Source organism: Bradyrhizobium sp. Kon69, from assembly GCF_055807515.1.
Genome location: NZ_JBVVOS010000034.1, coordinates 1 through 55,904, shown reverse-complemented (window position 1 = coordinate 55,904; position 55,904 = coordinate 1). Strand labels below are relative to the sequence as shown.

The 55,904-nt window shown below is 64.0% G+C and carries 54 protein-coding genes and 1 tRNA gene (1 of these 55 running past the window's edge); 24 read left to right on the top strand and 31 right to left on the bottom strand.

The genetic code is table 11. The features are described 5' to 3' along the window. The 7 genes from AC0L3U_RS33475 to AC0L3U_RS33445 all read right to left on the bottom strand — a co-directional run. Positions 1-1,315, bottom strand: partial view of an amidase gene (locus AC0L3U_RS33475; protein ID WP_473364589.1) — the 5' portion only. The gene continues 107 nt to the left of window position 1, outside the view; only the first 1,315 of its 1,422 coding nucleotides appear in the window; its start codon is at positions 1,313-1,315; its stop codon lies off the left edge, out of view. Beyond that, the gene (locus AC0L3U_RS33470; RefSeq protein WP_473364588.1) at positions 1,308-2,480 is read right to left on the bottom strand and encodes a M20 aminoacylase family protein; all 1,173 of its coding nucleotides are present in this window, start codon (positions 2,478-2,480) and stop codon (positions 1,308-1,310) included. Before AC0L3U_RS33470 ends, AC0L3U_RS33475 begins: the two co-directional genes overlap by 8 nt. Positions 2,481-2,493: 13 nt before the next feature. Beyond that, complete coding sequence (locus AC0L3U_RS33465) at positions 2,494-3,999, bottom strand: M81 family metallopeptidase (RefSeq protein WP_473364587.1); 1,506 nt, start codon at positions 3,997-3,999, stop codon at positions 2,494-2,496. Between the two features lie 212 nt (positions 4,000-4,211). Beyond that, positions 4,212-5,861: an ABC transporter ATP-binding protein gene (locus tag AC0L3U_RS33460; RefSeq protein WP_473364605.1), complete on the bottom strand. Its 1,650-nt coding sequence runs from the start codon at positions 5,859-5,861 to the stop codon at positions 4,212-4,214. A 14-nt stretch (positions 5,862-5,875) separates the two neighbouring features. Continuing rightward, on the bottom strand, positions 5,876-6,763 hold the full coding sequence (locus AC0L3U_RS33455; protein WP_007611875.1) for an ABC transporter permease: 888 nt from the start codon (positions 6,761-6,763) through the stop codon (positions 5,876-5,878). A gap of 20 nt (positions 6,764-6,783) precedes the next feature. Beyond that, positions 6,784-7,725, bottom strand: a complete 942-nt coding sequence (locus AC0L3U_RS33450) for an ABC transporter permease (protein ID WP_007602533.1) — start codon at positions 7,723-7,725, stop codon at positions 6,784-6,786. 168 nt (positions 7,726-7,893) lie between these two features. Then, entirely contained in the window at positions 7,894-9,024 is a 1,131-nt protein-coding gene (locus AC0L3U_RS33445) for a M20/M25/M40 family metallo-hydrolase (protein WP_473364586.1), read from the bottom strand. Positions 9,025-9,325: 301 nt separating this feature from the next. Between AC0L3U_RS33445 and AC0L3U_RS33440 the strand changes: the two genes are divergently transcribed. Both AC0L3U_RS33440 and AC0L3U_RS33435 read left to right on the top strand, forming a co-directional pair. Next, positions 9,326-10,933 carry an ABC transporter substrate-binding protein gene (locus AC0L3U_RS33440; protein ID WP_473364585.1) on the top strand — a complete coding sequence of 536 codons (1,608 nt, stop codon included), beginning with the start codon at positions 9,326-9,328 and terminating at the stop codon, positions 10,931-10,933. Positions 10,934-11,175: 242 nt separating this feature from the next. Beyond that, entirely contained in the window at positions 11,176-12,771 is a 1,596-nt protein-coding gene (locus AC0L3U_RS33435) for a glycosyltransferase family 39 protein (RefSeq protein ID WP_473364584.1), read from the top strand. Positions 12,772-12,975: 204 nt separating this feature from the next. Here the strand turns inward: AC0L3U_RS33435 and AC0L3U_RS33430 are convergent, their stop codons facing one another. Both AC0L3U_RS33430 and AC0L3U_RS33425 read right to left on the bottom strand, forming a co-directional pair. Beyond that, on the bottom strand, positions 12,976-14,226 hold the full coding sequence (locus tag AC0L3U_RS33430; RefSeq protein ID WP_473364583.1) for a multidrug effflux MFS transporter: 1,251 nt from the start codon (positions 14,224-14,226) through the stop codon (positions 12,976-12,978). A gap of 160 nt (positions 14,227-14,386) precedes the next feature. After that, positions 14,387-14,475, bottom strand: a tRNA-Leu gene (locus tag AC0L3U_RS33425). 189 nt (positions 14,476-14,664) lie between these two features. On the opposite strand from AC0L3U_RS33425, the gene AC0L3U_RS33420 reads away from it, so the two are divergent. Continuing rightward, a complete protein-coding gene (locus AC0L3U_RS33420) occupies positions 14,665-15,099 on the top strand; it encodes a twin-arginine translocation pathway signal (protein ID WP_456769314.1) in 435 nt (144 codons plus the stop codon). A 15-nt stretch (positions 15,100-15,114) separates the two neighbouring features. Here the strand turns inward: AC0L3U_RS33420 and AC0L3U_RS33415 are convergent, their stop codons facing one another. Together AC0L3U_RS33415 and AC0L3U_RS33410 are read right to left on the bottom strand one after the other, a co-directional pair. Then, positions 15,115-16,317, bottom strand: a complete 1,203-nt coding sequence (locus tag AC0L3U_RS33415) for an FAD-dependent monooxygenase (RefSeq protein WP_473364582.1) — start codon at positions 16,315-16,317, stop codon at positions 15,115-15,117. Between the two features lie 19 nt (positions 16,318-16,336). Beyond that, positions 16,337-16,582: a zinc-finger domain-containing protein gene (locus AC0L3U_RS33410; protein ID WP_007602543.1), complete on the bottom strand. Its 246-nt coding sequence runs from the start codon at positions 16,580-16,582 to the stop codon at positions 16,337-16,339. A gap of 304 nt (positions 16,583-16,886) precedes the next feature. On the opposite strand from AC0L3U_RS33410, the gene AC0L3U_RS33405 reads away from it, so the two are divergent. Next, entirely contained in the window at positions 16,887-18,023 is a 1,137-nt protein-coding gene (locus AC0L3U_RS33405) for a hypothetical protein (RefSeq protein ID WP_473364581.1), read from the top strand. Positions 18,024-18,057: 34 nt separating this feature from the next. Further along, positions 18,058-18,813: an alpha/beta fold hydrolase gene (locus AC0L3U_RS33400; protein WP_473364580.1), complete on the top strand. Its 756-nt coding sequence runs from the start codon at positions 18,058-18,060 to the stop codon at positions 18,811-18,813. Positions 18,814-19,505: 692 nt separating this feature from the next. Here AC0L3U_RS33400 and AC0L3U_RS33395 read toward each other — a convergent pair. The 3 genes from AC0L3U_RS33395 to AC0L3U_RS33385 form a co-directional block, all read right to left on the bottom strand. Further along, the gene (locus AC0L3U_RS33395; RefSeq protein ID WP_473364579.1) at positions 19,506-20,240 is read right to left on the bottom strand and encodes a hypothetical protein; all 735 of its coding nucleotides are present in this window, start codon (positions 20,238-20,240) and stop codon (positions 19,506-19,508) included. Between the two features lie 148 nt (positions 20,241-20,388). Beyond that, a complete protein-coding gene (locus AC0L3U_RS33390; protein WP_473350187.1) occupies positions 20,389-20,667 on the bottom strand; it encodes a hypothetical protein in 279 nt (92 codons plus the stop codon). 259 nt (positions 20,668-20,926) lie between these two features. Further along, positions 20,927-22,285, bottom strand: a complete 1,359-nt coding sequence (locus tag AC0L3U_RS33385; RefSeq protein WP_473364578.1) for a hypothetical protein — start codon at positions 22,283-22,285, stop codon at positions 20,927-20,929. Between the two features lie 275 nt (positions 22,286-22,560). On the opposite strand from AC0L3U_RS33385, the gene cysE reads away from it, so the two are divergent. From cysE to AC0L3U_RS33370, 3 genes are all read left to right on the top strand, one after another. Then, positions 22,561-23,385 carry a serine O-acetyltransferase gene (cysE, locus tag AC0L3U_RS33380; RefSeq protein WP_007602549.1) on the top strand — a complete coding sequence of 275 codons (825 nt, stop codon included), beginning with the start codon at positions 22,561-22,563 and terminating at the stop codon, positions 23,383-23,385. 139 nt (positions 23,386-23,524) lie between these two features. Further along, the gene (locus tag AC0L3U_RS33375; RefSeq protein ID WP_007602550.1) at positions 23,525-23,743 is read left to right on the top strand and encodes a DUF3126 family protein; all 219 of its coding nucleotides are present in this window, start codon (positions 23,525-23,527) and stop codon (positions 23,741-23,743) included. Positions 23,744-23,837: 94 nt separating this feature from the next. Beyond that, a complete protein-coding gene (locus tag AC0L3U_RS33370; protein ID WP_473364577.1) occupies positions 23,838-25,031 on the top strand; it encodes an FAD-binding domain in 1,194 nt (397 codons plus the stop codon). Positions 25,032-25,186: 155 nt separating this feature from the next. Here the strand turns inward: AC0L3U_RS33370 and AC0L3U_RS33365 are convergent, their stop codons facing one another. Further along, positions 25,187-25,894, bottom strand: coding sequence for a hypothetical protein (locus tag AC0L3U_RS33365; protein WP_473364576.1), 708 nt, complete (start codon positions 25,892-25,894; stop codon positions 25,187-25,189). A gap of 222 nt (positions 25,895-26,116) precedes the next feature. Between AC0L3U_RS33365 and AC0L3U_RS33360 the strand changes: the two genes are divergently transcribed. Continuing rightward, positions 26,117-26,446 (top strand): DUF6949 family protein, encoded by a 330-nt coding sequence (locus tag AC0L3U_RS33360; RefSeq protein WP_473350183.1) that lies wholly within the window; start codon positions 26,117-26,119, stop codon positions 26,444-26,446. A gap of 90 nt (positions 26,447-26,536) precedes the next feature. After that, the gene (locus AC0L3U_RS33355; RefSeq protein ID WP_027567784.1) at positions 26,537-27,067 is read left to right on the top strand and encodes a gamma carbonic anhydrase family protein; all 531 of its coding nucleotides are present in this window, start codon (positions 26,537-26,539) and stop codon (positions 27,065-27,067) included. Between the two features lie 2 nt (positions 27,068-27,069). Here the strand turns inward: AC0L3U_RS33355 and AC0L3U_RS33350 are convergent, their stop codons facing one another. Then, entirely contained in the window at positions 27,070-27,234 is a 165-nt protein-coding gene (locus tag AC0L3U_RS33350; protein WP_473287676.1) for a hypothetical protein, read from the bottom strand. Between the two features lie 141 nt (positions 27,235-27,375). Here AC0L3U_RS33350 and AC0L3U_RS33345 point away from each other — a divergent pair, with 141 nt between their 5' ends. Next, positions 27,376-27,678, top strand: coding sequence for a hypothetical protein (locus tag AC0L3U_RS33345; protein WP_456769321.1), 303 nt, complete (start codon positions 27,376-27,378; stop codon positions 27,676-27,678). A 103-nt stretch (positions 27,679-27,781) separates the two neighbouring features. Next, positions 27,782-28,144: a hypothetical protein gene (locus AC0L3U_RS33340; protein ID WP_473364604.1), complete on the top strand. Its 363-nt coding sequence runs from the start codon at positions 27,782-27,784 to the stop codon at positions 28,142-28,144. A gap of 174 nt (positions 28,145-28,318) precedes the next feature. Here the strand turns inward: AC0L3U_RS33340 and AC0L3U_RS33335 are convergent, their stop codons facing one another. The 6 genes from AC0L3U_RS33335 to AC0L3U_RS33310 form a co-directional block, all read right to left on the bottom strand. After that, on the bottom strand, positions 28,319-28,813 hold the full coding sequence (locus AC0L3U_RS33335; RefSeq protein WP_247362229.1) for a hypothetical protein: 495 nt from the start codon (positions 28,811-28,813) through the stop codon (positions 28,319-28,321). A 176-nt stretch (positions 28,814-28,989) separates the two neighbouring features. After that, entirely contained in the window at positions 28,990-29,721 is a 732-nt protein-coding gene (locus AC0L3U_RS33330; protein WP_473364603.1) for an aspartate/glutamate racemase family protein, read from the bottom strand. Between the two features lie 4 nt (positions 29,722-29,725). Next, positions 29,726-30,604 carry an ABC transporter permease gene (locus tag AC0L3U_RS33325; RefSeq protein WP_027567789.1) on the bottom strand — a complete coding sequence of 293 codons (879 nt, stop codon included), beginning with the start codon at positions 30,602-30,604 and terminating at the stop codon, positions 29,726-29,728. A gap of 3 nt (positions 30,605-30,607) precedes the next feature. Next, entirely contained in the window at positions 30,608-31,567 is a 960-nt protein-coding gene (locus tag AC0L3U_RS33320; RefSeq protein ID WP_473364575.1) for an ABC transporter permease, read from the bottom strand. Between the two features lie 4 nt (positions 31,568-31,571). Next, a complete protein-coding gene (locus tag AC0L3U_RS33315) occupies positions 31,572-32,861 on the bottom strand; it encodes an ABC transporter substrate-binding protein (protein WP_027567791.1) in 1,290 nt (429 codons plus the stop codon). Positions 32,862-32,903: 42 nt separating this feature from the next. Continuing rightward, positions 32,904-33,890: an ABC transporter ATP-binding protein gene (locus AC0L3U_RS33310; RefSeq protein ID WP_275174674.1), complete on the bottom strand. Its 987-nt coding sequence runs from the start codon at positions 33,888-33,890 to the stop codon at positions 32,904-32,906. A gap of 265 nt (positions 33,891-34,155) precedes the next feature. Between AC0L3U_RS33310 and AC0L3U_RS33305 the strand changes: the two genes are divergently transcribed. Continuing rightward, a complete protein-coding gene (locus tag AC0L3U_RS33305) occupies positions 34,156-34,863 on the top strand; it encodes a GntR family transcriptional regulator (protein WP_473364574.1) in 708 nt (235 codons plus the stop codon). A 40-nt stretch (positions 34,864-34,903) separates the two neighbouring features. Here AC0L3U_RS33305 and AC0L3U_RS33300 read toward each other — a convergent pair whose 3' ends face one another. Further along, entirely contained in the window at positions 34,904-35,881 is a 978-nt protein-coding gene (locus AC0L3U_RS33300) for a Bug family tripartite tricarboxylate transporter substrate binding protein (protein WP_473287668.1), read from the bottom strand. Positions 35,882-35,997: 116 nt separating this feature from the next. Continuing rightward, on the bottom strand, positions 35,998-36,810 hold the full coding sequence (locus AC0L3U_RS33295) for a helix-turn-helix domain-containing protein (RefSeq protein ID WP_473350175.1): 813 nt from the start codon (positions 36,808-36,810) through the stop codon (positions 35,998-36,000). 321 nt (positions 36,811-37,131) lie between these two features. Here AC0L3U_RS33295 and AC0L3U_RS33290 point away from each other — a divergent pair, with 321 nt between their 5' ends. Beyond that, positions 37,132-38,901 (top strand): CYTH and CHAD domain-containing protein, encoded by a 1,770-nt coding sequence (locus AC0L3U_RS33290; protein WP_473364573.1) that lies wholly within the window; start codon positions 37,132-37,134, stop codon positions 38,899-38,901. 125 nt (positions 38,902-39,026) lie between these two features. Here the strand turns inward: AC0L3U_RS33290 and AC0L3U_RS33285 are convergent, their stop codons facing one another. From AC0L3U_RS33285 to AC0L3U_RS33270, 4 genes are all read right to left on the bottom strand, one after another. Next, positions 39,027-39,650 (bottom strand): transglutaminase-like cysteine peptidase, encoded by a 624-nt coding sequence (locus tag AC0L3U_RS33285; RefSeq protein ID WP_473364572.1) that lies wholly within the window; start codon positions 39,648-39,650, stop codon positions 39,027-39,029. A gap of 331 nt (positions 39,651-39,981) precedes the next feature. Further along, positions 39,982-40,593: a PilZ domain-containing protein gene (locus AC0L3U_RS33280; protein ID WP_007602573.1), complete on the bottom strand. Its 612-nt coding sequence runs from the start codon at positions 40,591-40,593 to the stop codon at positions 39,982-39,984. A 68-nt stretch (positions 40,594-40,661) separates the two neighbouring features. Further along, positions 40,662-41,828 carry an MFS transporter gene (locus tag AC0L3U_RS33275; protein ID WP_473364571.1) on the bottom strand — a complete coding sequence of 389 codons (1,167 nt, stop codon included), beginning with the start codon at positions 41,826-41,828 and terminating at the stop codon, positions 40,662-40,664. A gap of 70 nt (positions 41,829-41,898) precedes the next feature. Beyond that, positions 41,899-43,140 (bottom strand): MFS transporter, encoded by a 1,242-nt coding sequence (locus AC0L3U_RS33270; RefSeq protein ID WP_473364570.1) that lies wholly within the window; start codon positions 43,138-43,140, stop codon positions 41,899-41,901. A gap of 247 nt (positions 43,141-43,387) precedes the next feature. Between AC0L3U_RS33270 and AC0L3U_RS33265 the strand changes: the two genes are divergently transcribed. The 5 genes from AC0L3U_RS33265 to AC0L3U_RS33245 all read left to right on the top strand — a co-directional run bounded on the left by AC0L3U_RS33265 (position 43,388) and on the right by AC0L3U_RS33245 (position 48,479). Further along, positions 43,388-44,539, top strand: a complete 1,152-nt coding sequence (locus AC0L3U_RS33265) for a zinc-binding dehydrogenase (RefSeq protein ID WP_473364569.1) — start codon at positions 43,388-43,390, stop codon at positions 44,537-44,539. A gap of 3 nt (positions 44,540-44,542) precedes the next feature. Further along, the gene (locus AC0L3U_RS33260; protein WP_473364568.1) at positions 44,543-45,025 is read left to right on the top strand and encodes a DUF5680 domain-containing protein; all 483 of its coding nucleotides are present in this window, start codon (positions 44,543-44,545) and stop codon (positions 45,023-45,025) included. Positions 45,026-45,126: 101 nt separating this feature from the next. After that, complete coding sequence (locus AC0L3U_RS33255) at positions 45,127-45,555, top strand: VOC family protein (RefSeq protein WP_473364567.1); 429 nt, start codon at positions 45,127-45,129, stop codon at positions 45,553-45,555. 113 nt (positions 45,556-45,668) lie between these two features. After that, the gene (locus AC0L3U_RS33250) at positions 45,669-46,181 is read left to right on the top strand and encodes a hypothetical protein (RefSeq protein ID WP_473364566.1); all 513 of its coding nucleotides are present in this window, start codon (positions 45,669-45,671) and stop codon (positions 46,179-46,181) included. A 312-nt stretch (positions 46,182-46,493) separates the two neighbouring features. After that, complete coding sequence (locus AC0L3U_RS33245) at positions 46,494-48,479, top strand: DEAD/DEAH box helicase (protein ID WP_473364602.1); 1,986 nt, start codon at positions 46,494-46,496, stop codon at positions 48,477-48,479. A 32-nt stretch (positions 48,480-48,511) separates the two neighbouring features. On the opposite strand, the gene AC0L3U_RS33240 is transcribed toward AC0L3U_RS33245, so the two are convergent. Further along, a complete protein-coding gene (locus AC0L3U_RS33240; RefSeq protein WP_473364565.1) occupies positions 48,512-49,018 on the bottom strand; it encodes a GNAT family N-acetyltransferase in 507 nt (168 codons plus the stop codon). 147 nt (positions 49,019-49,165) lie between these two features. Here AC0L3U_RS33240 and AC0L3U_RS33235 point away from each other — a divergent pair, with 147 nt between their 5' ends. Further along, positions 49,166-49,546 (top strand): COG4315 family predicted lipoprotein, encoded by a 381-nt coding sequence (locus AC0L3U_RS33235; protein WP_473364564.1) that lies wholly within the window; start codon positions 49,166-49,168, stop codon positions 49,544-49,546. A gap of 13 nt (positions 49,547-49,559) precedes the next feature. On the opposite strand, the gene AC0L3U_RS33230 is transcribed toward AC0L3U_RS33235, so the two are convergent. Further along, positions 49,560-50,114 (bottom strand): PAS domain-containing protein, encoded by a 555-nt coding sequence (locus tag AC0L3U_RS33230; RefSeq protein ID WP_473364563.1) that lies wholly within the window; start codon positions 50,112-50,114, stop codon positions 49,560-49,562. Positions 50,115-50,580: 466 nt separating this feature from the next. On the opposite strand from AC0L3U_RS33230, the gene AC0L3U_RS33225 reads away from it, so the two are divergent. Together AC0L3U_RS33225 and AC0L3U_RS33220 are read left to right on the top strand one after the other, a co-directional pair. Next, positions 50,581-51,417 carry a rhomboid family intramembrane serine protease gene (locus AC0L3U_RS33225; protein ID WP_473364562.1) on the top strand — a complete coding sequence of 279 codons (837 nt, stop codon included), beginning with the start codon at positions 50,581-50,583 and terminating at the stop codon, positions 51,415-51,417. Positions 51,418-51,606: 189 nt separating this feature from the next. After that, positions 51,607-52,035, top strand: a complete 429-nt coding sequence (locus AC0L3U_RS33220; RefSeq protein ID WP_007611784.1) for a CBS domain-containing protein — start codon at positions 51,607-51,609, stop codon at positions 52,033-52,035. 17 nt (positions 52,036-52,052) lie between these two features. Here AC0L3U_RS33220 and AC0L3U_RS33215 read toward each other — a convergent pair whose 3' ends face one another. Further along, complete coding sequence (locus AC0L3U_RS33215; protein ID WP_473364561.1) at positions 52,053-53,096, bottom strand: patatin-like phospholipase family protein; 1,044 nt, start codon at positions 53,094-53,096, stop codon at positions 52,053-52,055. Positions 53,097-53,336: 240 nt separating this feature from the next. On the opposite strand from AC0L3U_RS33215, the gene AC0L3U_RS33210 reads away from it, so the two are divergent. Continuing rightward, on the top strand, positions 53,337-54,410 hold the full coding sequence (locus AC0L3U_RS33210) for a hypothetical protein (RefSeq protein WP_473364560.1): 1,074 nt from the start codon (positions 53,337-53,339) through the stop codon (positions 54,408-54,410). A 355-nt stretch (positions 54,411-54,765) separates the two neighbouring features. After that, the gene (locus AC0L3U_RS33205) at positions 54,766-55,005 is read left to right on the top strand and encodes a hypothetical protein (RefSeq protein WP_473364559.1); all 240 of its coding nucleotides are present in this window, start codon (positions 54,766-54,768) and stop codon (positions 55,003-55,005) included. The last annotated feature ends 899 nt before the right edge of the window (positions 55,006-55,904 follow it).

Sequence of the window (55,904 nt, the reverse complement as noted above, 5' to 3'; positions counted from 1 at the left end):
GCACGCCGATGGGAAAACCCTTGGCGTCGAAGCCGCCGTTGATGGAGATCGCCGGATTCTCCGACATATTCCACGGCACGGTATAGGCGATATGCTCGAACGGCTTCATGGGATCGTTGGTCGGCGAGGCCCACTCCGCCGGATAGTTCACGTTCGGCGCGGTCGGCGAGATCACATAGTCGAGCTCGCAAAACAGCTTTGATGCCGCGGCGCGGATTGCCATGGTCTGGTTGAAGCCCCTGATGACGTCGACACCCGACAGCTTCGCGCCGGACTCGCCCCACTTGAAAATGTAGGGCAGCACCTTGGCCTGTTCGGCGGGCGTCAGCTTCGACAGGTCGTCCCACATCCGTGCGCGCCAAAAGTTGTCGAGGCCGTCGAGCATCTCGCGCGTGAGGATGCCGTCGACTTCGGTGACGACGGCCCCTGCGGATTCGAACGCCTTCGCCGCCTTCACCGCGACCTCGCGCACCGGTTTCTCCAGCGCCAGGCCAACGCCGGGATCGAGCATCAATCCGATGCGGAGTTTGCGCGGGGATTTCTCCAGCCCCTTCCAGTTGAGGGGCTCCGCGGGCAGGCTCGTGCCGTCGCGGCGATCGGGTTTTGCGATCGCGCTCATCATCAGCGCGCAATCGTCGACGGTGCGGGTCATGGGACCGGCGACGCGGCCGACATAGGCGGGATCGATCGGCACGCGGCCAAAGCTTGGCTTGAATCCGACGAGGCCGCACCAGCCCGCGGGCAGGCGGACCGAGCCGCCGATATCGGTCCCGAGATGCAGCGGACCATAGCCGGCCGCCGCAGCGGCGCCCGCGCCGGCACTGGAGCCGCCCGGATTTTTGGAGAGGTCCCAGGGATTGCGCGCGAGCGCATGGAAAGAGGACAGCCCCGAAGACAGCATGCCGTAATCGGGCATGGTGGTCTTGGCGAAGATGATCGCACCGGCCTCGCGCAGCCGCGCGGCCGGTGGCGCGTCCTTCTCGGCCGGCACCAGCTTGACGCTGGCCGCGCCCAGCGGCACCGGCACGCCTTTGGTCGCGATGTTGTCCTTCACGGTCACCGGCACGCCGTCGAGCGCGCCGGAGGGCTCGCCCCCGGACCAGCGCGCGGTCGAGGCCTTCGCGGCCTCGCGCGCGCCGTCTGGATCGAATGCATAGAGCGCCTTGAGGTGCGGCTCCCACGCGGCGACGTGCGCGAGCACGTCTTCCAGCACCTCGCTCGGCGAGAACTGCTTGGCGCGATAGCCCGCGATCAGATCGACCGCGGAGAGATCGTGCAGCGAGGTGACTTCCTCTTCGACGCTCTTTTTATGCATGGGCACCCACCGGCATCCGGGTCTCGATGATCCGGGCGAACATGCTGGCACCGATCGGCAGGATCTTGTCGTCGAGCACGAAGCCGGGATTGTGCACGGGTACCGAGCCGTCGTGGCCGACCCAGAAATAGGCGCCGGGAATGGTTTGCAGCATGTCGGCGAAATCCTCGCTGCCCATCTTCGGCTGGGCGCGGGTGATCACGTTGGCGGGGTTGACGATGGTGCGCGCGACCTCCTCGACCACCTTGGACTGCTCGACCTGGTTGACCAGCACATCGAACGTGTCGCGGATGTCGACGTCGATCACGCACTGATAGGCGCTCGCGATGCCGGCGCAGATCGTGCGAATGCGTTCACTGATCAGGGTGCGGACTTCTTTCGAGAAAGTGCGGATGGTGCCGCAAAGATGCGCCTCGCCGGGGATGACGTTGTACGCCGAACCAGCGTGAATCTGCGTGATCGAGACGACTGCGGCCTGCAGCGGCTCGACGTTGCGGCTGACGATGGTTTGGATCGCCTGCGCCAGCGTGGTCGCGATGATCACAGCGTCCTTGGAGCGCTCCGGCATCGCACCGTGCGCGCCGTAGCCGGTGATGCGGAGGTCGAAGAAGTCGGCGCTGGCCATCGCAGGGCCGGGCAGGATCGCGATCTCGCCGTGGTTGAGGTCGGGCGCGTTGTGCAGGCCGTAGAGTTCGTCGCAGGGAAATTTCTCGAACAGCCCGTCCTTGATCATCGCGCGGGCGCCGCCGAGACCTTCCTCGGCCGGCTGAAAGATCAGGTGTACGGTGCCGTCGAAGTTCTTGGTTTCGGCGAGGTAGCGCGCGGTGCCGAGCAGCATGGTGGTGTGGCCGTCATGGCCACAGCCGTGGAAGCGGCCCGGGATCTTCGAGCTCCATTTCAGATTGGTGTTCTCCTCCATCGGCAGCGCGTCCATGTCGGCGCGAAGCCCGATACGCTTGCTGCCCGAGCCCTTGCCTTTGATGACGCCGATCACGCCGGTGCCGCCGAGACCGCGATGCACCTCGATGCCCCAGCTCTTCAGCTTGTCCGCGACGATGCCGGAGGTGCGCACTTCCTCGAAGCCGATTTCCGGATGGGCGTGGAGGTCGCGCCTGATGGCTGTGAGTTCGTCGGCATAGCCGTCGATGCGGTCGATTGTGGGCATGTGTTCTGTCCAGTTAGCGTGAGGAGGGAGTGAAAACCGGGCCGTTCGGCTTGATGCGGATGCCCGGCCGCAGGCGCGTCCACGGCAGCGTGGCTGTGTCAGCGGGCATCGCGCCGGGGGCAGCGCAGATCATCAGCTTTTCCGCGATCGGCTCGAAATCGGCGCGGAAGTGCACCGAGCTCTTGTTGACCAAAATCTTCTCTTCGGTCGGCTCGATGCCGACATAGCGGTACATGGCCTGATCGGCGAGCTGCGCCTTGTGCGAGGAGACGACGATTCGGACGTCGCCGATGCGAAGGCAGGCGGACGGGCCCATCTCCATCTCGCGGCCGCCATAGTAGGGACCGGGCGCAATGAAGCGGCCGTCGGAGAGTTTTTCGACGACGAAGGTCTCACGATAGGGCTCGTCGCCGGGAATGCCGGACTTGCCGCCGAGCGACAGCGTCACGGTGGCGCCGACGCCGGCTTCATGCGCGGCTTTGGCCGATTCCGGATCGTAGATCGCGCCGGTCGCGGCACTCGCCTTGTTGCGTACCAGCGCGCGTAGCATGCCGGTGGTGTCGGAATCGCCGCCGGCGCCGGGATTGTCCTGGGTGTCGGCGATGATGATCGGCTTACTCGCGCCCTTCGAGAGTTCCATTGCGTGGCGCACGCCGTCATCGGGTGACCAGATCTTGCCGTCGAAATCGTCCTCGTGGCTTTCGATCAGTTTCACGATCGCATCCGCCGCACCGTCGGCGTCGGCTTGCGTCTTGCCATAGGCGAACACGCTCGGCCCGCAATCGCGGAAATCGGCGGCGGGGAAGCCGGGCGCGAAGGACAGCGTCGGAACCGCGTCGCTCTCGAGCGCGGCAAGCTTTTCGTAGACGCCCTTGGTCGGCTGGTCGTTGGTGCACTGCCAGCTGATCGGGATCAGGAACGGCAATTGCCGGAAGGATTTTGCGAAACGCTGCTTTGTCTTCAAGAGCAATGCGAGGTGTCGCGCGCAGGCACGGCCTGTCTCGGCCATGTCGACATGGGGATAGGTGCGGTAGGCGATCAGCGCGTCCGCATGCTCCATCATCTCGGGGGTGACGTTGGCGTGCAGGTCGAGGCTGGTGACCAGCGGAATGTCCTTGCCGATGACGCGGCGCACGCGGGCCAGAATCTCGCCTTCGCCGTCGTCGAGATGTTCCGTGACCATCGCGCCGTGCAGATCGAGATAGACGGCGTCGATGGGGCCGGCGGCCGCGATGGCCTCGACCATCGTCTTGACGATACGCTCGAAGGCGTCCCTGGTGACATGCGCCGAGGGGCTGGCGCCGCAAGCGATGGTCGGGATGAGTTCCCAGCCGAGGGCCTCGGCGCTGTCGACGAAACCGGCGAGGCCGACATTGATGCGGCGCATCACCTTCAGCACGTCGGGTCCTTGCGTCATCGCCGGCCAGCCGCCGCCGTGCTGGAAGTCCGCGAACGTCGCCTTCGTCGGAGCGAAGGTGTTGGTCTCGTGCAGGAAGCCGCCGACGGCGATACGTGTCATCAACTCAAGTCCAGCAATTGAAAGTGCGCGACGTTAGCCCTGTGCTTGCGGCGAGAGCAAGCCGGGAAGCAATCGCGCCATGCATGGCGTCAAGCCGTTTTGGGAATGCTTGTCGCAACCGCCGTCATTGCGAACGCGGCGAAGCAATCCAGGTTGTCCCCGCGGAGGGATTCTGGATTGCTTCGCTGCGCTCGCAATGACGAGGAGAGAAACTAGGCGCTGGCCGCGACGCCCTCGGCCACCGGCCGGAAGTTCGCAAAATCCCAGCCGCGGCCCGGCGCTGCCTCGAGCAGGGCTCTGGTGTAGGCTTCCTTCGGATGCGTCAGCACTTCGGCGGCCGGGCCCTGCTCGACGACGCGGCCGTGCTGCATCACCACGACCTCGTCGCAGATCTGAGCGGCGACGCGCAGATCGTGAGTGATGAACAGGATGGCGATGCCGAGCCGCTTCTGGATCTCGTCGAACAGGTCCAGCACCTGCGCCTGCACGGAGACGTCGAGGGCGGAGACCGCCTCGTCCGCGACCAGCACGTCGGGGTCGAGCGCGAGCGCGCGGGCGATCGCAATGCGCTGACGCTGGCCGCCGGAGAACTGGTGCGGATAGCGCGCGACCGCATCGGCGGGCAGGCCGACCAGCTCGAGCAATTCGCGCGCACGCTTCGTTGCGTCGGCATGCGACACGCCATAATTGATCGGGCCTTCCGCAATGCTTTCGCCGACGGTGACGCGCGGGTTGAGCGAGCGGTAGGGGTCCTGGAATACGATCTGGATCTTCTTGCGATGCGGCTGCAACAGCCGCCGCGAAATGTCCGAGATCTCGCGGCCGGAGAGGCGGATGCCGCCGGAGGTCGGGTCGATCAGGCGGACGATGCAGCGCGCCACGGTCGATTTGCCTGAGCCGCTCTCGCCGACGATGCCGAGCGTGCGACCCTTGCGTAGCGTCAGCGTGACCTTGTCGGCGGCGACGACTTCGCGGCCTTTACCGAAGAACGCGCGCTCGCGATAGACCTTCCCAAGCTCGTTGGCCTCCAGCACCACCGGTTCCTTGGTCTCAGGCCGCGCCGCGCGCGGCACCAGGCTCGGCACTGCGGAGAGCAGGTTGCGGGTGTACTCCATGGTCGGATTGCGCAGGATGGAATCCAGCGTTCCGGTCTCGACCAATCGGCCTTGCCGCATCACCGCGACGCGATCGGCGATTTCGGCGACCACGCCCATGTCGTGGGTAATAAACAGCACGGCGGTGCCGTGATCGCGCTGGAGGTCGCGGATCAGGGTCAAAATCTGCTTCTGCGTGGTGACGTCGAGCGCGGTGGTCGGCTCGTCGGCGATGAGAAGCTTCGGTTCGAGCACGAGTGCCATCGCGATCATGATGCGCTGGCGTTGACCGCCGGAGAGGCGGTGAGGGTAGGAGGCAAAGATACGCTCGACCTGGGGCAGCCGCACCTGCTCCATCATGTCGAGGATGCGCTTCTTGCGCGCCTTCGCGTCGAGTTTGGTGTGCGCGCGGAGAACCTCGTCGATCTGGCGGCCAACCGGCATCACCGGATTGAGTGCCGTCATCGGCTCCTGGAAGATCATCGCCATCCGGGTCGCGCGGAGCTGGCGCAGGCGGCGGTCGGTCGCGGTGAGAATCTCCTCGCCGACCAGCTTGACGCTTCCGCCGGTCGGAATCAGCGTGCCCTTCGGCAGCAGACCCATCGTGGTCAGCGAGGTCACCGACTTGCCCGAGCCGCTTTCGCCGACGAGGCACAGCGTCTCGCGCTCGTGCACCTGGATCGAGATGCCATCGATGATGTTTGCAGCATTCGGCTTCTTGCCGACGGAGACGACGAGGTTGTTGATGTCGAGGATCGGGCTGGTCATCACTTGATCGGTCATCATTTGCCTTCCCGCTGCTTCATGCGCGGATCGAGTGCGTCGCGGGCGGCGTCGCCGATCAAATTGATGCTGAGGATGGCGATCGAGAGCAGCAGGCCCGGCCAGAAGATCAGCGTCGGCTTGAGCTGGAAGTACTGACGGCCCTCGGCCATGATGTTGCCCCAGGTCGGCGTTTCCGGCGAGATGCCTGCGCCGAGGAAGGAGAGGATGGCCTCGGTGAGGATCGCGGAGGCGCAGACGTAACTGCCCTGCACGATCAGCGGTGCGATCGTGTTCGGCATCAAATGCCGCCACATGATCTTTGGCAGGGATGTGCCGACCGAGATCGCCGCTTCAACATAGGGCTCTTCGCGCGCCGACAGCACGACCGAGCGCACCAGGCGTGCCACGCGCGGAACTTCGGGGATCGTGATCGCGATCAGCACGGTCCAGAGGCTGGCGCCGGACAGCGACACCACGGCGATTGCCAGCAGGATGCTCGGCATTGCCATCAGGCCGTCCATGATCCGCATCATGACGGAATCGACCAGCTTGAAGAAGCCGGAGACGAGGCCGATCGCCAACCCAATGACGATCGACATGATCGCCGAGCCGATGCCGATCAGAAGCGAAATGCGTCCGCCATACATGACGCGCGACAGCAGGTCGCGGCCATAGGCGTCGGTGCCGAGCAGGAATTGCGCCGAAGAGGGCTTCAGCCGCTGCGAGGGCGCAAGCTGGATCGGATCATACGGCGCGATCAACGGCGCCAGGATCGAGATCAGCACAACCAACGCCAAACAGATGGTCGCTGCCGCGATGATCGGTGTCGAGGTCAGGAATCCGAAGCGCGGCCGCAGCGGCGACGTGATCGGGATGGACGACTGGGGAAGGGTATCGACCGACATTCTTGTTGTTATCCTTAGCCCTAGTACCGGATCCGGGGATCAAGCAGCGTGTAGGCGACGTCGATCAGGAGATTGACGACGACATAGATCAACGACGTCAGCAAAATCATCGCCTGGATCACCGGATAGTCGCGCGCCAGCACCGCATCCACTGTGAGACGGCCGATGCCGGGGATGTTGAACACGCTCTCGGTGACGACGACCCCGGAGATCAAAAGCGCAAAGCCGGTACCGATCACGGTGATCACGGGCACGGCGGCGTTGCGCAGCGCATGGCGCATCATCACGGCGACTTCGTTGATGCCTTTTGCGCGCGCGGTGCGGACGTAGTCCTCGCCGAGCACGTCGAGCATCGCCGCGCGCGTCATGCGCGCGATCAACGCGATGTAGATAAAGGACAGTGCGCAGGTGGGCAGGATGATGCGCTCGAAGAACGGCCCAAAACCGTTCGAGATGCTGCGGAAGCCCTGCACCGGCACCCAGCGCAGGTCGATCGCGAAGACCTCGATCAGGATGTAGCCGACCACGAACACCGGCACCGAGAAGCCGAGCACGGACAGGCCCATCACGAAGCGGTCGATCCAGGTGCCGTGCTTCCAGGCCGCGATCACGCCCAGGGGAACAGCGACGATGACGGCGAGGATGATGGTCGACAGCGCGATCGAGATCGACGGCTCGACCCGCTGGCCGATCATCTTCATGACCGGAAGGTTGGAGATGAGTGAAGTTCCGAGATCGCCGTGCAGCAGCTTGTTCAGCCAGGTGATGAACTGCACGATCAGCGGCTCGTTGAGGCCGAGCGAGGTCCGGATGCGCTCGAGCCGCTCCGGCGTGGCGTTGTCGCCGGCCAGAATCGCGGCGGGATCGCCCGGGGTGAGGCGGAGCAGGAGGAAGACGAACAGCGCCACCACGCCCATCACGGGCACGGCGGCGAGAATTCGGCGAAGGAGATATCCGAGCAAGTTGGATCCCGTCAGATTAGAGTCAAATCAGAGACAGCGGCTGGAGCCTGGGGTTCTGCCACCAGCCTAACATTTCAGCAATTCCCATGCCATCCGGGCCACCGTTTTTGCAGTGCGGTCAAATTGTTTCGGTGATCTGGCCCGGTTTTGGCGATGTGGCTCGCACCGTTACTCCAGAGTCGCGAGCAGCCCCGCCATCAGCCGGCCGCGTTCGACCAGACTTTCAACCTCGATATACTCTTCGAGCGTGTGGCCGTTGCCGCCACGCACGCCCAGGCCGTCGAGAGTCGGGATGCCCAATGCGCCGGTGAAATTGCCGTCGGAGCCGCCGCCGGCGCTCGCATGCGGCAGTTCTGCGCCGAGCGACTTGGCGATCCCGCGCGCCTTTTCATACAGCGCCATGGTGCCGGCATCGGGCTCCCAGACCGGACGTGTCACGCCGCGCGTCACCTTGAAGGTGACATCATTGGTTGTACCGGAGAGCGCCAGCATCCTCTCAACGCCGCGATCGAGGTCGGCCTGGCGCTTGGCCATCGAAAGCGCTTCGCCGGTGGCGGTCGTGGCAACGCAATTGACCCATTGACCCCCGTGCACGACGCCAACCGAAAACGTGCAGTCCTCGCCCGTCATCGCGTCGATGGCGAGGATTTGCCGCGCCATCTCGCGGATAGCCGAGCGGCCCGCCGACAAGGTCGCGCCGGCGTGGCTGGGCCGGCCGGTCGCCTCGAGATTGAAACGCGCGATGGCATAACGTCCGGTGGTGACGCCGTTGTCAGCGCGGCCGGGCTCCGGCACCAGCACGTATTTGTTGCGCGCGGCCTCCGCCTCGATGATATCGCGCGTGGAAGGTGTGCCGACTTCCTCGTCGGGCGTGAACAGCACGGTGATCGGCAGCGGCGTCGTGAACGAGGCGCGGGCCAGTTGGCGGATCGCTTCCAGCGAAAGGTAATTGCCGCCCTTCATGTCATAGATGCCGGGTCCGTAGCACTTGCTGCCGTCGCGGCGCCATTTCAGCTTCTCAATGGTGCCCGTGGGGTGGACGGTATCCATGTGTCCGGCAATCAGGATGCCGGGCTCGCCTTGCTTCGGATGCGGAAAGCGTGCGCGGATCACGCCGCCAAAGCCCTGGCGACCGGCGATGCGCTCGATCGTCGCACCCATGATCGCCATCTCCCGCGCTGCGATATCGAGCATGCGGTTGACGGCGCTCGCGTCCCAGGTCGGGCTTTCGCATTCCACCCAGCCGCGCAGGCCCTGGAGCATCGCTTCGGAATCGAAGGGAAGATTGGCTGGATTCATCTCAATGTCTCTCGAATGTCTCTCGAATGTCTCTCGAATGTCTCTTGGGCTTGGAACATGGAACGCGCATTGCATTGGCGCGGGGCAGGACAGGCAGAGAGCGTTGTAGAGCCAAACCGATCCTTGTGGAGCCCGTGCGCGCGCCGCTTGGGCTTGCAGCGAAACCGGATTGACGCGCTCGGCACTGTCTGCAAGTCTCGAAAAGATAAAGGCATTGCATGAGGTTAGTTCGCCTAAAGAACGAACCGGATGCTCAATCAATAACCTGCCTTTGAACAGTTTCACGTCAGGAGAACTTTTTATGTTTAAGTTGATGCGCCGGGGGCCTCGCGCGTTCGCCTCCAAACTTGCGCTGTCGGTCGTCGCGCTTTCGACCGCACTGGCCTCGCCGGTGCTTGCGGCCGGCAAGACCATCACGGCGGTGATGCACTCGGATCTGCGCATCATCGATCCGATTTTCACCACGGCCTACATCACGCGCGATCATGGCTACATGATCTACGACACGCTCGTGGCGCCCGATTCGAACTTCAAGATCCAGCCGCAGATGGCGGACTGGAAGATCTCCGACGACAAGCTTACCTATACGTTCACGCTGCGCGACGGCCTGAAGTGGCATGACGGTGCGCCGGTGACGGCGGAGGACTGCGTTGCCTCGCTCAAGCGCTGGGGCGCAGTCGACGGCATGGGCCAGAAACTGTTCGACTTCACCGCGAGCATCGAGGCGACCGATGCCAAGACCATCACGCTGAGGCTGAAGGAGCCCTACGGCCTCGTGCTCGACTCGATCGGCAAGCCGTCCTCCCGCGTTGCTTTCATGATGCCGAAGCGCCTCGCCGAGACGCCGCCGGACAAGCAGATCCCCGAGCAGATCGGCTCGGGTCCTTTTAAGTTCGTGCAGTCGGAATTCCAGCCGGGCGTGAAGGCGGTCTACGTCAAGAACACCGATTACGTGCCGCGCAAGGAGCCGTCGAGCTGGACCTCCGGCGGCAAAGTGGTGAAGGTCGACCGCGTCGAGTGGATCACCATGCCGGACTCGCAGACCGCGGTGAACGCCTTGCAGTCGGGCGACATCGACTTCGTGGAAAACCTGCCTTACGACATGCTCCCGTTGCTGGAAGCGAACAAGGAGATCACGATCGAGGTCTCGAACAAGTTCGGTTTCCAGACGCTCGGCCGGATGAACTTCCTTTATCCGCCGTTCGATAATGTCAAAGTGCGCCGTGCTGCCTTCCTGGCCATAAACCAGAAGGACGTTCTCGACGCGCTCGTCGGCAACGCCAAGTATCAGAAGGTCTGCGGCGCTTTCTTCGTGTGCGATACGCCGTTCGCGACCGAGGCCGGTGCCGAGACCCTGGTGAAGGGCAACGGCATGGCCGAAGCGAAGAAGGCGCTCGCCGAATCCGGCTATGACGGCACCCCGATCGTGATCATGGCCCCCGGCGATGTCACGACGCTGAAGGCGCAGCCGATCGTTGCGGCTCAGTTGCTGCGCGAGGCCGGCTTCAAGGTCGACCTGCAAGCGACCGATTGGCAGACGGTGGTGAGCCGCCGCGCCAGCCAGAAGCCTCCGAAGGAGGGCGGCTGGAACATGTTCTTCACCAACTGGGTCGCGGCCGACGTTTCCAACCCGATCGCCAATCTCTCGATCGGCGGCCAGGGCAAGAAGGGCTGGTTCGGCTGGGCCGAGAACGCCAAGATCGAAAAGCTCAAGGACGACTTCGTTCGCGCCGCCTCGCTCGACGATCAGAAGAAGATCGCCGCTGACATCCAGAAGGAAGCCTATGAGCAGGTGATTTACATCCCGCTGGGGCAGTATCTCCTGCCGAGCGGCTGGCGCAAATCGCTGACCGGCGTGCTCGACGGTCCCGCGACCCCGTTGTTCTGGAACGTCGACAAATCGGAGTAGGGCGAAGGCTCTTCCTTTCGTTCGGATCATCATGCGGCGCCGCTGTCATCAGCGGCGCCGTTGTCGTTTGTCGATCTTGGTCGTTTGTCGACCTTGCGCCGGCTGAGAAGGCGGTGAATTCAAACTTTTCCAGTTTCCAATCATTGCTATTTGTTTCCGTACTGAACTAGATGTGCCGTCCTTGCGCATCACCTTCCTTCCTCCATTTGATTCCAGTGCCGATCGATTTTGCATTCCAGGCGATGGCCCAACGGTCCGATCGCGCGCCGGCGCGATGGCGCCTGCCATTCCTGCGTTGGCTCGATGGCGTCGAGACGGGCTGGGCCGTGCCGCTTCTCATCGCCGGCTTCGTCGCGATCTGGACACTGTATCTGGCGGTCGCCTATGCCGGCGGCGGTCTGCATCCCGATACACTGGAGGCCTGGACGCTGGGGCGGCATTTCGCGTGGGGCTACCCCAAGCATCCGCCATTGACCGGCTGGGTTGCCGCGAGCTGGAGCGCCATCTTTCCGCTCACTGACTGGTCGCTGCAATTGATGGCGATGACCAATGCCGGGCTTGCGCTGGTCTTCGTCGACCGGATCGCGCGGCAATTCGTGACGGGGCACAAGCGCGTCCTGGTGCTGTTGCTCCTGATGCTGACGCCGGCCTATCAATTCCATGCCCAGCGCTTCAATGCCAATGCGGTGCTGCTGGCCGTCTGGCCGCTGGCGACCTGGTGCTTCCTGCGCGCATTCGAGACCCGCGCGGCGTCGTGGGCGATCGCGGTGGGAGTCACGACGGCGCTGGCCATGGCCGGCAAATATTATTCGATCTTCCTTATTGCGAGCTTCACGTTTGCCGCGCTGGCGCATCCGGCGCGACGCGCCTATTTCACGTCCGCCTCGCCCTGGATCTCGGTCGTCGTCGGGCTTGCGGCGCTGTCACCGCATGTTCATTGGCTCGCCACGACGGGGGCACCGACCTTCACCTACGCGCTGAACCATGCCAACGGCACTGCGGTGAGCTCGCTCGGTGAGGCCAGGAACTTCCTTCTGGGGCTGTTGGCGGCCATCAGTGTGTCAGCCGTCAGCTGGATGTTCATCGCTGGCACGCGGCTAAAGCAGTTTCCGGACGATTTCGCGGCGATGAATCCGGGCCTGCGGCTCCTCTTTTACGTTGCCGTCGGCACGATCGCGCTGCCGGTTCTGGTCTCGCTCGCGATAGGCACCGATCTGCCGTCGCTCTGGGCTTTGCAGGGATTGTTTCTGTTCGCCATTCTCGTGGTCTGCGGCACGAATTATCCGATCGAGCGCTTTTACACCGTCAACCTCACCTTGATCGTGGCCGGCGTTGCGCTCACGGCGGTCCTCGTCGCCGCGCCGATCCATGCCGTCTACCGCAACGATCACGGCTACGAGGAGGGGCGTAATTTCTACGCGGAGGCGGCCAGAGAATTGACACGCGAGTGGCGCGAACTGACGGGCGAGCCGCTCGCCGCCGTCAGCGGCGACGATGCGCTGGCCTTCGCGTTGGCCTTCTACAGCCCGGACCACCCGCACTACGTGCAGCCGTTCGAGGATCAATATCCCGGGGGCTTGCCGCGCAAGACGACGCTGGACCGCGGCTGGGCCGCGCTCTGTTTCCGCGATCAGGATGATTGCAGCCTGTGGATGGACGGGCTGGCCGGGAGTGCCGGGCACTTCGTCAAGCGGGAATTTATCGTGCAGGCGCAGCTATGGGGCTGGCTCGGTCTCACGCGGGAATTGGTTGTGCTGATGGTGCCGCCCCGTGGAAGCGGCGCGGCACCCGAGGGCGTTGCGGACGATTTCAGCGCCAGCAGGCGCGCAACGGAATAGACGTCTTGCTCAGCAATGGCTGTCGCGGACCCGCTCGAGCCCTTCACTCGCGAATGGCACGGTGAAGGCGGTCGTTTCGGTGCTCGACGGCGTGCGTTCCGTCTTCGCCCGCTCCGCGGCGTCGTGGTCTTTGCGGTGTTTCGGTTCCATTGAAGCGCCTTTTCAAATTGTTGCAGTACAACATCGAGAGCGCCGCGAAGTTCCTCAGCCGATGGCGCGATGATGCGGCTTGAACAGCCGTCCCCTCTCCACCACCAGCACGATCGCGAGCGCGGCGAGTGACGACACGAAGAAGCCGACCGAGAACGGCATCAGCGTGCCGTCGAAGCTTTGTCCGATCGCCATGCCGACGGCGATGCCGATCAGCGTCGTGATCGAGCCGTAGAGCGAGGACGCCGTGCCGGCGATGTGGCCCTGCGGCTCCATGGCGAGTGCGGTGAAGTTGGCGACCATCATGCCGAACGAGAACATCATGAGCGCCGAGAGCACCATGAACAGGGGAAGCGGCAACGCGCCCAGGCTTTCGGTCAGCAGCATCACACCCGCCACGGCGGTGTAGAGCGTCAGCGCGCCGTGCGAGATCACGCGCATGCCGAGGGTCCCGACGAATCTTGCATTGAGAAAGCCGGCAATGGCGGTGCCGGCCGCGATCGCGGCGAAGGCGAGTGGAAAATAATGGCCGAGGTGATAGATGCCGACAAAAACCTGCTGGGCCGAAAATACGTAGGCGAACAGCGCACCCATGACGCTGCCAGCTGCGAGCGCGTAGCCGAGGGTTTGGCGATGGGTCACGGTCTGCCAGTAGGCCGTGAGCACGTCGGCCGGCGCGAGCGACCTGCGTTCGCTCTCAGGCAGGGTCTCCGGAAGCCGCAGCACGGACCATGCGAGAGCGAGCAGACCGTAGAGCATCAGCACGACGAAGATGCCGCGCCATTGCGTCACCAGCAGCACCGCCTGTCCGAACGAGGGGGCGATTACGGGGACGGCGATGAAGATCATCATCGCAAGCGACATCACGCTCGCCATGCGGCGGCCGACGTAACAGTCGCGCACGATCGAGGTCGCGATCACGCGCGTCGCCGAGGTGCCGAAGCCCTGCAGTGCGCGCGCCAGCAGCAGCGTCTCGAACGACGGCGCAGCAATCGCCAGCACGCTCGCCACCGCATAGACCGCCATCCCGCCGAGCAGCACCGGGCGGCGGCCGAAGCGATCCGACAACGGTCCCATGACGAATTGGCCCGCGCCAAAGCCGATCAGGAAGGTCGACAGCACCAGCTGAAGATGGTTGGCGACGGGGATATTGAAGGCCGACCCGATGTTGGGCAGCGCCGGGAGCATCATGTCCATCGCAAGCGGATTCAGCGCCATGATCGACGCAATCACGATGACGAATTCGGGAAAACTCATGGGGCGGTGTCCCGAGGACACCCAATCGTCGGCATTGACGTCGGACAAGTAGCTCACCTCTGATTTGAGGCCCTTGTCTAACTCCGATGCTGCGTTGCACAAGCGATGTTTCGGGATGGCTGGCAGGCGGTGCAGGAGCAGACAGGGATTGATGAGGTATCAGCGCTCGCGGCCGCTGCGCGCGGCGGCATCGTCCGCGCAGCTTTCGTGGTGCGGGCAGCCGGGGTCGAACCGGCACAGCGCTTGCGCGCCGAGGGATTTTAAGTCCCTTGCGTCTACCAATTCCGCCATGCCCGCTTGATCCAACGAGATCAATCACTTAAGTCCCTTGCCGGCGGTCTGGAATTGGCGTTTGCAGGCCGGAAAGGCGGTTCTTCCTTAGGCGAGCCGGCGGCACAAGGCAAAGCCTCAATCCGGACATGTGTTGTTGCTTTAGGCATTCTCAATCGACGGGGACTATTCATCCGACATGCCAGCTTTGATTCGATGTCTGCTTTGATCCAACATCGCCTGCGCACGTGCTGCGTGGCCGCCGCGCTGCTCGCGGCCGGCTTCGCGCAGTCCGGCTGCGCCGGCATGAGCGAGACGGTCGCTCCGGCGTTTGCCGATCCCGGCAGGTACGAATTGTACGATTGCAAGCAGCTCGAAGGCGAGCGCAAGTCGCTCGCTAGCCGCACCATGGAGTTGCAGAGGCTGATGGACAAGGCAGAGACCGGCGCGGGCGGCGCCGTCGTGTCGGAGCTTGCCTATCGCAACGACTACGTCGGGGTCCGCGGGCGGGCGCAGATGGCCGACGACGCTTGGCGCCGCAACAAGTGCCGGGAAACGCCGCCCGAAGCGAAGCCGGCCGCTGCGCCGGCGCCCGCAGCCGATCCTGGCCCGATCAGGCCTGGCGCGAAATCGACAAGAGCAGTGCGCTGAAACCAGCGCCTCGCATCAGGGTCGCCAGCCGTAAATCCAGTCCTGCCGTGCCAGCATACGTTCCGGGCCGAGGGCGCGGACCGCAAGATCGCGCGCGTATGCGAGCGGCCCAGTGAAATGATAGATGCGGCCTTGCTGCCGCGCGGTCCGCTGCACCCGCCGCACGCGCGCCTGGCGCGTCCGGCCGTATTGTTTCAGCGCAGCCGTGATGCCCGCGGCGCTCTCGGCGACCTCAAGGCTCAAATGCTGCGCGAGCACCGCGGCGTCCTCGATCGCCATGCCGGCGCCCTGCGCCGCAAACGGCAGCATCGCATGCACGGCGTCGCCGAGCAGCGCGACCGGGCCTTTGCTCCAGGGGCAGTCGTCAGGCACGCCGAACAGCGCCCATTTCCGCCAACTATCGACCGTGGCGAGCATCATGCGCGCCGCGGGCGGCCAGCGCGGCGCGGCGAAGGCGTCCATCACCTCGAGGGAATCGCCGGGCGTGCTCCAGCCCGGTCTGTTCCAGGTGCCCGGCAGCACCGCGACCACGTTGATCTGGCGTCCGCCCGCGATCGGGTAGGCAACGAGATGGGCATTCGGGCCCATCCAGAGCTGGACCCGGCGCGCGGTGTAGTCCTTCGGCAGCTGCGTGGCATCCAGCGTGCCGCGCCAGGCGATCAGCCCGGAGAAGCGCGGCTGCACCTCGGGAAACAGATGCTGGCGCACCGTCGACCAGATGCCGTCGGCACCGATCAGCGCACTGGCGAGATCGCTGCGCCGGATCGTGCCGCTGCGATGGACGACCGTCAGCCCCTTGGCGTGAGGCGCGACGTCTTCGAAGGTCGCGCCGAGTTTCAGGTCGATATCGGGATGGTCGGAGACTGCGCCGGCGAGTGCGGATTGCAGGTCGGCGCGGTGCACCACCCAATAGGGGGCGCCGGCGCGCGCGGCGGCGGCTTCTCCCAGCGGCATGCGCAAGAGTTCGCCGCCGGCCCGCGCGCTCATGATCGAGACCGCGTCCGGGATCACGGCGCGCAGCTTGAGGCGCTCGGTGAGGCCGAGCTCGACCAGCACGCGGCTGGCATTGGGAGAGAGTTGCAGACCGGCGCCGACTTCCTCGAGCCGCTCGGCCTTTTCCAGGACGACGATGCGGAAGCCGCGGGCCGCGAGCGCAAGCGCAGCCGTCAGTCCACCGATGCCGGCACCGGCGATGACAATCGTTCGGGAGAGCGCCACCCCTGGCCGATGGAAGCGGTCAGGCCACCTTGTCCTTCAGGACGCATTCCGGCGGACGGGCTTCGCCCGCTTTCAGGTCGGCGGCGAAACGGTACAGCGTCGAGCAGTAGGGGCAGATGATCTCGTTGTCGTTGCCGAGGTCGAGGAAGACGTGCGGATGATCGAACGGAGGGTTGGCGCCCACGCACATGAACTCTTGCGAGCCGATCTCGATGACGGGGACACCGGCATCGTTGTGGAAGTGCGGGACGACATGGTCGGACATCGTACTCATCCTGGAGTGGCAATGGCGGCAGACACAATCACGACTGACGCGGCATTATTAAGGCGCCGCGGACCATACTGGTGGGTGTGGATGATTGCTAGCCCAGCGGAACCGAAAGCCCCGCAATGCCCCATGCTCATTTGCTCATGCAAATTCGACACAATCTTGCGGCCTGAGAGAAGCCCTTCTTTCGTCGGGGACGTTGTGTCGCAATTTTGGCATACTATGTCTGTGGACGAGCGTAATTGCGACGAAAGACGAACCGTCAGGCGTCAACGATCTCAGGACCGTCCAGGCTCTCCGCATGAAATGGTTGCGAATCAGCACAGCGTTGACCGGTATCATGGCGTGCGGCTTCATGCTCGCGCAGGTAGCACCCCATGCCCGCGAGGCCGGCGCGATCCTGGCCGCCCAGGACGATCCCGCCGCGCTCTCCGAGATCAAGCTCGACGCGCTGCTGCGGCACAACGACCGCCTGATTCAGGACAACATCGAGATCGCGCTCGCATCGGGCGATGCCGATCTTGCCGACAGTTTTGTCGCGCTGGCGCGCGACCGCAACATCGCACTGCCTGACGACCTCCTGAGCCGTGTCGGCGACGCGGTCAAAGCCGAAAATTCCACCTCGCATTTCGCCAAACGGTTTGCCACCGGTCTCGTCACTGGCAACGCGGACGATGTTGCGAGCCTGTCGGGGACCGTGGCCGGGGATCTCTTTGTCATCGGCGACATCCGGGACGTCGTCCGGGAGGGCAAGCACCTCGCGATGGGCGAGGAGACCGATCGCCTGGTGCTGGGCCTCGCGGCCGCGGGTCTCGCGGTTACGGCCGTGACCTACGTCTCCGTCGGCGGTGCCGCGCCGGTTCGCGCGGGGCTGACGCTGGTGAAGGACGCGCGCAAGGTGGGCCGGCTCGGCGAGGGACTGGCGGTATGGGCCGGCCGGTCCGCCCGCGAGGTCGTCGATGCGCCGATGCTTCAGAATGCGGTCGCGAAGGGTTCGGTGTTCCGTCCGGGCGAGACCGTCAGCGCGATCAAGGCGGCGTTCCGCGCGGAAAAGGCCGGCGCGCTGGTTCGGCTCGGCAAGGATGTCACGCGCGTCGTCGAGAAGACCGGCACGCGCGGCGCAATGGATAGCTTGCGCATCGCTGAAGGTCCGAAGGACGTCGCACGCGCGGCGCGGCTCGCGGAAGCGCAGGGCGGCAAGACGCGCGCGATCCTGAAGCTGCTCGGCCGCGGCGCGCTGCTGCTGATCGGCGGGGCGTTCAATCTTGCACTTTGGCTGTTCGGTGCGGCCTTGACGCTGTTCGGCCTGTTGTCCTCGATCAAGGCGACGACGGAGCGCCTGACCCAGGCCTGGTGCGATCGCAGACGGGCGCGGCGACTTCGCCAGGCCCGGATCGCCGCCGAAGCCGTTCTGGCGAGCGCTCCCGTCACCGTCTAAGATACCTCTTCCCCTCAAGATTGCGGAACTGATGATGCCGAGCTTTCACAACGGCGCCGTTGAAATTGCCTATCTCGACGAAGGCGAGGGCGATCCGATCATCCTGGTGCACGGCTTTGCCTCCAGCAAGAACGTGAACTGGGTCTATCCAACCTGGGTCTCGGAGTTGCGCAAGAACGGCCGCCGCGTCATTGCGCTGGACAATCGCGGCCATGGCGAAAGCGCAAAGCTCTACGAGCCCGCGCAATACTCGATCCCGACCATGGCTGGCGACGTGCTCGCGCTGATGGATCACCTCGCCATCCCGCAGGCCGATCTGATGGGCTATTCGATGGGCGGACGGATGACGGCCTGGCTCTCCCTCAACGAGCCGCAGCGCCTGCGTTCGGCAATCCTCGGCGGCATCGGCATCGGCGGCCTGATCGAGGGCACCGGGCCCGGAGAGAACGTCGCCAAGGCGTTGGAGGCGCCCTCGCTCGACGACGTCACCGATCCCGTTGGCCGCACGTTTCGTGCTTTTGCAGACCAGACCCGTTCCGACCGCCGTGCGCTCGCTGCGTGCCTGCGCGGCACGCGCGACCTGATGACGAAAGAGCAAGCTGCGCGCATCGACGTGCCCGTGCTGATCGCGGTCGGCAGCACCGACGACGTCGCGGGTTCGGCCAGCGCACTCGGCGCCATCATCCCCGGTTCGGAAGTGCTCGACATTCCCGGCCGCGATCATATGCGTGCCGTCGGCGACAAGGTCTACAAGACCGGTGTGCTCGATTTTCTCTCACGTCGCGGCTGAGAGCGGCATAATCCTTGAGTCCGCTAACGCCGGTTATCGGACGTCAGAACCAGGTCGCCCAGCATGTCCGCTCAGGGCCACAAGCCGACGTCGAAGCTGTCGACACGCGAATTTAACGTCAGGTTAAGACTTCCATCCGTTTCTACTAAGCGTGTTATCTCGATCCGTTTTGACATGCGAAGGATCTGATCCGGTAGAGAGTCGCAATGATTGCTACAATTCTACTCTGTAGTGCAGCAGGCTTTGTTGTCGCTGTTTTGTGTTTTGCATACTTCTTCCCGCGTCGTGTCGCGTGGGGCTGGGGATTGGCTGCCTTGGCTAACATCCCGGGTCTAGTGTTCCTTGGCTATCTACTTGAAAAGCACGGCGACTTGTACGTCTTCATTGCTTTGGCACTAAGTGTATTTGTCGGTCTCGGCGGTTTCGGAATTGGTGCAATCGTCGGGAGGATCATCGCGTCAAACCGACCGCACAATGAGCGAGAGACCGTAGATAGGCACGATCCCGAAGTAGAGCCGCGTTCAGAGCCTGTTCGCAGATCACTGCGACTAAAAGCAAGAGCGGCCAGCTGGCGTGCGAGCCGCGAGCGGTGATGTTGGTCGCCCGCTTTGGGTCACTTGCAAACATCTCAGGAGCAAGTGCCAAGGTCGACTAAGTGCCACAAGCAGACAAACGATAGCCGGTCGCTCTGGCTACCGAGTTCGTTTCAAGTCGCGGGTCTGCTCGAAATCCGACCAGCTCAGAATGTTAGCCAACTCCCGCTTCGCTCCGTGGCCGGCTCCATCCAATCTGAGATTCTTTTCAAAGTATTCTTGCAACCAAGGCAGCTTACTATTGATGTTCTTCGTGACGGGCTCATCGGTAACCTCAAGAGTGACCTTAGCCCAGCTCACGTTTTGTCCAAGTGAGGCCGGGAGATTGTGACGATCAACTTCCATGACACTGCTCGGCACATTGACGTCCCCGAACGTCAAGAGGTCAGGAAGATCATCGGGACGGATCTCATGAGTGCCTCTTTTTGTTGAGAGCGAAGAGATTTTCTCAAGAAGATCATCGCCCTTTAGTTGGGCACCGTAAAGCTCGGACAGTAGGCTTTCGCTTGGCCCTCCGTCACGCGACCAGCGCACATCGTTGCCATAACGGGGATGACGTCGGTTCACGATTGAGACGATCAGTGGACGTTTTCCGCCACCAAGATCGAGGTATAGGGCTTCACCGTTCAGTTCGTGCATCACGCCACGCGCGGGAACTGAGACGCCGGAGAACTGAACTTCGACGACGTTGGACGTTCGTTTGACGCCCTCCGGCGTATTGACCTCCACAGTCAGCTTGTAACGATAGCTCTCACTTTTCCCGCATCCTGCGAGACAGAGCGCAAGGAGGGCTAAAGCGCCGAGGCGCAAAGGGGCAAATCGCATCTGGTCCACTTGGTTGCATCTAGCCCTTCAGTCAACCAAAAGCGTCACGCATGCTGAATTTTCAGTATGTGGGCCGAAGGTCAGCTATGGGTCAGAAGCGGTCCTCGACCGGCTGCGTGCCGCAGGTCAGCAAAGGGCAGAAGCACAAGTGATCGCCTTAAACGGGGTAGCGCCATTTCAATGCGCGCCGCACGAACAACAGCGCTGCTACCACGATCACCAGGACGACAAGATAGCCGGCAACAGCCCACCGCTCGTGTGGCAGGTAACCCGGAGCCAACATAAGCATCAATAGAACGCAAAGGAGCGCCGTTTGTGCGTAGAACAGCGGCGAGCGCAGCATTCCTGTCGGCTTCAATTCGGCGAGCCGGTCACCAGCGCGCGTCACGCGACTGTAAAGAAACACTAAAGCCGCCAAAGCGATTATCCATTCCATGCAGTTGAGCTACCATTGCAGGATTTAGGATACCTCAACGCGTGACGGAGAAAGCGCTACATCGCCCCCTGATGTCCGCTGTGGGTCACTTGCGGACCTGACTGCCAGGCGGCGGGCGCGGTGCTGGAGCCCGCTAAGGGCTGTTATCAGACTGGCGACCAATGCAACCGACGGCGACCTCGAGCAGCTCCTGCTCACCGGCAAGCTGCTCCCTTTCTCGGCGCCGTCGGCAGGGTGATCGACCGCGAAGCGGCCAATCTCATCCCGGCTTGCTGTCCTCGCCAAACCGTCGCGCGAGGGCCATCAGCACCACGAAGGTCGCAACCCACACCATCCGCGCGCCGTAGCGGTCGTGGGGGCCGGAGATGACGGCGCAGATGAAGGCGTTGCCGAGCAGCGCCAGAGTCACCGTCGCCGCCAGCAGCGTCAGATCGTCCAGCCGGCGATGTATGAGCGCGTGGCCGAGCAGCACAACGAGCGCCAGCATCGAGGCCAGCGCGACGGGCACATGCAGCCAGTTGATGGTGTCGAAGTCGAGAGCCCAATGCTGCTGGCGCGCGGCGCGCATCGGCGCGGCCTGCGAGGGAATATAGCGTTCGATGATGCCGCGGGTGTGCGGGATCCAGCCATTGGTGCCTTCGCCGGTCGCGACATGCAGCAATTGCTGACCCAGCGCCCGCAACGCCGCGCCGGCCTGCCAGGCCGGATAGTCGGCGAGCGACCCCACGACGATGGTGCCCATCTCGTCGTTCATGCCCTCGAAGCGGCCGAGCGTGTTGAACATGCTCTTGCCCCACAGGAATTCGTCGGCGGTCGCCGGCAATTGGTCGCGATAGGGGCAGAGCTTGAGTCTTTCACGCGGGCAATGGTCGTTGAGATAACGCGCAACGATGCCGTCCTGCATCATGCGGCCGAAGGCAACGCCGGTGCCGCCGGGCGTCCAGGCCCATTTGCCTGACAGCGCATGGTTGGCTGACACCAGCATCAGCCCGCCCACGACGATGGTCAGGCTCGCCTTCGCCAGTCCTGCGACGGGCAGACGCGCGCGCAGAAATGGCCGCATCATCCAGCCGACGACGCAGAGACCGAGCAGCACGCCGAGCGTGGCGCTGTGGGTCGCGGCGGCAAAGGCGGTGAAGACGAACAGCGTGATCTTTTCGAGCGCCGAGGTCCGCTGCCCACCGATGACCAGCAGGAATAGCGACAGCACCGACAAGCCTGCAAAAATGTCGGTGAGCAACATGCTCGCAAGCCAGGGCAGCGCGGTCGACAGGATCAGGAGCAGGCTGATCGCGACGAAACGGAACGTCTGCATCATCGAGAGCACGCGCAAGGTGAGCTGCAACAGCCACAGCGTCGCCAGCGACTGGACCGCGAGGTTGATCCAGAAACCAGAACTCTCGCCATAGTGCAGATAGATGCCGAACACGGTGGAGCGGCTCGGGACGAGATAGCCCTCGTACCAGCGCGCCAGATAGCCTCCGGTATCCCATTGCAACAGCGGATAGCCGTTCCAGAACGCCGGCGCGATCATCAGGAGCGGCAGGGCGACCGCGGCCAGCCGCAGCCAGAGGGTATCAGCGGCGCCCGCGCGCAAATGATCGGTAGTGATGGTCAAATCCGCTCCGTCCTCACTCGGACCATGCCCGCAATCACCGTTGAGGCGGAATTCACCAATAGTTTGACGCCGCCCGACTTGAATTTGGCGAAACCCTGACCATTTTGAGCCGACCTTGCCGCCGGAGGCATCGGAAGAAACTGTTTTGATTCAACGTGTTGGCATACCCTCGCTGGGCAACGCACTGTTCACTCTCAGGCAAGCCCGTCAGGACTTTGTCGCCTAGACTGTGTTATAGAACCACCGAAACGAGCCAATTCGAAAGAGCAGATCTCATGGCAGTGCATCAGGTCAATCCGGGAGGAAAGCTCGCAACGCTCGATCCGATCTGGGATCGGATCCGCGGCGAAGCGGAGGACATCGTCCATCGCGAGCCGGAGCTTGCGACCTTCATCTATTCGACGGTGCTGCATCACAGCCGCCTGGAAGATGCGGTGATCCATCGCGTCGCCGACCGGCTCGATCACTCCGCGCTGTCGGGCGATCTCGTGCGCCAGACCTATGACGAGGCGCTGCGCGACGACCCCGATCTCGGCAACGCCTTCCGCGCCGATCTCGTCGCCGTCTACGACCGTGACCCCGCGACCTCGCGCTTCATCGATCCCTTGCTCTATTTCAAGGGCTTTCACGCCATCCAGACCCACCGCCTCGCGCATTGGCTCTATCTGAAGGGCCGCAAGGATTTTGCGTATTATCTGCAGAGTCGGGCGTCTGCGGTATTCCAGACCGACATCAATCCCGCCGCGCGCATCGGCCGCGGCATCTTCCTCGACCACGCCACCGGCTTCGTCTGTGGTGAGACGGCGCTCATCGAGGACGACGTCTCGATCCTGCATGGCGTCACGCTGGGCGGCACCGGCAAGGAGAACGAGGATCGTCATCCGAAAATCCGCCACGGCGTTCTGATCGGCGCCGGCGCGAAGATCCTCGGCAATATCGAGATCGGCCATTGCGCGCGCATCGCGGCGGGCTCGGTCGTGGTCAAACCCGTGCCGCACAACGTGACGGTCGCAGGCGTGCCCGCCAAGGTCGTCGGCGAAGCCGGCTGCGCCGAGCCGTCACGCACCATGGATCAGATGATCAACGCCATGGGACTTTGAGGCGGGACTTCGAGCTTGTCGGAAGGGCGGGATTTTCCGCCCCTTTCGGTCCCCAAAATTCTTTGGCAATTCATGCTGGCGGTTGGTCGCGTCTCGTCCTAAAACCCGCGCCAACCCAGATTTCGATTGGAGACTTGCCGTGGACGTCAAGGAAGTTAGGAAGCTCGACGCGTATCTGAAGCGCGTATTCGGCAATCCCAAGATCCGCGTCGTGCCGCGGCCGAAGAAGGATGATTCCGCCGAGGTCTATATCGGCGAGGAATTCATCGGTGTGCTCTTCGTCGACGACGAGGACGATGATCGCTCGTTCCAGTTCCAGATGGCGATCCTCGAGGACGATCTCGTCGATCAGGAGTGATGCGACCCGATTCGTGAGGCGGAACTTCCCGCCCTCACCATTTAGTGTCTGACGCAGCGGTGCGATCGGCCGACGCTCTTCCCACGTTCCGTCCATGCGAACAGTGCTGATCTCCGGGGCGGGGATCGCCGGGCCTACGCTCGCGTATTGGCTGCGTGCCGGAGGCTACGAGCCGACGCTGGTGGAACGCGCGCCCGAGCTTCGTCATGGCGGCTACGTGATCGATTTCTGGGGACTGGGCTACGACATCGCCGAACGGATGGGGCTGTTGCCGGCGATCGAAAGCGCCGGCTACCGCGTCAGGGAAATGCGGATCGTCGACGATCGCGGCCGGCGTGTCGCCGGATTTGGTACGAACGTCCTCGACGATCTCACAGGCGGGCGTTACGTCACTCTGGCACGAAGCGATCTGTCGCGCCTGCTGTACGGTACGGTCCGCGATGGCATTGAAACGATCTTCGATGAGGAGATCGTTGGCCTGGAGCAGCAGCCTGAATGGGTCGACGTGCAGTTGCGGCGCGGCGGGAGCCGACGTTTCGATCTCGTCGTCGGTGCTGACGGCCTGCATTCGCAGGTGCGCAGTCTTGCGTTCGGCTCGATCGGGACGTTCGAAAGAAATCTCGGCTATGGCGTCGCGGCATTCGAGACCCGCGGCTATCGCCATCGCGACGAGAATGTGTATCTGATGCACAACCGGCCGGGCCGTATGGTTGGCCGTTTCGCGCTGCGCGATGATCGCGCCTTGTTCCTCTTCGTGTTTCGCGGTGATGCAGGCGAGCCTGCCGCACAGAAGGCACAGCTGCGTGATCTCTATCGCGACGTCCGCTGGGAATGCCCAGACATTCTGAACGAACTCGAGCGCAGCGATGATTTGTATTGCGACCGGGTCAGTCAGATCAGGATGGACGGCTGGTCGCGGGGCCGCGTCGTGCTGATTGGAGACGCTGCGTTCTGCGTCTCGCTCGTCGCCGGGCAGGGCTCGGCTCTGGCCATGATCTCTGCCTATGTGCTTGCGGGAGAGCTCGCGCGCGCCGACGGGCGCCACGAGGAAGCATTCAGCGCCTATGAGACCCGCCTTCGCAGCTATATCGGCGCCAAGCAGCGCGGAGCGGAGCGCTTCGCCGCGGCATTTGCGCCGCGGACGTCATTGGGATTGTGGTTTCGCAATCAGGTCGTGAGGGCGTTCTCGTTGCCGGGCGCGGCGAGACTCGCCATTGGCCGAGACCTTGCCGACAAGCTGGATCTGCCGACTTATCGCTGGCGCGATCACAAGGAGATCGGCGTTTGAATGGCCCGCGGCATTGAATTTTTTCGAAAGAGACGAATTGTCGGAGGGGGCGAGTTTTCCCAAAGCCGGCTTCAAAAATACGAAGTCGTGCCAGGCACTTGGCTACTGTGCATGGGGTTGTTTTCGCAGTTTTTGTTTTGGAGGCTCGGGGCCGCTTACCCCTTCGGTCCCCGCAACTGCGCCGTCAGCTTCTCCATCGCTTCCGCCGCATCGCGCCATTGCGACAGCCAGCTCCGCGGAAAGCGGAAAGTGAGGTCGGCGCCGCCGACGCGTCGTTCGGCAAGGCACATGCCGGGCGTCGCTCCATCGCGGGTGCAGCGCGCGGTCAGCGCCGGACTTGCAGCAGAATAGAGATCCTCGCTGCCGTAAGGCGTGTCGGCGCGGAACATCCGCATCGTCAGCCCGTCCTGGGGCGTTGCCGCGGCCTGGTCGAGATAGCGCGGATAGATCGTGGCTACGCGCTGCTCGGGCGAGAGCGCATCGCGATGCGCGGCGATCGACAGGAAGATGCGGTCGATCGGCTGCATCGCCGCATCCACGCTATCGGCGGTGACGTGCTTAGGCGCGCCCGGCGGCTCTAGCGAAGGATACAGGAAGTCGAGATCGATCCGCTCCTGCGGCCCGGAGTGGCGCTGGATCTTCATGCGGATCGCGTTGGTCGGCAGGTTGAACAGCGTGCCGCCGACGCTCACCGGCAGCTTGTCCGGGGCGCTCGCGCCGCTCGAGCCCCAGGTCGGCCACAACAAATAGGCGACGAGCGCGACGGCGCACACCGCGGCAATGCCGCCGAGCACGATCGGGATCACGTGGCCCCGGGTGCGCGCCCGGGGAGACTGAGGGGAAATTGCCGAAAACACCGTCATGAGCCGCGCGAATGAGCCGGAAGTCGGCCGATGGCCGACGAATCAGCGTCGAATATGCCACGTGGTGGCGGTTTCGCGGAGCGTTCACCGGCTGCAGGGAAGGGAGAGAGGCCTGCGTGGGACGGCCGGCGGCGTTAACCTTCCCTTAAGGATAATGTAGCGTTAACCGGCACTCTTTGTCACAGGAAGGTACCTCGCGTTGCGTAAGGGCGGACCGTTCCGATGACACCTGAAGCTCTCAATACATTCTTCTCGATCGGCATCGGTTTCGCGCTCGCGGGAGCGCTCGTGAGCGGATACCAGACGGTCGCACAGCGGCCGGCCGGCTTCGGTCTGTTGCAGGACGGCGTGGCGCCGAAGACCTTCGCGGCGGTTCCGTTCCTGGTGTTCGCGGCACCCTTCATCATCATGCGCAACACCCTGCGTGGCAGGCAGCTGGAGAGCCGTCGCGTCGAATTCGTGATGATGGCCACCGTCATCGCCGGCTTCTGGAGCATGATGAGCGGCACCTTCGTCCTGATGACGCTCCGCGCGGCCGGCGTTCTGGTCTGATGCGCGCGCTGTAGGGCTGCCTGCGCGGCGGCCCTTTGCGTCAAGGCTGCCGTTTCGCTATGGCTGGGGTTGACCCGACAGGAGACCCTCATGGCGATCTACGAGCTCGACGGGCAGGCGCCCGACCTTCCCGCCGACGGCAACTACTTCATCGCGGAGACCGCCACCGTGATCGGCCGCGTGCGCCTGAAGCCGGGCGCGAGCGTCTGGTTCGGCGCGGTGCTGCGCGGCGACAATGAATGGATCGAGATCGGCGAGGGCGCCAACGTGCAGGACGGCTCGACCTGCCACACCGATCTCGGTTTTCCGCTTCACATCGGCAGGAACTGTACGGTCGGCCACAACGTCATCCTGCACGGCTGCACCATCGAGGAGGGCGCGCTCGTCGGCATGGGCTCCATCGTGATGAACGGCGCCAGGATCGGCCGCAACAGCATCGTCGGCGCCGGCTCCGTCATCACTGAGGGCAAGGAATTCCCCGAACGGTCCCTGATCATCGGTTCGCCGGCGCGGGTGATCCGCACGCTTGACGACGCCCAGGTGCAGAAGATGGGCAGCGCGGCGAAGTTCTACGTGGCGAACGGCCCGCGCTTCACGAAGGGCCTCAAGCGGATCGGGTGAGCTCAGCTTCCTTCGGACTCGCGCGCTTCTAGTGCGCTTGCGACCTTCTCGTGCCCCGCGGACCATAGGGCATGCTCGTCGCTGCCGTCCTGGTACGGATTGGCTTCCGCCGGAATGTTCTTACGCGCCGCGCGTTCGCCTTCTGCAAAAGCATCGCGATCGTTCATCGTGACTGCGCCTTCCTGTTTCCGGAGCCGAAGATCAGCCTGAGCGTGATCGTGCCCGCCCTCCCGGTTTCAAGCTGATGCGACGGCATTTGTTCCGGAACCGGTCATTGCTGCGGCGGTTGACCGGCGAAGGAGAATTCAATGGCCAGATTGCCCACAACCCGTTCAATCAAGACCGTGATCGTGATCTTCGCCCTTGGCGCCATGCCCGCCGTATCGTTCGCGCAAGCCACCGGCGGCTCTGCGGGATCGGCCGGAGGTGTGGCCAATTCTCCGGCGACTGCGCCTGGCACCAACAGTCTGGGCACCGCCCAATCGTCCGGTGCGAATGCTGCATCAGGAGGCACCACCGGCGCAGGCGGGGGTAGGGGGACCGATGCCGCCGTCAACGCCGAGGACCGGCTGCTCGACAAGAAGCTCAAGAGCATCTGCCGCGGCTGCTGATGCTCGCGGGGAAGTGAGACAGTGAGGCTGTCAGGAACGCCGCAAGCCAATTAGCTTGGTCCTGCTTTGAAGCGTGGAGCGTCTCCACGCGGAGGATCGAGTGATGTTACGCAAGATGATGTTGACGGCGCTGGCCGTCGCGATAGTCGGGCTGTCAGCCCCACAGGCCGCCCAGGCGCGGGGCGGTTTCGGACACGGTGGTGGCGGTTGGGGCCATGGCGGAGGCTGGAGCCACGGAGGCGGCTGGCGCGGCGGCGGCTTCTGGCCGGGAATCGCCATCGGGGCGGGTATCGCCGGCGCGGGTTATTACGGCAGCTATTACGGCTATGGCCAACCGTATTACGGCGATCCCTATTACTATGGTACCGGCTACGACGATGGTGGCTATGGCGGCTGCTACGTCGTGCGCAAGCGCGTCATGACGCCGTCGGGCTGGCGCATCCGCCCCGTGGATGTCTGCGAATAGGCGGCGGTACCCGTTAAAAAACAAGGTCGCTGACGCAATATACCGTCAACGACCTTGCCAGCCCCGGACATTGAAATCGGCTCACGCCATCCGGTAACGGCGAGCATCGCTTGGAATCACACGGGCGAATGTGATCCAGTTCACAAGTCCAAAAATTTAGGCGGCGACGGCTGCTCAGCCGCGCGAGCGCTTGCGTGCACTGGCATGGACACGATGCCGTGCAGGTTTCCTGCGGGTAACCGAGGGAGTCTCCGCCTCGCTCGCCCGGGCGCTGGCAAAGGATTGCCGCAGGCCGTCGATGGATTCGTTCAGTGTCGTGACCTGCTCGGACAGACGCTTGGTGTCGGCCTGCTGGAATGCGAGCAAGCGCTTCACACTCTGAAGCTGGTCCTGCACGACCTGAAGCTGATCAATCGATTCCTGCTGGGTTGCTTCCAGCCCCTTGGTCTTCTCGACCAGCTGCTCGGACGCCTGTGCGGTGCGAGCCTGAAGCTGCCGCGACGCCACCACCCGGTCGGTCTCAGGAGCTGAGCCGGTATAGGCGCGCCAGATCGCGATCGAGGTCACACCGGCGATCAGCAGGAGGAGGGCGGCGGCGGTCAGCGCGATGGGCTGAGCGCCGAGGCGAAGAAGCGGGTTGGACGGTGCGTCCTCTGCGAGATCGATCATCGCTGACAAAACCCAAATTGAAACTTGGTGAGTGGCGAAGACCGGCAACCCTGAGGCCGCCGGGTGTCCCGAAAGCGTTACGTTTCGGCAAGGAATGGGACCAAAAAGAGGCTAAGAGCAAAAAAACCAACAATCATGAGGCCTTGACGCCTCCGAACGCCCGTCAGGGGCAGAGATCAGGGCTGAAACGGCGAAAACGGACCTGAATAGGTCTTCGAGCGCGGCGCCGCGTAGGGCCCGAGCCGGGAGGTCTTCAGTCCCAGTCGCACCAGTGATTCCGCCAAGGTCACCGCGGCGGCGACGCCGTCGATCACGGGCAGGCCGTGCGTGGCGGCGAGTTCATTGGCGAGATCGGCCATGCCGGCGCAACCGAGCACGATGGCCTCCGCGCGGTCGTCGCGGATCGTGGCTGTGATCTCCGTGGAGATTTTTGCGAGCGCGTCGGTGTTGCGCTCCTCCAACGCGAGCACCGGCACCTCGGCGGCGCGGACGCGGGCGCAGCGCTCAGCCAGGCCGTATTTCCGCAAATTATGCTCGATCGGCACGATCGAGACACCGAGCGTCGTCACCACGGCGAAGCGCGCGGCGATCAGGCTCGCCATGTGAAAGCCCGCCTCGCCAATGCCGATCACGGGTGCCTTTGCCGCGGCGCGCGCGGCGTCGAGGCCGGTGTCGTCGAAGCAGGCGATGATATGCGCGTCCGCGCCGTCGCGATCGGCCTCGCGGATGCAGCCGAGCATGCCGGGGACGGCGAAGGCCTCGTCGTAAAATCCCTCGATCGAAACCGGACCCATCGCCGGCTGGCGCGCGTCGATCAATGTGTCGGGCAGGGCGATGCTGCGCGCCGCGGCGGCGATCTTCGCCGTCATCGACGCCGTAGTGTTGGGGTTGACGACGTGGAGTCGCATCAGATCAGACAAGCCCTTTGCCGGCGTCCGAGCCTTTGGCCGCCTGCCGCCTGTTCAACACGTGGATGGTGCCGAGCGCAAGGCTGATCACCGTGAACGAGACGGCGGAGATCACGGTGCCGAGCGCATAGATGTCGGGGTTGGTCACGGTGGTGGTGAGGCCCTGGAGATCGAGCGGCAACGTGTTCACCGCACCGATCGCCTGGCTGGAGCGTGCGAGCTCGTCCCAGGATAGCGTGAAGCCGAACAGTCCAATGCCGATCACGGAGGGCAGGATGATCGGCAGCACGACATGACGGAAGGCCTGCCACGGCGTCGCGCCGAGATCGCGCGCGGCTTCCTCGAGGCGCGGGTCGAAGCGGTTGAAGATCGCGAACATGATGAGTAGGCCGAACGGCAGTGTCCAGGTCAAATGTGCACCGAGGCCCGAGGTGAGCAGCCCCATCGAGGTCTCGAAATTCTCGTTCCAATGCGCCTTGATCAGATCGTCGATGATGCGGAATTCGAGCGAGATGCCGAGCGATGTGATGATCGAGGGCACGATCAGGCTCGCGATCGCCGAATAAAACAAAATGCTCTGCGCCTTGAACTTGCGGCGAAACGCCATGCCCGCGGCGACCGACAGCACGACGGTAACGATCATCACGATAATGCCGAGCAGCAGCGAACGGCGAAAGGCCGCGCCGAGATCGACGATGCCGGTGCCCTGGAACAGTTTTGCGATCCAGAAAGTCGACACACCGTTCATCGGGAAGGTGAGGCCGCCCTGCGGCCCCTGGAACGACAGCACGTAGATCGCGATCATCGGGCCGTAGAGAAACAGCGTGTAGGCTGCGAAGAAGATCGCAAGCACGTAGAAAGAGCGCGGGCGTCCTTCCTTCATGCTCTAGAGCTCCTTCTTGATGTCGACGATGCGCGACATCATGGTGATGATCAGGAACGTGATGACGAGCAGGATCACGGCGTTGGCCGCGGCGGCCGGGAATTGCAGCGCGTTCACCCGCGTCTCGATGATCTTGCCGGCTGCCGCGATCTGCTGGCCACCCATTACGCCGATGGTGATGAAGTCGCCCATCACGATGGTGATGACGAAGATCGAGCCGATCACGATGCCGGGCTTGGCGAGCGGGATGATGACGTTGACGAGCGTCTGGAAGCCGGTCGCGCCGGCGTCATAGGCAGCCTCGATCAGCGATTTGTCGATGCGCACCATCGAGTTGAAGATCGGCACCACCATGAAGAAGGTGAAGAGGTGCACCAGCGCCAGCACCACGGAGAATTCGGAGAACAGCAGCCATTCAACGGGATGGTTGATCAGCCCCGTCTTGACCAAGCCTGAGTTGACAAGGCCATTGCGCCCGAGCAGCGGGATCCAGGCGATCATGCGGATCACGTTGGAGGTCCAGAACGGAATCGTGCAGAGCAGTGACAGTCCCATCTGCCAGGTTTTGGATTTGACGTGGAAGGCGAGGAAGTAGGCGACCCAGAAGCCGATGAAGAGTGTGATGATCCACACGAGGAAGCACAGCTTCAGCGTCTTCAGATAAGTCTTGGCGATGGTGCAGAGATCGGGGAGCTGCGCGATGCAGCCCTCGAACGTGTCGGTGTAGCCGCGGCCCGAGAAGGCCGGCAGCAACTGATATTCGTTGTAGTCCCAGAACGAGACGATGACGACGAAGACGAGCGGGATCAGGAAGAAGGCGAGGAACACCAGCATCATCGGCCCGGCCTGAAGCCAGGAGATGAAGGAGGGTGACAGTCGCACCGCTTTGCGGCGGCGCGCCGTCTCCGATCCCCGGACCAGGTCCGGGGATGCCTGTTGCAGGATGTCCTCTGACGTGTCCATCAGATTACGCCGCGATGAACTCGTTCCACTTGCGGACCATGTAGTCGTTCTCGTCCATCACGGCGTTCCAGCAGGCGACGCCGCCCATGCGGTCTTCGTAAGAGCCGCCGTCGCGCACGGCGCCGGCCTTTTCGAGCAGCGAGCCGTCGGGCGCCTTGATGTCCTTCTCGGCCGCCTTGCCTTCCATCCAGTAGGCCCACTCGTAAGGCTCCATATGCGCCTTCGCCGTGGAGAGCACGGCTGAGTAGTAGCCTTGGCGGTTGAGATAGGCGCCGGCGTAGCCGGACAGGAACCAGTTGACGAACTCATAGGCCCATTCGAGCTTCGCACCCGAGACGCCCTTGGAAACGCAGAAGCCCGAGGCCCAGGAGCGATAGCCTTCCTTGAGCGGCTGGAAGGTGCAGGCAATCCCCATCGAGCGGACCTTCGTCACCGCCGGCGACCACATCGACTGGATGACGGTCTCGCCCGAGGCCATTAGGTTGACGCTCTCGTTGAAGTCTTTCCAGAAGGCGCGGAACTGACCGGCCTTCTTGGCCTCGGTCATCACCTTCATGGTGAGATCGATCTCTTCCTTGGTCATGTTGCCCTTGTCGGCATATTTGTACTTGCCGGTGGCTTCCACGACCATCGCGGCATCCATGATGCCGATCGAGGGGATGTTGAGAATCGAGGCCTTGCCCTTGAATTCGGGATTGAGCAGCTCGGCCCACGAGCTGATCGGACGCTTGATGATGTCGGGCCGGATGCCGAGCGTGTCGGCGTTGTAGACGGTCGGGATCAGGGTGACGAATTCGGTCGCGGACGTCGCGAACTTCTTGGAGTCCTTGCCTTCGAGATAGAGCACCTTCCAGGGTGCGGTGCCCTGGCCGCCGATCTTCTTGCCGCCGGGCGTCTGGCCCTTGGTGAAGACAGGCGTGATGTTGTCGAATTCCTTGATCTTCCTGGCGTCGAGGGCAAGGATGTTGCCCGAGGGCACGATCTTCTTCAGCGCGAAATATTCGGTGTCCAGCACGTCGAAGGAGTTCGGCTGGGTCATCACGCGCTTGGTGACGTCGTCGGTGGTCGCGGTGATGTATTCGATCTTGATGCCGGTGTCCTTCAAGCACTGCTTGGAAATCTCGTCGCCCTCGTTCACGGCGGTGCCGAGATAGCGCAGCACCTTCGGCTCGGCCGACATCACATAGGGAAAGCCGGTGATGGCGCCGGAGCCGGCGGCAAGGCCAGCGAGACCCGCGGTGCTCTTGAGTAGCGTGCGGCGGCTAAGGCCCTTCTTCCTGGTCGTTTCGGTCATATCACTCACTCCTCTGTTGCGCATTCCGGTGATTGATCGGCGCTATTGCAGACGTTGCGCCTTGGCGGGATCCCAGGTAGCCAGCACGCGATCGCCCGGCCGGAACTGGTGGACGTCGAAGGCGGCCTCGGGGAGGTGGGAGAACAGGGCGGTCCCGTCTTCGAGCGTGAGCGAGACGGCGATGTAGGAGCCCTGGTACTCGGTCTGGGTCAGCAGCGCCGGCGCGCCGACCGCGCCGTCGGCGATCGGCACGATGCCGAGCTGATCGGCGCGCACGGCGATGAGTTTGCCTGCGTCGCTGAGGACGTTGTGGCCGCCGATGAAGCGCGCCACGAATTCGGTGCGGGGATGATGGAAGATGTCGCGGGCACTTCCCTGCTGTTCAATCCTGCCCTGGTTCATCACCACGATGTGGTCGGCGAGCGCCATCGCCTCTTCCTGGCCGTGCGTGACCTGAACGAAGCTGATGCCGAGCTCGCGCTGCAGCCGCTTCAATTCGCCCCGCATCTTCACCCGCAGGAACGGATCGAGCGCAGAGAGCGGCTCGTCGAGCAACAGGATCTGCGGCTCGGTGATCAGCGCGCGGGCGAGCGCAACGCGCTGCTGCTGGCCGCCGGAGAGCTGCGCGGGGAGGCGGGCCGCGTAGGGCGTCATCGCGACCAGCTCGAGCAACTCGCCGGCGCGCTTATGCCGCGTCGCCCGGTCGATGCCGCGCATTTTCAGGGCAAACGCCACATTGTCGATCACGGTGAGGTGCGGAAACAGCGCGTAAGACTGGAACATCATCGCCGTGCCGCGCTTGGCGGGTTCGAGATCGGTGACGTTCTGCGGACCCAGGATGATGTCGCCTTCGCTGACCGCCTCGTGGCCGGCGATCATGCGCAAGGTCGAGGTCTTGCCGCAGCCGGAGGGGCCGAGCAGGCAGCAATAGGTGCCGGCCGGGATCTTCAAATTGACGGTGTCGACCGCCAGCGTCGTGTCGTAGCGCTTGCTGACGGCGACCAGTTCGAGGGCGGCGGGAGTGGCCATGGCGTGTCCGGGGCGAGGGCGATGCTGCGCCTCTCTCCGCAAGGTCCATGCCAATCGTGCTTGAATCGCTCTCTGCCGGCCGAATTTCAAAACAGTGCAGCGGACTCAGATCGTTAGATCGAATTCCATGGGTCTGGGCGGCTCGCCGCCTTCGCAGTTGCGTGCACACAAAACAGGCGCGGATTGTATAAAGTTTCGCCTGTGATTGGATACAGCTCGTCGATTAGGATTCGACGCCATCTTCGACGATCGAGTCCTCACCCCCATGGCCGCCAAGTCCCGACCGAAATCCGACGCGCCCGATGCGAGCGATCGCGTCAGCCGCATCCGGGAAGGCGTGACCGCGGCGATCCTCGAGCATCGCCTGCTGCCCGGTACGAAACTCGGCGAGGACGAGATCGGCGAGATCTACGGCTCAAGCCGAACGCTGGTTCGCACCGCGCTGCAACAGCTCGCCCATGAGGGCATCGTCAACATCGAGAAGAACCGCGGCGCCTTCGTCGCGCGGCCGACGCCTGCGGACGCCCGCGAAGTGTTCGAGGCGCGCCGCCTGATCGAGCCGACGATCGTCGATCACGCCGTTGACGCGGTGTCGCCTGCCTGGATCGGGCGTCTTCAGCGGCATCTTGCCGAAGAACGCGAGGCGGAGCTGCGTGGCGACGCGCGTGCTTCGGTCCGCCTCTCCGGCGATTTCCATCGGCTCGTCGCCGAGATGAGTGGCCACAGCATCTATCTCGGTTTTCTCAAGGAGCTGATTGCGCGCTCCTCGCTGATCATCCTGCTCTACCGCCGGCACGACACGCCGGCCTGCGGCACCGATCATCACGCCGGAATCGTCGCCGCCATCCGCAAATGCGACAGGGAGGCCGCGCGCGCGCAGATGTTGTCGCATCTGAACGAGATCGAGGCCGAGCTGTTCCTGAAGGATCCCGCCGCCGACGAATTGCGGCTCGCGGATGTGCTCGGGGACTGACCTCCAGGAGGTGTCCGCACCCGGGCGAGCGCGGCGGCGGCTATTGCGGCTCCAATCCGAGCGTCTTGATCGACTCGAGCCAGACCGGCCCTTCCTTTTCGTAGAGTGCAAGCGAGGATGCGCGGTCCATGGCCGGCTGGTCGACGCCGAAAGCATCGAGCAGCTTCTGCACGCGCTCCGTCTTGCCGCCTTCGACCATCAGCTTGGCGAGCATGTCGATCCGGTCTGCCGGCATCGCAGCGGGCGCCACCAGCGCGGTAAAGCTGATGAGCTGGAAGACATTGCCGGTGACCCCTTGCTCGGCAAATGTCTTGGTCTCGGGCAGCTTCTTCATGCGCACCGGTGTCGGCACGGCAATCGGGCGGCCGATTCCGGTATCGAGCACCGGAAGCGCGGCCTGATAGCTGCCGACCGCCGCCTGGATGACCCCGGCTGCAAGATCCTGCCACATCGGCGCTTCGCCGCGGTAATGCACGATGGAAATGTCGAGACCGAATTGGCGGTTGAGCTCGGCGATCGCAATATGCGCGAACGAGCCGATCCCGTACGAGCCGGCCGTGACCTTGTTGCCACGCGCATAGGCGACGAACTCTTCGATCGTCTTTGCGTTGGTGGCGGAATGAACCACCAGCGGCAGATGCCCCGAAGGCGTCACCGCTACGATCGTGAAATCCTTGTCCGGATCATAGGCCAGCGATTTCAGCAGCAGCCGGTTACCGAGCAAGGTGGACGAGATCGTGTACATCAGCGTGTAACCGTCCGCCGGAGAATCCTTCACCGACTGTGCTGCCAGCGCACCGCTGGCTCCGGTTTTGTTTTCGACAATGACCGGCTGGCCGAGCTTCTGCGAGATGTAGTCGCCATAGGCGCGGGCGAAGGCATCGGTGATGCCGCCTGCCGGCGTGGAGACGACGATCTTGATTGCCCGGGTCGGCCAGGCCTCGGCCCAAGCCGTTTCAGAAGCGGCTATCGTCAGGCATGCAATCGCGGCAGCCCAAATTCTCGCGGATGTCCGCACTTCGGCCTCCCTCTTTTCCCTGTGTCATTGGGCAGCCGGCAGCCACCGCAACGAGGTGTCACACGGGCAAGCAGGAGGGTCAAGAAATCAAAATATCGTTTCACTGTGTGAAATGATCATCGCCGACCTGCAGGTGAACCCGGCGCGGCAAGCTTGGCGCCGAGCGCCTCGGCAAGTGCGGAAGCGACCCTCTTCATCGGAGGTACGAAGCGGCGTATGCCTTCCTCCGGACTGACTGCTTCGCGGAGCATCATCACGTTCATGCTGCCGAACAGCCGGTTCTGAAGCGCGACGGGAACGCCAAGCGCCCAGACTGCGCCGCCGAAGATACTGCGGCTGTAGGTCTCGTCCATCACCGCGAACCCGGCTTTGCGAATCGTGCGCAGCGCCTTGGTGAGCTTGTCGGGATTGCGGGCCAGATCGTTCCAGGGCTCGGGACCGAGGGCAAGCCGCGCGGCAATGCGCTCCTGCTCGGCGGGCTCGCAGAAGGCGAGATAGGCGCGTCCCATCGAGGTCCCGAGGACGGGAAAGCGAAAACCCGGCGGGCGGCTGAACAGCAGCGAGCCGTCTACCCGCGTCGTGTGGGCGATGACCATGGACTCCTGATCGAGCACGGCAATGTCTGACGGCCAGTGGATCTGCTTGCGGAATTTGTTGAGGATGGGTTCGGCGATGCCGCCAATCCAGGTCGGCTCGTCATAGCCTGCGCTGAGCAGCAGCGCGCGTCCCGTCGGCGCGTAGCTGGCCGGCTCGGTACGGCGCACCACATAACCTTCATGCTCCAGCGTCTCGAGCATGCGGACGATCGTTGACTTGTTGAGCCCCGTCGCCTTGTGCAGCGAGCCGACGGTCGACTGCCGTTCCTGGTTGATCACCCGCAGGACCTCGAGGCCCCTGGACAACGCGATGACGGGGCGGAACGACGTCATGGCAGCTCCTTGTGATTGCCTGTGCCGCTACCCGACGAAGCAACCGACGGGGGACAGGGCAGCGCGCTCGACGCCATCGTCACCGATTGCGGGAAGGTTGGCATGAGTCAAGCTCGCTGACGCGTTCATCTCGGTTTCGAGAAAGGCAGGATTCGCAGACAATTCGATCGCTTGCTGCGCCCGGCGGCAATTTAGTTCCTGTGGTCAAGTCGCTCGCAGCCTCGTGTGGAAGTCGGGCGCTGCGACGTCACGTGACTAGTGCTCGCGAGCCGCACCGGCTATACGATGACGCTCTGTCATTGAACTGTCATGTACCTGTAAATGCTGAAGTCAGACGCAACGCCGGTTCGCAAGCACCCGAGCCCGCGGGATGGGAATCCTGTTGCGAAGGACAACAAGAGAACGCAAGTCGCAGCCGGCTTCTTCAGGCAGCGTGAACCCGCCGAGCTCGTTGCGGAACCTGTGATCGTCGAGGGCGCTGTGATCGATCAGACGCCATCGCAAGACGCGAAACCGGAAACGGAACCAATCCCGTCGAGCGCTGCGGCGCATGCCGCCGGCGAGATCGAGCTCAAGCTTCTGATCGATGCCGATCGCATGGCGCATTTCAACGCTGCGCCCGTGATCGCGGCGAACGCGTGCAACAAGGGCACGCGCAAACATCTCAAGTCCGTCTATTACGACACGCCGGAGCGGACGTTGCGTCGCAACGGCTTTAGCTTGCGTGTTCGTCAGAGCGGTGCGCGCTTCGTGCAAACCGTCAAGACCGATGCGGCGCACGATCCGCTCCGTCGCGGTGAGTGGGAGGCGCGCGTGCCTTCGCTTGCGCCCGATCTGGCTCTCGCGATGCCCTTCATTCCGGAGAAGCTTCGCGGCCGAGTGGAAGCGCGGCCGCTCGAAGCGGTCGTCACCGCCGATGTCCATCGTCATGCGCGGATGATTGACCTGCCGTCAGGCACGGTCGAGATCGCCTTCGACCGGGGCGAGTTGACGGCCGGGGACCGTTCACTGCCCGTGAGCGAGATCGAGCTGGAGCTCAAGAGCGGCAGCGCGAGCGCGATCTACGAGATTGCGCTGCGGCTCGCGGAGCACGGCGACGTAAAGCCGTCCATCCGCACCAAATCGGCGCGCGGCTTCGATCTTGCCGCCGACAAGCCGCCCTCGGCGCGGCGTCCGCGAAAACTTCGTCTCGATCCGTCGGTGACATTGGACGAGGCGTTCGCGACAATCCTGCGTTCCTGCTTCCTCCATTTGCTTCAGTCGCTGCCGGCGGCCGAGGACGGCCGCAATCCGGAAGGAATCCATCAGCTGCGCGTCTCGCTGCGCCGGCTGCGGTCGGTGCTGGATCTGATGCGTTCGGCGGGCGTGTCGAGCAACGTCGATACGCTGCGAACCGAAGCCGAATGGCTGGCGCAGGATTTGTCCGCCGCGCGCGACTGGGATGTGTTCCGGCTCGATACCCTGCCGACGATCGCAACAGCCTGTCCGTCGGTCGCGGGCTTCGATGCGCTGGGCCTGGCCGCGGCCGGGCGCCAGTCCGACGCCTATCGCAAGGCGCACGATGCGCTCGACGATCGCCGCTGCGCGATGTTCCTGATCAGCCTCGGCGGGTGGATCGAGGCGCGCGGCTGGCGCAACGACGTCGCCGCGCAGGATCTCGGCCAGCTCGCCGAACCCGCGGCCGACTTCGCGGCACGCATCCTATCGGCGCAATACGCCAAGGTGCTCAAGCGCGGCCGCCGCTTCAAGTCACTTTCCGCCGAACAGTTGCACCGCCTGCGGCTCGCGACCAAGCGGCTGCGCTATCTCAGCGAGTTTCTGCTGCCGCTGTTCGCGGACCGCAAATCCACGCGAAAATTCTCGCGCAGGCTCGCCGGCCTGCAGGAGCAGCTTGGCGCCTTCAACGATATGGCGGTCACGGCATCATTGCTCGACGGGCTTGATGCCGAGCCCGACTGCGCCATCGCCGCGGCGGCGATCGCCGGTTGGCAGGCACGCGCGTCGGTCGGGGTGCAGCCCGCCCTGCAAAGCACATGGCGGGATTTCACCGCCGCGCGCGTGCCCTGGTCGCGGCAGACACCGCAGGACTAAGCGAAGCACATCCCCCAAAAAAGTTGCGGCCAGCCATTGGGGGATGGCTGGCCGCGCGCGAACCGGTCTGGGACGGGGAGGGGTGGGGATGTGACCGGGTCGCGTATCTCTTTCGTTTGTCTTTACTAATCTCTCGCGCTGGCGGTGGAGACCGCCGGCTTGGTGTCGCCGAGCGAGACCCAGACGTTGGGATCGCTCTGCGACTGGCGCTTGACGAAGCGGTAGCCGGTCTCCGTCCAGGCAACGACGTTCTCGTTCTGATTGTCGAGAACGAACTCGCCCTTGTCGGTCTTCACCGTCAGCACAGCGTGTCCTTCGCCCTTCTTGTCGCGCACGACGGTGATGAGCAGGGCCTCGCGCGGCCATCCGGCATCGATCAGCATCTTGCGCTTCAACAGCACGTAGTCTTCACAGTCGCCGTAACCGTCCGACGGCAGCGACCACTTTTCGATCACGCCCCAGTGCTCCTGGTCGGTCAAAGGCTTGACGGTCTCGTTGACCCAGCGATTGACCTTGACGAGGTCGCGCCATGCAGCCTGCGACATCACGATGTCGCGCGGTTGCGTCGGTGCGCCCTGGCATTGGGCGGCATTATCCGCACAGAACTCGACCCAGCCGATCGGCGCACGCGTGGTGTCGCCGAGGCTTGCGTAGAGCAGACGGCCTTCGCCGGCCTGCGCTGCCGCGCTCATTCCGAAGAGCATGGCGGCCAGCGCCAATCCCTTCCCCTGTCCCCTGAAATCAAACATTGCGGCCCCCGTTTCTTGTTGGGACCACATTGCGCAGGGAGCTTTTGAGTTGCCGCTAAGTCAGTCAAGTCAAGTCGAGACGAATGCAAGTAAAACACGCGGCGAATTCGATCTATACTTGAGTCAAACTCGAATAAAATTCGATATGACTGCAATTGATTCAAATTTTATCGATTAACGCGGAAACGCTGGCGGAACCGTTGTTTGCACGCACCTGCAGCCTCCGCGTTAACCCGCGCGAGGCCCGTCACGACCCATGAAAAAGGCGGCGTCCGCATCGCGGAGGCCGCCTTCAGTACTGGAAATGCAGTGGTTTTGGTGCCTTCGCGCTTTACCGCGCGGTAACGCTCTCTTCGAGAGTTTCAATCGGCTGCGAATGCATGAACTCGAGCGCGAAGCCGTCTTCGAGGTTTCGGACCACGCGGCCCTGCACCCGGCCGAGCAAAACCGTCGATTTCAGCGGGGGGCGGTTCTCGGCGGCGATGGCGGCGCCCGACAGCGAGAGGTCGATGATGCGGCAGGTCATCTTGGTGCCGTCCTCGAGCGTCAGCACCGCGATCGGGTTGCGCGGCACGATACGATCGTGGCGGCGGTCTTCCGGCAGGTTGAGAATGTCGCGGTTGGCGAGCCAGGTCAGCTGTGCTGCGAGCTTGTCGCGCTTTCGCGGCGTCGCACCGACCGTCATGGCGAAGCCATTGTCGATGATGCGGGTGATCTTGCCCTCGACGCGGCCGATATGGTCGAGATAGGCGACCACGCGGTCACCGACATTGCCGATGCCGGGGGCCAGCAGCGCCAGCCCGCCCGGCGACATGTTGATCACCTGGCAGGGGAATTCCCGGCGGTCCGGTAGCATGTAGCGGCCGAGCAGGTGAACCTTCACCCGCTGGAAACGCCGACGTTCCTCGGCGGCCGGAAGAAATTTTTTGTGCGCCAACGCCATTTTCACAACCCGACCCCCCGCCTGGCGGAGTCCGGGACGACCCTAAGGTGCACAGGGTTAATGCCGCGTTAGGATCGGGCGCGGCGATGACGAACAGCCACAATGCGTTCGAAAAGCCACATCAGGGGCGGGCAGGCCAGCACCGTCATCGCGCCGAGGTCGAGCGCGACCGCGGCCGTGCCGGCCGATTTGGCGAGCCGGCCCGCCACCGCCGGCCCCAGCATCATCGCGGCATAGAAGAGAGTGTAGAACACGCCCATTCCGACCGCTCGTGTCTCCGGCGCGAGTACGCGGGCGGCCAGGCTCATGATCGGGCCGGCGGGAAGGCCGCCGATCAAGCCGCCCAGGACGAGGATCGCGATCACAGCGTCGGACCGGGTCAGCCAGGCCAGCAGGGCGGCGACCACCAGGCTGGCCGCGATCGCCAGCACGAAGGGGCGCTTGGTGCGATCGGCGAGATATCCGCCTGATGGCACCGAGATCACCGATAGCCACATCACGAGGCTGATCGCCGAGCCTGCCGCCGCAATGCTCCAGCCGCGCTCGACGAGCAATGAGGGGCCGAACGAGAAAATCATGGCGAAGCCGATATTATAAAGGCCCCAGATCGCACCCGCGACGATCACCGCCAGAAGCGCGAGCGGATCAAGCCGCCCGGAGCCGGCCGCGCTGGCGGTTGCTCCCGGCGGCGATTGGTAGAAAATGATCAGCACGATGCCGATCGCGGTCAGCGCGCCGGCCACGAGGAACACGGCGCCGGCGCCATACGCCGTGCCGATCGCCGGCAGCACCAGCAGCGAGATCGCAACGCCGGCCGGCCAGGAGTTGACGAAGATCGCCATCGCGGTGGCGATCTCCTTCCCCGCAAACCAGTCGGTGCCCATCTTGGTGAGCTGCACGGTCAGCAGCACGCCGCCGGCGCCGGAGGCGAGCCGGCCCGCCATCTGCCAGCCCCAGACGTCGGTGGTGGCCATGACGAGGCTGCCCGCCGTCATCAGCAGCAGCGCCAGGATCGTGGTGGGCTTGTCGCCAAGCGTCCGGCCGATCGCGCCGCCCGGCAGCGCCAGCACGATGCCCGGTGTGAAATAGAGTCCGATCAGGATGCCAATATCGGCGAGTCCGACGCCGAAGCTCTGCTGCAGCAGCGGCGCGACCGCGGCCACGCTCTGGAACTGGAACGCGATGGTGAGGCGAACGACGAACAGGATCGCAAGTATGCCCCAGCGATTGCGCAACGCTTCATCTCCCAAACCCTGTATCGAGCGTGCGGTGGGGAGACGCCGGAGTCAACCGCAAGCTCTGAGCTTACGTCTTCCTCGTCGCGCGCCCATAGAGAAGACATAGCAGCGCCAGCAGCACCGCGGCCGAGACCCCGAGCGACCAGTGAATGCCAATCGCCGCGCCGAACAGTCCGACCGTGATGCCGCTGAAGGCCCGCATCCCGAGCCCCGCCATGTTGTAGAGGCCGACGACGCGGCCGCGAATGTCTGACGGCGCGTTCAACTGCACCAGCGCCTGCGCCATGGTGTTGAACGACAGCTCGAAGAAGCCTGCAAAGAACAACAGCACGATCGCGATCGGATAGATCCGCACCGAGGCGAAGCCGAGCAGCGCCACGCTCCACAGCATCGCGAGCATGATCGCGGTGCGCGGCGTGCCCTTGAGCCGTCCCCAGGATTCCAGCGCGATGCCGGCGAGCAGCGCGCCCGCCGCATCAGCCGCGAGCAGCACGCTGTAGGAGATTCCGGGATCGCCATGGCCGAGATCGCCGGCAAAGCCCGGCATCTGGGCGTGATAGGCGTTGCCGATCATGAAGGAGGTAAGGCCGGCAAGCCACGTCATCGCCGTCAGCACCGGCTGGGTGCCGATGGCGCGGATCGTCAGCCTGATGTCGGCAAGGCCGCGCACGGCGAAGCGCCGCACCGCGACACTCTGGTCCCGCACCGGCGCCCAGAACAGCCATAGCAGCATCGGCAGATAGAACAGTGTGTTGAAGATGATGCCGTGCGAGGTGCCGAGCGTGAGCATGATGATGCCGCCGACGGCAGGTCCGACCAGAATGCCGAGATAGCGCGCCATCGCGTTCAGCCGGACCGCGCTCGGAAGGTCGGCGGGGCCGACGAGATCATAGAGCAGCAGCTGGTTCGGCGTCTGCCACAACACGCCGGCGCAGCCATGGATCACCAGCAGCAGCATGGCGTGCCACATCTGGATGGAGTCGGTGATGAAGAAGAAACCCCATCCCGCTGAGGCAACAACGAACAGCAGCATGCCGCATTGAATGATGCGGCGCGGATCGACCCGGTCGGCCAGCCCGCCGACCGCGACCGAGAACAGCAGGAACGGCAGCCAGTGCGACAGCACCGCAAAGCCCGCCAGCGCTGGCGAATGGAATTTCTGGAACACCACCCAATAGCTGATCACATGCTCGATATTGTCGGCCATCATCGCCAGCACGTAAGCGATGAACTGGAGCCGGTAGGGCACCGACTTCATCGCCGCGAACGAGCCGGACGCGACCACGGGATTTTGGGGGAGGGGGTTCAAGAGGGCACCTGGGTGGAATATGGGGCGGCTCTACACGTTCGCCGCCGGCCGCTCAAGACGCTTGGGGGTGTGTGGACCACGATCCCGTAGCCCGGATGAGCGAAGCGATATCCGGGAACGCTGGTCCCGCATGTCGCTTCGCTCATCCGGGCTACGAGACCGCGGCTTGGCACCAGCGCGCATCTCACATACGCTTCGCCTCAGCCCGCACCAATCAATCATAACAGACGGGCATCGAGGACACGCCATGGACCAGATTCGCGTCTGCACCCACGCAGGACCAGGCAGCGAGCCTGTCATCAAAACCGTGCCGTGGCCGAAGGTCGGCAAAAAGGCCGCGCTGATCAAGGTCGGCGCCTGCGGCGTCTGCGGCACCGATTTGCACATTCTGAAGGGGCATTGGCCGAAGCCGCTGCCATGGCCGTTCACGCTCGGCCACGAACTCGGCGGAATCGTCGTCGAATGCGGCGACGAATTCACCGAGGACTTCATGAGCAAGCCGCTCAAGGTCGGATCAAAAGTGATGATCCCGCCGCTGATGCCCTGCGGCCGCTGCTATTACTGCATCCATTATCCCCTGACCGCCAACAAGTGCCTGACGCCGGTCTATTACGGCCGCTATCTCGGCTTCGACAAGGCGCCTCACATGTGGGGCGGCTGGGCCGAATATGTCTATGTCGATCTCGACATGCTTCCGGGCACCAAGATCTACAAATTGCCTGACGACATGTCGCTGCGGTTGGGTGCGCTGTCGGAGCCGCTGACCTCCTGCATCCGCGCTTTTAATCGCGCGAGCCGCGCCGGCGGTTTTTCCTGGGGCGACACGGTGGTGATCCAGGGCTCGGGCCCGATCGGCATTCTCGCGGTCGCCGCCGCGCAGGAGATGGGAGCAGGGCGCGTGATCTGCGTCGGTGCGCCGGAGGAGCCGCGGCTCAAGCTCGCGCGCGAATTCGGCGCGGAGGCGACGGTGAATATCGACGAACTGAAGTCACCACAAGACCGCATCGCCCGCGTGCGCGACATCGTCGGTGGTTTCGGCGCCGATCTGGTGATGGATTGTTCGGGTCATCCCTCAGCCGGCCCCGAAGGCATCGAGATGCTGCGTGACGGCGGCACCTATGTCGAGATGGGCCAGTTCACCGACGCCGGCTCGATCGAGACCTCCTGGCACCGTATCTGCACCAAGGACCTCAATGTGCTGGGCTCCTGGGGCTTTAGCGGCAACGATCTGCCGCTCGGCGTCGATATGCTCCATCGCACGGCGGACAAATATCCCTGGCTCAAGATGCAGACGATCTATCCGTTCACGGAAGAGGGCGTCGCGCAGGCGGTCAGGGACGCGATGGCGATGAAGACGGTGAAGTCGACCATCGTGCCGTGGCCGGAGCTGGTGGAATAGCCGATGTCGACCATCCCCGGAGATCTCGCAGCGTTTCTGGTCGAAGCAAAGCGGCGGACCTATGCTGGCCTCGACGACGACGCCACCGTGGCCGCTCCGCTGCTCAGAGGCTCAAAGCAGCTCGAGCATCGCGCGGCACCCTATGCCTATCGCGATATCTATTTCGGGATGGGGTTTTTCGTTGGCCAAGAGACCGTGTCCCGAGATGACCGCGTCATCTGGTCGATGAGCTATAGCGGTGGCGTCCGCGCAGAGATCACGGATCGAGATATCTTCCTCGCGATCTACAAATTCCTGCGCCAGGCGTTGCTGGCCGTATCCGTGGAGGAGCCGTACCGGGGGCCGCATCGGTTTGTGCAGGACGGCATGATTTATCGGAACGAGGTCGAGGGCGCGCTCGATCGCTTCCACGGCATCGAGACGATTGCGCAGGAGGATGGCGCGCTGCTTTACGAGCTGCGCTATGGTGGCGGGCTGCTGCGTTAGATGATCCGTAGCCCGGATGGAGCGCAGCGCAATCCGGGATTCTCGCCTGTGGCTCCCCGTATTCCGCTACGCTCCATACGGGCTACGGGCCGGCGTTTGGAATGAAGGACGAGATGACAAACGAGCCGACCCAACCCACCCGCTCTCCCTTCCACGCCATCCGCGCGATCGACTACACCGTCATCTTCGTGCGCGACATGGTGGCGATGCGCCGCTTCTATGAAGACGTCCTCGCGTTTCCGCTGCTGCGGGAGCTGTCGCCGAACTGGATCGAGTACGGCTTGGGCCCCAACACGCTGGCTCTCGCTACACCGGGCCGGACCGCGACTGACGCGCCGACGCCGCACGGGAGTGCCTCGCTGCAACTGGCCTTCAAGGTGTCCGCGGCCGAAGTCGATGCGTGTGCCGACGAACTGGTGCGGCACCGCGTTGCGTTGCTGTCGCCGCCGACCAACCAGTCGTTCGGGCATCGGACGTTGTTCTTCCGCGACCCCGACGGCAATCTTTTGGAGGTCTATGCGGAGATCTGACCGCGAAGCTCCGGGCCTGTGCACGAAAAGTTCCATCGGAAACCCGCGAGTTATTCACGCCGGGGTGAAACTTAGACTGGGGTTTCGGCTTTCAGTTCACGGGAGAGTTCATCGTGAAGCGGATCCTGAAACCCGTCACTTACATCCTGGCCGCCATCTACTTCCTGGTGGATGCGGTCTTCATGGCCGTGGCGAGGCCGATCTCGCGCTGGATCGGGCGGCATCTCCAGTTGAAGCGATTGCGCGGCTGGATCAGATCGCTGTCGCCTTATTGCTCGCTCGCGCTGTTTTCCGTACCCGTCATTATCCTGGAGCCGGTCAAGCCCGTGGCGGCCTATCTCGCGGCAACCGGCCAGGTCCTGAGCGGGGCCGTGACGTTCATCATCGGCGAGCTGCTCAAGCTGGTGTTGGTCGAGCGCCTGTTCCATCTCACGCGTGACAAGCTGATGCGGATTCCGGCTTTTGCCTGGGTCTATGGGAAGTTCACCGAGGTGAGAGCTTGGCTGCAGGCAACCGAAGCCTGGCGCGCGGTCCGCGCCTTGGGCCGGGCGGCGAGGGACACCGTTGCGCGGGCCAGAGCCAGGCTGGCCGGCGGATTCGGCAGGCTGGTGACCTCCAGGGATTAGGGCCCGCGCGTGGCTCCTCTATGCGAGCTTGCGCAGCGCGGCGGGGGCTTCGGCGCAAAATCCCGCTATATGCAGCGAAACGGCCCGAAAACGCTGGATGTAGTGGGTCGAGCTGGCCAGTAAGCTTGTTCTCGGCATTACCAAAGCCATGCGTCATAGGCATGGTGATTTGCCCGCACTTGGCGTAAAGAGCGTCCAAATCAAATCACCACGCGTGCGGCTGGACCATTTGCCGCCTACGCAGCTTCAGGTCGCGCGGCTCGACGTTCCGCGCCTGGACCAACCAAGGTTTATCCCGTGTCTTTTCCGACCATGAGTGCGCCGCTCGCCCGAGCTTTGGCCGAGCGCAATTACGACCGTCCGACCCCCGTTCAGCTCGCCGTGCTCACGGACGAGGCCGCAGACCGCGACCTCTTGGTTTCGGCCCAGACCGGCTCCGGCAAGACGCTGGCCTACGGGCTGGCCATGGCTAAGGATCTGTTGGGCGACGCCGAGCGGTTCGACCGCGCGGGTGCACCGCTCGCCCTGATCGTGGCGCCGACCCGCGAGCTTGCCTTGCAGGTCCATCGCGAGCTGGCGTGGCTGTACGAGCATGCGAGCGGACGCGTCGTCTCCTGCGTCGGCGGCATGGACCCCAGGCGCGAGCAGCGCGAGCTTGCGGCCGGCGCTCATATCGTCGTCGGTACGCCCGGCCGGTTGTGCGATCATTTGCGCCGCGGCCGTCTCGATATTTCGGAATTGAAGGTGGTCGTGCTCGACGAGGCCGACGAGATGCTCAATCTCGGCTTTCGCGAGGACATGGAGTTCATCCTCAAGACGACGCCGGACACGCGCCGCACCCTGATGTTCTCGGCGACATTCCCGCGCGGCATCGTCGCGCTGGCCAAGCAGTATCAGCAGCGGGCGTTCCGGATCGAGGTCGCCGGCGACGAAGGCGGTCATGCCGATATCGAGTACCGCGCGATCCGGATCGCGCCCGGCGATGCCGAGCACGCCGTCGTCAACGTGCTGCGCTTCTACGAGGCGCCGAGCGCGCTGGTATTCTGCAGCACGCGCGATGGCGTCCGGCATTTGCAGGCGGCGCTGCTGGAGCGCGGCTTCTCCGTGGTCGCTCTGTCCGGTGAATTGACGCAGAACGAGCGAACCACGGCGCTGCAGTCGCTGCGGGACGGACGCTCGCGCGTCTGCGTGGCGACCGACGTCGCCGCCCGCGGCATCGATCTGCCGAGCCTCGATCTCGTCATTCATGCCGACCTGCCCAACGACGCCGAGGTCATGCAGCATCGCTCCGGCCGCACCGGCCGCGCGGGCCGCAAGGGGACGAGCGTCATGCTGGTGCCGCCCGTGCGGCGGCGGCGTGCGGAAATGCTGCTGAACGTCTCGGGCATCGACGCGGTCTGGGGGACGGCGCCGCAGCCGGATGAGATCCGCAAACTCGATCACGAGCGCATGAAGGACGTGCTGTTCACGGAAGAGACCACCGCCGACGATCTGGCGCTGGCGCAGGCGCTATTGGCCGAGCGGTCGGCCGAGGAGATCGCCGCCTCACTTGCACGGCTCTATCGCGCGCGGCTGCCGTCGCCCGAAGACATCATGGATCCCGGCGAGCGGAGCAGCCGGCCGCGCGAGGATCGCGGTCGCAATGATACGCGCGCTCCGCGTGACGATGTCCGCGCTTCGCGTGGCGATGATCGGCCCGAAAGGGCTCGTCCCAAAGCGGGCAAATCGTCGTCGAAACATGGCATGGCGGATGGCAGCGTCTGGTTCCGGGCCAACATCGGACGAAAAAAGAACGCGGAAGCGCGCTGGCTGTTGCCGATGATCTGCCGTCGTGGCGGCATCGACAAGAACGACATCGGCGCGATCAAGATCATGGACACCACGACCGAGTTCGAAATTTCCGAGCGGGTCGCGGAATCCTTCGCCGTGAAGATCAAGCGTCCGGACAAGGAAGACAATATCCGCCTCGAGCCGATGGCGGATGCGCCGCAGCGGCAGGCGGCTTCGGAAGAGCGGTCCCACGCGCCGCGGCGCGAGAGCGGCGACAGCGATCATCGCGACCGCCAGGGCGACCGCGCGCGCGAGCCGAGCGGGTTCAAACCGCAAGGCAAGCCACACGGCAAGCCGCACGAAAAGCCGTACGGCGAGCGCACACCGAAATTCGACGATGCGCCTTCCTTCGCAAAGAAGAAAAAGCACAAGAACAAGCCGGGCCACGCTGAGCCCTCGGTCACGTCGTGGTCTGAGAAGGGCACTGCCGGAAAGAAGCCGAAGCCGAAAAAGAAGCATCGCGCCTGACGGCCGCCTTCCGGCGTCGACGGGGAGGGGCGTTACGTCGCAGCGAGATCGCGCAGCATGTAGGTTGCGCTGTCGCCGTAGGTCGCAATCTTTGCCCGCAGCTCCGCATCCGCCGTGACGGGCCGAAAGCCGAGACGCTCCCACAGCGGCCGCGTGGCGTAGACCGACACCAATGCGAGCGTCGCGATCCCTGACGCGCGCGCGAGCTGTTCGACCGCCAACACATAATCGCGCGCGACGCCGCCGCGAAAGTCGGGCAGCACCGCGACGTCATGCAAATAGAGGCAATCCGCATCGCCGGGCAATTGCTCGAGCAGGCCGTCGAGCGGCGGAATCCGGTGCTGCATCCAGGGATGCGCGAGACCGTAACCGACGATCCCGTCGTCCGTGGCAAGCACGCGGCAGCCATCGGGATAGAGCCGCATCTTTTCCGCGAACACCTCGGGGCGTTCAGGCAGATCAGGATGGATCCGCGCTGCGATCGTGCTGATCGCCGGCAGATCGGAGGCGTGCGCGGGACGCCAATGCGGCTTGCTCATGTCGACCCGTCGTTCCGTCTCCATCATCCCAGTTTATTCCGATGTAACGATGCGTGCAGCGAAAAAAATCCTTGCCGCCATCTCAGGAATACGGCGGCTCGCGCGGCGTCCTACCCCATGCAAGCCCATTGCATGACAGGAGAGACCATGACGACATCCTCGATCCGCCTCGCGCTCACGCTCGCAATATCGCTGGCGCTGGTTCCCGCCGCTTTCGCGGCACCGCCGACCAAGACCGACAAGGGCAATGTGCTCACCGACGCCAAGGGCATGTCGCTCTATACGTTCGACAAGGATGCTGACGGCAAGTCGGCCTGTAATGGTCCGTGTGCGAGCAACTGGCCGGTGCTGAAGGCCGAGGCCAGCGATGCCGCCGCCGACGGCTACACCGTCATCACGCGCGACGACGGCTCGAAGCAGTGGGCCTACAAGGGCAAGCCTCTCTACACCTTCGCCAAGGACACCAAGCCCGGCGACGTCACCGGCGACGGCTTTCTCAACGGCGCCTGGCATCTGGCGATGCCGTGAGCAGGGTGCACTGCTAGCGCAGCCCCTCATACACCATCAGCCCGCGTGCGATCTGCAGCTTGCGGATCGCGCGCGGCAGCAGTTTTTCCGGCTGGTGCAGATAGCGCCAGGAGGTGAGGGCGAACGGGCCGAGCGCGCCGCATTCGTCGTCGAACGGCGCGAGCACGCCTGTCACGCTCACCGGTGTATGCGGGCGGGCGTTGAACGGCAGTAGCAGCAGCTCGAGATGCGCCTTGCTGCCGTCCTCGCGCGCGGCGGTGACGCCGGCGATTGCGCCGAGGCTCTCGTCGGCGACGATGGTCGTGATCTCCTCGATCTCGCGGCGGCTGGCCTCGTCGAACAGCGCCGCAAAGCTCGAATCCTTGAGGTCGCACCCGGCGAGCGCGCAGACGCGCGTGCCCGCGACGCGGAACGGGAAGCCGAGATTGGGCTCGCAGGACAGCACGAAGATGTCTCCGAGCAGGCCGCGCACGGCGGCCGGATCGATATCGGCCCGGTCTGGCGCCCGCGCAGTGCCGCGCTTCTCGTTCCAATATGCGAAGAACTCGCGGCTCGACGGATGTTTCATGACTGAACGCTTACCCCGGGGCGCAACCTTGCGAGACAAACCTGTCCCGCTTCAGTGCAGCCGCGATCCCTGTGTTGTTGTGCAGGAGGGGCTTTGCAGCGTCCATGCCGCCGCGGCGTTTTCGGCGCCCTTGGCGCTGCCTTTGCGTCGTTAACGTTAAATTAACTATGCGCTTTCCGTGCGCCGCCCTGTTGCTATGGTGACCGCGGTCGCAAGCCTCGCCGCTTTTCTCCAGGTTCTCGGCGAGGCCTGTACACAGGCGTCAAACAGTTTGGTCACCGGCCGCGGGGAGGGGTGGGGATACTCCCGTCTCTCTGGGTACCGGAAGTCCGACACGGATAGGCAGGGCTTTCCCAGGGGCCCTGCCTTTTCCTTTTGTGCACTTGCGCAGGGCGGGCAAAGACGACTATCTCCAAGGCTTGTGGTCAAGACTGTCGCTCCGATCGCGCCTGAAAGCGAAGCCGCCTTGGATTCCCCGCCAAATTCTCCACCGCAAGATCCTCCGTCGCAAGATGCTTCGCTTGGGGTGCCGGCCGTCGTTGAGGAGGCTCCGCGCGAGCCGATCCTGACGCTGCCGTTCGCGCTGACCGCCTATATCCTTTTGCTCGCGGTAATCCATCTGCGGGTGCTGCTGCCGCCGGAGCTCGAGAACTGGACCATCGACGTCTTCGGCTTCATCCCGAAGCGCTACGATTCCTCGCTGCTCAATCTGGAGATTCCCGGCGGGGCTGGCGCCAAGGTCTGGACCTTCGTCACCTATTCGCTGCTGCACGCCAATCTCACCCATCTCGGCTTCAACGTGCTGTGGCTGTTGCCGTTCGGCAGCGCGCTGGCGCGGCGCTTTGGCACCATCAGGTTCTTCCTGTTCCTCGCGGTGACGGCGGCGGCAGGCGCGCTCGCCCATCTCGTCACCCATGAGCACGCGGTAGCGCCGATGATTGGCGCCTCGGCCTCGGTGTCCGGCGCGATGGCGGCGGCGATCCGCTTCGCCTTCGTTCGCGGCAGCTTCCTGTCGTTCAGCCGATCGGATGCCGATACCGCCGCAAGAGTTCCGGCGCTGCCGCTGTCGCGCGCGTTGCGCGACGGGCGGGTGCTCGGTTTCCTCGCGGTTTGGTTTGGCGTCAACATCGTCTTCGGCGTCGGCGCGATCGGCGTCGACAGCGAGACCACCAGCGTTGCCTGGCAGGCTCATATCGGCGGCTTCCTTGCCGGCCTCTTGCTGTTCACGCTGTTCGATCCCGTGCCGCGCGCGCGAAGCGATGCTGCGGATGCGTCATCACAGGACATTTCAGACCGTATTTGAAGCGGCGCTTGCGGCGCCGCCCGAATTCATCCATCATTCCCGAGAAGAATGTTCCGAAGCGACAGGCCGTTCGCGGCGATGCTTCGCAAAGCGCCTGAGCGTGAAACCGGCGCTGAAACTGTTAGTTGAAGACTCGAAGAACAAGTCCGGACCGCGAACAGCGGACGGTTTCGATTCAGGGAGGCGACAATGACGGTACGTTCGATTCTCAACACCAAGGGCCACCAGATCATGAGCGTTGAGCCGGACGCCAAGCTGGCGGTCGCGGTCAAACTGCTCGGTGAGAAGAAGATCGGCGCTGTGCTGGTGATGAACCAGAGCCGGCTGGAAGGCATCCTGTCGGAGCGCGACATCGTGCGGGTGATCGGCGAGCGCGGCGCCGGTGCGCTGGAGGAGCCGGTCTCTCAGGTCATGACCCGCAAAGTGGTCACCTGCAAGGAGACCGACACGGTCGCCGAGCTGATGGAGATGATGACCACCGGCAAGTTCCGCCATCTGCCCGTGGTCGACAACGGCAAGGTGGTCGGCCTGATCTCGATCGGCGACATCGTCAAGCGTCGGGTGCAGGAATACGAATCCGAGCAGGAAGCTCTGCGCGACTACATCAAGACCGCCTGATCGGTAAGACGGCCCGATCAGTCCTGCTGCTGGTCGGCTTTGGGCGCGGCGCCCTCGGGCGCCGGCGCCAGCTCGTGGATTGCCTCCTGGATGGACTCCAGCGCACGCTCGGCCGCGCGCGTGCCCAGCGCGATGAGGTCCTCGGAGCGGTGGAAATCGAACCAGCCGAATTGACCGATCCGCGGCGTGATCAGCATATCGGGCGGATCGCCGGCGAGGCGGGCACGGGTGATGCGGTCCTGCATGATGTTGAAGGCATCGACCATCACCGAAGAGAGGCCGGGCCGGGCGCTGCCGCCGCCGAAGAACTCGCGCTTCACCGTCTTCTCAGGCGAGAAGAATCTCGGGAAGCGCCGCTTTGACGTCGGCTCTTCTGCCACGGGGATCACCGGCTCGGGTATCGCGCCGTGCGAATAGACCGTCGTCGAATAGGTGAAGATGTCGCTGGAAAGATTTGCGGCGATGACGATTTCCGCGCCGAGCGCGCGCGCGGCCGAGACCGGCACCGGGTTCACCAATGCGCCGTCGACCAGCCAGCGATCGCCGATCAGGACCGGAGAGAAGATGCCGGGCAGCGCATAGGAGGCGCGCATCGCGTCGACCACGCGGCCGCGCGTCAGCCAGATCTCGTGGCCGGTGCGGACCTCGGTCGCGACGGCGGCGAACTTGACCGGGAGATCCTCGATCTGGCTCTGGCCGCAGGCGGCCTCGAGCCGGGTGGCCAGCTTCTCGCCGCCGATCAGGCCGGAGCCGTTGAGGCGAATGTCGAGGTAGCCGAGGATGTTGCGCATCCCTTGCAGGCTGCGGCCCCATTCTTCCAGCGTATCGAGCCGGCCGGCCGCATAGAGGCCGCCGACCACGGCGCCGATCGAGGTGCCGACCACGACGTCGGGCACGATTCCGTTGGCGAGCAGGGTCCTGATAATGCCGATATGAGCGAAGCCGCGCGCCGCGCCGCCGCCAAGCGCAAGGCCGATGACCGGCCGGCGGATGCTGCCCAGGCCGACTTTCTCGGCGACCTTGTCGCTGTTCGAACCCCGACCCTTCAATATGTCCAGCACCGAAACTCTCCTACGCCGGGACCCGCCATCAGACTAGGCACCGCACTCGCGCTCCGCCAGAACCGGGCCGAAGCATGGTTTATGCCGGTTTGGGAAGCGCACGGGGCAGGAGTATGGCGAGGCGCGGCTGCCTCTCGAGTAATCACGCAGGCGTCAACCGGGTTCCAAAACCTGTCGGGCCGTATTTCTCAGGGGTCCAGAGGCTTGAATTTGCCGCGTTTTCGGTGAAAAGCAGATGGCATGACTCTCGGGGGTGACGGCATCATCGGATGGCGGCGCGGCGTATCGCTGCTGCCGGCGCTGATCCTTGCTGCCTGCCTCTATACCCTTGGCCAAAATGCTGCGCAGGCGCAGCTTTTCTCCGATCGTCCCCCGCCGGTGCCGCCCGCTTCGGTGCCCGATCCCGGCGGCGCGGTCAGTCTGGCGCCGCCCTCCGGCCCGGGTGCCGGACCGCCGAGCCTGCCGCCGACCCTGTTGCAGCCGACCACGCCCAGCATGCCGCCGCCCGCGGTCACGACCGTGCCGTCCGCCGCGCCGCTCAACGCGGCCGTGCCCGGACAGGGCGTGCTGTCGCTGACGGCGAAATACGGCAAGGACACCCCCCCGATCACCAGCGGCCTGGTCTGGCGCGTGTTTGCCGATCGTCCCGACGAGAACGGCACCTTCAAGCTGATCCGCGAGGACCGCAATGCCACGCCGAACATCGTGCTGCCGCCCGGCAATTACGTCGTGCACGTCGCCTTTGGCCTCGTCAGCGCGGTGCGCACCGTCAGCCTGAAGGCCGAGACCGACCGGGAGTCCTTCGTGCTGCCTGCCGGCGGCTTGCGCATCGAGGGCCGCGTCGGTACCAGCCGCATTCCGCAGAACCAGATCTCGTTCGCGATCTACAAGGGCAGCCAGTTCGAATCCGGCGAGCGCGCCTCCCTGGTGCCGAACGTCGCCGCCGGTGACGTCGTGCTGCTGCCGGAAGGCACCTACTACATCATCTCGAATTACGGCGATGCCAATTCGGTGGTGCGCTCGGACATCCGCGTCCAGGCCAGCAAGCTCACCGACGTCACCATCACCCACCGCGCCGCCGTCATCACGCTCAAGCTCGTCAGCGACAGGGGCGGCGAGGCGCTCGCCAACACCGCCTGGTCGGTGCTGACCCCCGGCGGCGACGTTATCAAGGAATCGATCGGCGCCTTCCCGCGCGTCGTGCTCTCCGAAGGCGAATACCGCGCCATCGCCAAGAACGAGGGCAAGGTCTACGAGCGCGGCTTCAACGTCGTCAACGGTGTCGACGGCGAAGTGGAAGTCGTCGCGCGGTAGTGCTTGAGCGGTGATGCCGCATGCGGCCCGACGTTGGTCTTCGTGTCTAGTGAACACTTCTCATTCAGCGCACTAATCTCCCATATCTTATTACCGCCAGTCTCGGTGCGAAAGCGGATGCTCTCCGCTGCTCCGTTTGATGTTGCGATTTGGTTGGTGTTTCGATTTGAACAGCTCTGGCAGCGCTACCAAGCAGGACCGATCAACACCGGCACCGCCGGCTTATTCCAGCGACGCCGCGACTTCCTCACAGCCGGTGCAAGATACCTATTTCCGATAATCAATTTTATTCGCTTTCCATCCTGCTGCGCTATATGTCGGGCATCACTCCAACGGGGGAGGCCGGAGCAGGCTTGTGCGTCTGCGAGACCGGCAAGGGCAGGGGACCAAGCTCGTCGGCATGTTTGAAGTGATCCTCACCAGGCGTAAGCGGTTCGGCTGGCGGTGGCAGGTGTGCGACCAATCCGGCAAGAAATTTGCCGATGGTTTCGAGCGCACCCGGCCGTCCGCCAAATATCATGGCGAGCGCGCATTGTTCTTCCTGTTGTCGCAGGCCCATCTGCGCAACCGCTTGGCGACGTCCGGCGAGGACTAGTCGCGACTGCGCGTGCAGTTCGGTAGGTCTCGTAGCCCGGGTGAGCGAAGCGATACCCGGGACCTCTCGTGGTCGGAATCCCGGATGTCGCTTCGCTCATCCGGGCTACAAGATATCGCATTGCCCGTTGGGCAAAACACCCAAGCTGCTGGTCAACCCGTGTGGCTTAAAATATTCCGCTTTACCGAATTTCAGAATTGCGTATATTTCGCCTCACTCCGGCCCAAGGAAGAGGCGCGTATCGCGATCGTCACGAACGCGGGCCGGATGGCGGTGGACGTTAGTCACATCGGCGCGAATTGCTTCGCAGGGCGGGCAACCGTGAGTGAAGGCCTCGCGCACACGACCGGTGTGATTGGCGTACGGCAAAATCGTGTGGTCCTGACGCCCGGGGTCTGTGCGTCAAGCATTGCGGTGATGTGGGTTGCCCAACCGGGCACACGCATCAGCCATCCGCAACGCGACGGGGGCAATAGTGCATCGCTCCCCGGGGAGAGCACGACATAAGCCGTAAAGCCACTGCGCAGGGAAGGCCGGATGTTTAGGCTTCACCTGTATGCCGCTGTGCAATCTTGTTTACGACAACTTCGCACAGTGGACCGCGGGTGCCAGCCGGCACCCGGTCTTCCCTGCGCCCTCTTTCATTTTGAGGGTGAGGCATCGAGGCAAAGCTCGGGCGAAACAAGCCGCGAGGATGCGAAGGTGTGTCTACAAGTGAGATGTGAATCCAAGAGCGACGCTTTTGCCTGCACTTCGTCATTGCGAGCGCAGCGAAGCAATCCAGTCTGTCGCCGCGGAAAGATTCTGGATTGCTTCACTGCGCTCGCAATTGTGCATGTCCACTAATTCGCTGATCGAGTGGCGTGTGTCTTGGTCTCGGCAAATTCCTTTGGAGTTTT

Bases quoted from the DNA above. Each gene is read 5' to 3' on its own strand.
- AC0L3U_RS33240 (WP_473364565.1), bottom strand. From the start codon at position 49,018: ATGAGCAAGCCGCATTGGCGTCCCGCGCACGCCTCCGATCTGCCGGCG.
- AC0L3U_RS33355 (WP_027567784.1), top strand. From the start codon at position 26,537: ATGGCGATCTACGAGCTCGACGGGCAGGCGCCCGACCTTCCCGCCGAC.
- AC0L3U_RS33345 (WP_456769321.1), top strand. From the start codon at position 27,376: ATGGCCAGATTGCCCACAACCCGTTCAATCAAGACCGTGATCGTGATC.
- AC0L3U_RS33390 (WP_473350187.1), bottom strand. From the start codon at position 20,667: ATGGAATGGATAATCGCTTTGGCGGCTTTAGTGTTTCTTTACAGTCGC.
- AC0L3U_RS33350 (WP_473287676.1), bottom strand. From the start codon at position 27,234: ATGAACGATCGCGATGCTTTTGCAGAAGGCGAACGCGCGGCGCGTAAG.
- AC0L3U_RS33365 (WP_473364576.1), bottom strand. From the start codon at position 25,894: ATGACGGTGTTTTCGGCAATTTCCCCTCAGTCTCCCCGGGCGCGCACC.
- AC0L3U_RS33320 (WP_473364575.1), bottom strand. From the start codon at position 31,567: ATGGACACGTCAGAGGACATCCTGCAACAGGCATCCCCGGACCTGGTC.
- AC0L3U_RS33220 (WP_007611784.1), top strand. From the start codon at position 51,607: ATGACGGTACGTTCGATTCTCAACACCAAGGGCCACCAGATCATGAGC.
- AC0L3U_RS33265 (WP_473364569.1), top strand. From the start codon at position 43,388: ATGGACCAGATTCGCGTCTGCACCCACGCAGGACCAGGCAGCGAGCCT.
- AC0L3U_RS33280 (WP_007602573.1), bottom strand. From the start codon at position 40,593: ATGGCGTTGGCGCACAAAAAATTTCTTCCGGCCGCCGAGGAACGTCGG.
- AC0L3U_RS33420 (WP_456769314.1), top strand. From the start codon at position 14,665: ATGTCTGCTTTGATCCAACATCGCCTGCGCACGTGCTGCGTGGCCGCC.
- AC0L3U_RS33210 (WP_473364560.1), top strand. From the start codon at position 53,337: ATGACTCTCGGGGGTGACGGCATCATCGGATGGCGGCGCGGCGTATCG.
- AC0L3U_RS33295 (WP_473350175.1), bottom strand. From the start codon at position 36,810: ATGACGTCGTTCCGCCCCGTCATCGCGTTGTCCAGGGGCCTCGAGGTC.
- AC0L3U_RS33330 (WP_473364603.1), bottom strand. From the start codon at position 29,721: ATGCGACTCCACGTCGTCAACCCCAACACTACGGCGTCGATGACGGCG.
- AC0L3U_RS33310 (WP_275174674.1), bottom strand. From the start codon at position 33,890: ATGGCCACTCCCGCCGCCCTCGAACTGGTCGCCGTCAGCAAGCGCTAC.
- AC0L3U_RS33230 (WP_473364563.1), bottom strand. From the start codon at position 50,114: ATGAAACATCCGTCGAGCCGCGAGTTCTTCGCATATTGGAACGAGAAG.
- AC0L3U_RS33440 (WP_473364585.1), top strand. From the start codon at position 9,326: ATGTTTAAGTTGATGCGCCGGGGGCCTCGCGCGTTCGCCTCCAAACTT.
- AC0L3U_RS33285 (WP_473364572.1), bottom strand. From the start codon at position 39,650: ATGTTTGATTTCAGGGGACAGGGGAAGGGATTGGCGCTGGCCGCCATG.
- cysE (WP_007602549.1), top strand. From the start codon at position 22,561: ATGGCAGTGCATCAGGTCAATCCGGGAGGAAAGCTCGCAACGCTCGAT.
- AC0L3U_RS33400 (WP_473364580.1), top strand. From the start codon at position 18,058: ATGCCGAGCTTTCACAACGGCGCCGTTGAAATTGCCTATCTCGACGAA.
- AC0L3U_RS33410 (WP_007602543.1), bottom strand. From the start codon at position 16,582: ATGTCCGACCATGTCGTCCCGCACTTCCACAACGATGCCGGTGTCCCC.
- AC0L3U_RS33465 (WP_473364587.1), bottom strand. From the start codon at position 3,999: ATGACACGTATCGCCGTCGGCGGCTTCCTGCACGAGACCAACACCTTC.
- AC0L3U_RS33245 (WP_473364602.1), top strand. From the start codon at position 46,494: ATGAGTGCGCCGCTCGCCCGAGCTTTGGCCGAGCGCAATTACGACCGT.
- AC0L3U_RS33460 (WP_473364605.1), bottom strand. From the start codon at position 5,861: ATGACCAGCCCGATCCTCGACATCAACAACCTCGTCGTCTCCGTCGGC.
- AC0L3U_RS33370 (WP_473364577.1), top strand. From the start codon at position 23,838: ATGCGAACAGTGCTGATCTCCGGGGCGGGGATCGCCGGGCCTACGCTC.
- AC0L3U_RS33260 (WP_473364568.1), top strand. From the start codon at position 44,543: ATGTCGACCATCCCCGGAGATCTCGCAGCGTTTCTGGTCGAAGCAAAG.
- AC0L3U_RS33470 (WP_473364588.1), bottom strand. From the start codon at position 2,480: ATGCCCACAATCGACCGCATCGACGGCTATGCCGACGAACTCACAGCC.
- AC0L3U_RS33455 (WP_007611875.1), bottom strand. From the start codon at position 6,763: ATGTCGGTCGATACCCTTCCCCAGTCGTCCATCCCGATCACGTCGCCG.
- AC0L3U_RS33445 (WP_473364586.1), bottom strand. From the start codon at position 9,024: ATGAATCCAGCCAATCTTCCCTTCGATTCCGAAGCGATGCTCCAGGGC.
- AC0L3U_RS33290 (WP_473364573.1), top strand. From the start codon at position 37,132: ATGCTGAAGTCAGACGCAACGCCGGTTCGCAAGCACCCGAGCCCGCGG.
- AC0L3U_RS33305 (WP_473364574.1), top strand. From the start codon at position 34,156: ATGGCCGCCAAGTCCCGACCGAAATCCGACGCGCCCGATGCGAGCGAT.
- AC0L3U_RS33335 (WP_247362229.1), bottom strand. From the start codon at position 28,813: ATGATCGATCTCGCAGAGGACGCACCGTCCAACCCGCTTCTTCGCCTC.
- AC0L3U_RS33315 (WP_027567791.1), bottom strand. From the start codon at position 32,861: ATGACCGAAACGACCAGGAAGAAGGGCCTTAGCCGCCGCACGCTACTC.
- AC0L3U_RS33325 (WP_027567789.1), bottom strand. From the start codon at position 30,604: ATGAAGGAAGGACGCCCGCGCTCTTTCTACGTGCTTGCGATCTTCTTC.
- AC0L3U_RS33435 (WP_473364584.1), top strand. From the start codon at position 11,176: ATGGCCCAACGGTCCGATCGCGCGCCGGCGCGATGGCGCCTGCCATTC.
- AC0L3U_RS33360 (WP_473350183.1), top strand. From the start codon at position 26,117: ATGACACCTGAAGCTCTCAATACATTCTTCTCGATCGGCATCGGTTTC.
- AC0L3U_RS33405 (WP_473364581.1), top strand. From the start codon at position 16,887: ATGAAATGGTTGCGAATCAGCACAGCGTTGACCGGTATCATGGCGTGC.
- AC0L3U_RS33255 (WP_473364567.1), top strand. From the start codon at position 45,127: ATGAAGGACGAGATGACAAACGAGCCGACCCAACCCACCCGCTCTCCC.
- AC0L3U_RS33235 (WP_473364564.1), top strand. From the start codon at position 49,166: ATGACGACATCCTCGATCCGCCTCGCGCTCACGCTCGCAATATCGCTG.
- AC0L3U_RS33340 (WP_473364604.1), top strand. From the start codon at position 27,782: ATGTTACGCAAGATGATGTTGACGGCGCTGGCCGTCGCGATAGTCGGG.